This is a genomic window from Pseudomonas sp. WT-JTC, assembly GCF_056711565.1.
This window is the reverse complement of record NZ_CM160042.1, coordinates 2,177,769-2,233,489: the sequence shown is the minus strand read 5'-3', so window position 1 is coordinate 2,233,489 and position 55,721 is coordinate 2,177,769. Positions and strand designations below refer to the sequence as shown.

Genomic DNA, 55,721 nt, shown 5'->3' with positions numbered 1-55,721 from the left:
TAGCCAACTCGGCATGAGCAATGCGTCCGCCGATTTGAGGATAATGTTTTAAGGCCACGGCCAAGAGGTTTTCTCTAAGGCTTGCTGTCATGTCCTCGTACTCTGCACCTCGGTGCTTCCACTTCGTGCCAGTGAAACGCTCGAACACCGACCAATCAGTCAGGCCGCAGACGTCCATCGTGCTCTGCTTAGGGTGACGGTCGACCCAACTCGGATCCCGCAGTGATGGATGGGCAATGAAATGAAGGGGCATGGGCTGTCCCTCTGGATCAGCTTTATACCGAGAGAGATTCGCTGGTAGATCGTTGCTTGGGTGCACCCAAAGATTGGCTGGATGAATGTTCAGATCTGCGTTTGCGATGTCGATGCCAAGGTTAAGCACAGCAAAACATTGAGTTGTACCAATGCTCTTAGTCGCCTCGCCCAATGGCTGCGCCAGTTCTGGACTTGCATGAGCCAGCAGCGGTACGGTTTGAGAAATACCAATCGCACTGACGACTCTGTCCGCGAGAATTAGGCTTCCGTCAGCGGTTTTTACACCTACCACGCAACCATCACACATCTCGATGCTCACAACCTCAGCAGTAACAAGGCAAGCTCCTCCTGCAGCACGTACAGTGTCGGCCATTGCTGTGGCGATGCGTTGCGAACCGCCAACGGGGTAGCTCGCACCATCGATGTAATGGCTGAAAACCATGGCATGGATCGCAAAAGAGGCCTCAGCAGGGGAATTGCAGTAGTCGCCGTAGTTCCCACACCAGACTGCCTTAAGGTCAGCGTTGTCAGTCAATTCGTCCAAAACACCCTGCACTGTGCGCTGTGCAAGTGGCATGAATGCAGTCTGAGCCTTGGTGAACGCTGCCTCAGACGCTGAACGTGGCAACGCCCGCTCTCCGAAGAAGCATTTCGCAGCCCGGCTTGCTTCACCCACTAGCTCTACGTAACGATCGATCGCGCGCGCATCCTTCGGAAAGTAGTCCTTGAGTCGATCCTTGTAGGCTTCTGCGCCGGCCATATGATCGTAGCTATTGGCACCTACGATAATGCGATTGTAGTTTTCGGGCATGGGCGCCCATTCAAGTTGACTACCTGAGACTTTGTCGAAAAGGCGATAGAGGCCACTCGTTTTGCGGTGTACCTCGCCCATATAGTGCAGGCCTACGTCCCACTCGAAGCCCTGGCGTTTGAAGGATTGCAAACAACCACCCAACACCGCGTGGCGTTCGAGCACCAAAACGCGCTGTCCTTCGAGCGCCAACAATGCGGCTGTGCTTAGGCCGCCTGCGCCAGAACCTATGACAATCGTGTCGAACCTGCTGTCTAGCTCGCCACGAGCCAACGCGCGTTTAAAACTCAGATCGTAATCGCTCATCGTTCGTCCCTTCCCTGCCCTTTCCGGGATTTTTATTGATCACTGCTGCGCAATCGCTACGCAGCCTGGCTGAGTGTGGGTACGTGGGGAATCGGCGTGAATGGCACCACACGCCAAAGATTTGTTTCGACACGACAATTTAAAAGGTGGGAACACCAACCGCCCAAGGTATTGGCATCCCAAATCAATTCTCTGTCGCACGGTAGCAACGACAGCAGAGGACTGGCATCGGAGAATCCCTCCACGGTCTTCCTGTGATTTATTTATAAAAACGAGAGAAAGGGACTGCGATGATGGACAGCAACTTTAGGCATATTCAGGTGGAACCCGAGGCTCAGGGTTTTGGAGCTAGGATTACTGGTATCTCGATTGATAAGCCACTCACGGCAGCTGTACTAAGAGAGGTGAAGGAAGCGTGGGCTAGGCACTCGGTGATTTTCTTCCCGGATCAGCCTCTTTCCCACACACAACTGGAGGCGTTCACGCTTCAGTTTGGTGAGTTCGGCGTAGACCCATATATCGTCCCGATGGAGGCTCATCCGCACATTCTCGAACTCAGACGCGAGGCTGATGAAAAGGCAGTTAACTTTGGTGCACAGTGGCACTCAGACTGGAGCTTTCAGGAACAGCCGCCAGCGGGAACCATCCTACATTCCAAGATCACTCCGCCCGTGGGCGGCGATACGCTATTTGCCGACGGCTATCGTGCCTACGATGATCTTTCTGAGACCATGAAGGAACTCATCAATCATCTCGTCGCGATACATTCTGCGAGCATGCCCTATGGCAAAAATGGCCTGTTCGCAAAAGAGACAGAAGCACGCTCAATGAAGATAGTGGTCAGTGAAGACGCCGACAAAACCTGGCCACACCCGCTGGTTCGTGTACATCCCGTAACGGGTCGCAAATCCCTCTATGTGAGCCCTGTCTACACGCAGGGTATTCAGGGTTTGACTCATGGAGAATCAACGTCGCTGCTGAGTTATTTGTATCAGCACATGGTGCAGGACACATATATCTACCGTCACCGATGGGCGCCGAACATGCTTACTCTGTGGGACAACCGCTGCACGCTTCACAATGCAGAGGGTGGCTACGACGGCCACCTACGCCTCATGCATCGAACAACCATCTCAGGCGAACGCCCTGTTGGTGTTGCCGCCGTTTAATCAATAAACCAGGGAAATACACCCAATGATTGACGTAAGCATTCTGTACCCGAATGAAGCTGGCGCAACCTTCGACTTCGATTACTATCGTGAGCACCATATGACGATGATTCAGCAGAAGATGGCCGGGGCCTGCAGTCACTTCACTATTGAAAAAGGCCTTCAAGGCCCAGTGCCTGGAAGCGCTCCAACCTACATTGCGATAGGTCATCTCTTCTTCGAATCACTCGACGCGTTCACCTCCGCATTCGGGCCGCATGCCAAGGCTATCGGAGCGGACATCGCCAATTACACCAGTCTCAAGCCCATCATTCAGATCAGCGAAGTGATCGTCGGCTGATCCCCAAGAAATCGATTGGCGCGCACCGAAAGGCACCTGCTTTTAAGAACCAGGTGCCTAATCATTTAAAGATTGCATAAGAGCCATAAAATTATTAATAACTAACAATGAGCCACAACACTACTGCCGCATATATTTTTACAAAGACTGATCAGTGACACATCCGAACTCTTTCCATCGAGAAACAAATTCAAATATTTCTCATAAGGCCTTATGTCAATATTGGCTTCTTTAAGCCAATCAGCATCGTAATATGTAGAGGCATAACGATCTCCCGAATCGCAAATTACCGACACTATCGAACCTGTCTGTTTCTGTGAGCGCATTTGCTCCGCAATACAACAAACACCAAAGAAATTCGTTCCCGTAGAACCACCAACACGGCGCGATAACCGCTCTGAAAGAACGTGCATGGCAGCAAGTGAAGCGGCGTCTGGAATCTTGATCATGTGATCGATGACATCAGGGATGAACGAAGGCTCTACCCTAGGCCGACCAATACCTTCGATGCGAGACGGAGTCGCACAAGTGCTCGCCTTATCCCCAGTATCGTAGGATTCGTAGAAAGCGGAGTGTTCAACGTCAACTACACAAAGTCGAGTATTCAGATGCTTATACTTGATATACCTTCCGATTGTGGCTGATGTTCCTCCAGTGCCGGCACTCATAACCACCCAAGCTGGTTCAGGATCTTGCTCCATTGCCATTTGCGAAAATATACTTTCGGCAATGTTATTATTGCCGCGCCAGTCAGTAGCGCGCTCTGCATTTGTAAACTGATCTAAATAATGACCACCCGTTTCACGAGCAAGTTGCTCGGCGACCGTATAAATAGCCCCAGGATTGTCAACAAAATGACATGCCCCCCCTAATCGATTGATAGCATCGATTTTCTGGCAACTGGTGGAACGTTGCATTACTGCAGTAAAGGGCAGATTTAGGAGCTTAGCGAAATACGCCTCACTGACAGCTGTTGAACCAGAAGATGCCTCGACTAATAAAGTACCTTTCTTTATCCAGCCATTGCAGATGCCATACAGGAAAAGCGATCGTGCCAAGCGGTGCTTCAGACTGCCTGTAGGGTGAGTAGACTCATCTTTCAGATAAATCGATATCCCAGGTAGCCCATTAAAATCAAAAGGAATCAGATGTGTATCGGCAGAGCGATTAGCATCCCCCTGCAACACGCCGATCGCCCAGCGAGTCCACTCTTTATCCTGATTTCCGAGATTAAGATTCATAAATATCCTGTTTTGGCCACTAATTCAACATTCAGTCCAATGCGACAATTGCGTCTACTGCGACGAGGGCTCCTTTCGGAAGTGCGGAAACCTCGAACGTGGCTCGAGCGGGGAACGGTGAAGAGAAATAGGACGCATACACTTCATTCAACCTGGCGAAATCACCTAAGTTCGTAACCATTATTGTTGTTTTTATAGTCTTTGAAATATCAGTACCTGCTGCTCCAGCAATCGATGAAATATTACTGAGGCACTGTTTCATTTGAAGCATGGCATCTTCCGCCACTAGCTCTCCCTTGGAAGGGTCGATACCGAGTTGTCCAGAAACAAACAGATACTCGCCATGGCATACTGCTTGCGAATATGGGCCGACGGCAGCAGGTGCTAACAAAGTTGAAATATTTTTCATAAAAATACCCTACCCTTTTTAGAATATTAAAATCCACAGCTTCGATATTAATAAAGGTACCGATTGCCGATACCTTTCATGAGCCGAACAACGACACTTAACTCAATCAGCGAAAACTTTGCTTTTTTGAGTTGAATTATTGAAGGGAACGGCCCCTACTATTTCAAGCTCAGCATAATCGGTAAATTTATTATAAATTTCTTCAGCATCCTCAAGATATAGCGATTTGGTGATACCACGCACCGCACGAGGAACCGAATATCTAAAGCCGCTGATAGCGGAGCCGGAAAGCCCCATACTGACGAGCGCGCTGTAGGTAAAATTGAATATCTTCGAAATGTAGGGGGCTTCCCCAGACCTTTTCTCGACGAACTCAAAATTCTCACCCAAGTAGGGATGACTGGAAATTTGAGCATCTTCCTCCCCATGAACCGGGCTATATTTGTCCTGCCAAAGTGCTATGTCATTGGCAATGCTTGAAAGCTCCGGACGTAGAGAAAAATCATTCACAAAACCAACGGCGACTATCAAGTAGTCCACTTTGAGCCTGTCTCCAGACGCAAGGGTTACCTCAATTTGTTCTTTTCCGCCATCAACTACAAGTTTTACCCCTTCCCAAGCGGCATTGGTACGAACACTCGCACCTTCTAAACCTGACAAACGATTGTAGGCGTCCTGCGGAGCAGGAATGTTGTATCTGAACATATGCCGCATGTATTTCCACTTCAGGCAATCGTCCATATCAGCGTAATGATTAAGAAACCCTGCTTTTGCCATCCAAATCTGAGGATTAATACGCTGGATATCCTTGCGACGAATACAAACAGTCGCTTCTAACGCTCCCGCCTCAAGCGCGGTCGAAGCGTTATCAAATGCAGATGCGCCTGCACCGAGAACAGCTATCTTCTTCCCTACAAGCTTGGAAAAATCAATATGCTCTCCTGAAGAAGCATATCGATCTTTGGGCAATGCCGATGAGATGAACTTGGGTACATGCCACGCCCCGCTGCCATCAACGCCCGTCGCAACAACCACTCTGCGAGCATAAACAACGTCGCGAGACAATATTTCCTCTCGACCGTCAAATCTGTTCAGCTCTAGTCGAAACAGTTTGTCTTCTGGAATAACGTTGGAGACACCAGTAAGATTCTCGACTGGAATTTTCAGCGTATCACGACACCATGTAAGATACTCTTGCCAGTCCCCTTTCGGAATTTTGATCAGCTCTTCCCAAGCCTCTTCACCGTATTTGGCTGTGTACCAGGCTTGAGGTGCAAGACTGGTTAAGGACGCATCAATACCTGGCAAATGCTTTACGGTACGCAAAGTGCGCATCCGCGCCGTATTGTTCCACGGGCCTTCCAGTCCCTTAGGCTGCTGATCAAAAACAATGATGTTATCAACCCGTTCGCGCAAAAGACCCGCCGCAATTGCCAGCCCGCCCTGGCCTCCCCCGATGATCGCCACGTCATAGACATGCTTGCCGCTAGGGTGCGTCTTGGGCAGCACCCAAGGGTCATGGGGAAAACGTAGAACGTGGAGATCGGCCTGTACCCTGGACGCCAATTCATCAAGAGCACTACATTCTGTTGATTTCACACTCATTTTTCTTCACCTATCTACATAGATCCGAAATATAGGTCATCTCGTCGCAACCAGCCCTAGAGGCCACTCATATCGCTATTTCGCTAATCTGGCTCGATGAAGTCAGTGTATTCTTCCTTCACCAAAAGCAGTTTCCAATCTTCACCGATAAAGCTAAGCAAAACCGAATAGACTTCTAAAAAAAGCCAAACCCTTGGAAATATTTTTCAAGTATTAGCTAATGCGTGAACAAAGGTCTCCAACAACACTGCAGAACCCACGAGTTTTTTTCGTCTTGGTTACGTAAAAAGTAACGTATTGCGATAGAAACGAATTCCAGCGTCATACGCTTCTAATGCGATCTCACGCATTGGATATTTCGAAGACGTTCTTAGTGGCAACGGAGTGATTACATCATCGCCGAGTGCGATTTTAGCCAGCATTTTTCCGAAATAGGCATTTGGAGCAATGCCTCGCCCATTACATCCGATGGTTGCAAAGATGCCTGGGCGCGGTTCAACGAGATGCGGCAATCTATCGACCGTTTGGCCAAGTGTGCCCGACCACCGATAACCCCATTTGAATGTAGGCGCGAATGGGTAGACGAACTTCATAGCGCGATTTACCCAATTATCCCCCTCCGAATGAATGGGGAGAAATCCAATAGATCCAACATGTAGTCGACCAACTGGGTCATACCTGAACCACAGCGGTATTTTATGGGTGTCCCACATGGCGATGTAGTGAGGTAAAATTCGCTCTCTCCACTCTGGAGGTAGCGGATCAGCAGTAGCAATACCGAAGGCACCAAGAGGCATTATTTCTTCTTTGAAGCCTGGTACAAGATCATTGCTGTATGCGTTGGTTGAGAGAATGACCTTGTCGGCTTTTATTGTCGTATTGCGGGTGGTAGCGACCCATCCGGTACCTGAAGGTTCCAGGGATGTCACTTTAGACCCGGTAGAAATTCTAAGACCTCTGGCGACTGCGGCTCGCGCTAACCCGCGCACGTAGGCAAGCGGTTGAAGCGTAAAACCGCGATGGTCGATCAGGGCAGCCTTATACCGAGTCGATCCATTCATCTCTTCAAGTTCAGAACCATAAACCATCTGAACATTTGCGCCCAAGGCTTGCCAATCGGAGGCTTGGGCTTCGAGTTCTCTGGTTTTCTGAGGAGAGGTTGAACAGCGTATGATGGGCCTTTCGTCAGCGGCACAGTCAATACCGTAATCGCGTATCAATTGACGGACGACATCAGGGGCGCTGCCCAACTCCTTCAAAAAGAGCTGACCGTAATCTGGGCCTAGCGCACGAAGAATTTGTTCCGGTGAGAGAAACTGACCAGGATTTACCTGCCCTGCGTTCCGTCCGCTAGCACCTGAACCAATTTCTTGGGCTTCAACCAAAATTGTCCTGGCACCGCGTTCTGCACAGTGGAGCCCAGCAGTCACGCCATTGAATCCGCCGCCAATGATCAAGACATCGCAGGATTCTTGCCGCGCCAGAATCACGCTTTCTGGCTTTTCCCCACCGGTCGCAGACCACATTGAATGGTTGATTTCGGATTCTTGTCCGCTAATGAAAGGTCTATCACCATTAAACATAATCATCCTACTTCGCTACGAGCGCTTAAATTATTAACCGTTATCAATCGCTACAAAGAGTTGGCTTTTTGCTTAACTAAATAGCCATGGTATGCAAGATCTTCCGCTCCAGCGCCGTTACAGCGCGAGTAATAGGAAACGCAATTACAAAATAAATTACTGCAGCAGCGGTCAACAGCTCCACCGGATGCCCCGTTCGGTTAGATATGTTTTGACTAACGAACATCAAGTCGGCCATACCCACGGCGGAGACGAGTGCACTCTCCTTAAACAAGCTAGTGCAATTCGATAAAAGCGTGGGAGCCGCTCTGAGGAGCGCCTGCGGAAGAAGAACGTACAATGTATGGACACGGTAAGTCAGTCCGAGAGCAACCCCCGCATCATGTTGTTCTTTGCTAACAAAGCTGAACGATGCACGGAACGTCTCACTAGTTATCGCCGCCATATACAACGTAAGCGCGATGACTCCACAAGTGAGGTTCGAGAGTTCAACACCCAATACCAGAGGCAAGCAGAAAAACATCCAAAACAACTGAATGAGTACTGGAGTGCCGCGAAACAGCGCCACATATACGGTACTAACCCCATATATAATTTTGTTTTTTGAGCTGCGAGCTATGGCCACGATAAAGCCTAAAGCGCAACCCAAAATCACACAGATTGCTGTAAGCTTCAGAGTTAATAAAAGGCCAAAAAGCAACGCAGCCTTGTAATCGAAGATTACTGAAAAATCTAATTCCATGGCCGCGTCCTCATGAGTTTTCCGCTTTACGGCGGCGCTCTATGTATTCTACGAGCTGAGATATAGGGAACGATATCGCAAAGTATATGAGTGCAATAACCGTGAACACTTCGATAGGACGATAGGTATCGGTGGCCAAAATTTTCCCCATGTACATTAGATCTTGCAATGCGACGATCGCAACGAGTGCGGTTTGCTGAAAGGCGCCAATACCGTTTGCAACTAACACAGGTAGAGCCGAGCGAAATGCTTGAGGTAGCACTACATAGACAGTTCGTTGAAACGGAGAGAGACCCAACGCAATAGTCGCGTCGTACTGATTACTTTGGACTCCCTGGATGGCAGCCCTGTACGCTTCTGCGTTGAACGCTGCGAGATTAAGGCCAATCGCCAAGATCCCCATCGTCAGTGCGTCTATGTAAACATCGAAGATGATTGGTATGCAGTAGAAAAACCACACGATCTGGACAAGCGCAGGAGTACAGCGGAAAAACTCGATGAACAGAGTGAAAGGCCAACGGAGTATCGGATTCGAGCTCATAACCAAGAGCGCAATAACGAAACCCAGAGTCAACCCTATGATGTTCGCCGCCACGGTGAGTTGAAGGGTTACGACTAACCCCTTCAGCAGCGGCCAGAGACCGTTCGCGATAAAGAACAAATCAAATTGATAGTTCACGTCCGACTCCTACAGTCTCGCCAATATGAAAGACTCTCTGTATGAACTCTCTTGTTCGAGCTTCCTTGGGCCTACCCAGTACCTGTTCAGGGGGGCCATCTTCGACCACTACGCCGCCAGCGCAGAAGATCACCCGGGAGGCGATGTTTTTGGCAAAGTGCATATCGTGAGTCACTATCACCATCGGCATGGACTGTTCAGCCAAATGCATAATGACTTGCTCGACTTCAGCGACAAGCTCAGGATCAAGAGCCGACGTAACTTCGTCGAACAGCATCAATTTTGGGTCGAGCATTAAAGCCCTGGCGATGGCCACTCGCTGCTTTTGTCCGCCAGACAGGTGGGCTGGATAGGCTTTTTCCTTTCCTTCCAATCCAAATCTGATCAACAAACCACGTGCTCGCTGTTCTGCCGATTGCCTTGACTCCCCCCGAGCCTTGATCGGCGCAAGTGTCAGATTTTGTAAAATATTCAGGTGCGGGAACAAAGTGTAATGCTGAAAAACCATACCGATATTACGGCGAATATCCTTATCAATTACGGTTCTTCCGAACTTATCAGTCGTAATATAGTTTTTACCTTGAAACAGTAATTGACCCTTATCAATATCTTCTAGCCCCATCAACACCCGTAGCAACGTACTTTTTCCGCCACCACTCGGCCCAATCACGACGACACGGTCACCAGGGCACATGCTAATGTCCAAACCTTGCAGCACAGGTTTTACGCCGCCTGCGTAGCTCTTGTGCAGCCCCTTCATTTCTACGAGATAGTTTGCATTTGCCATTAGCTTCTACTCCAAATTCAGACAGCCACTACCACTCACTAGGAAATTACTTAGTCTCGTGCGCGATAGCTTTTTTGATTAGCTCATCCATATGACCGGTCACGACGGCATCATTGATATAAAGGTCTAATACTTGAAGATCAGCGTATGAGGTATCACGCCGTAGGCCGAACGAAACACCTTTTTTATCGATCGCTGGTACAGGTCTAAGAACTACCGCCCAGTCGGGGTGAGAAGCGGCGAAAAGGTCATTAGCTGCCGATGTATCGAAAATCACATCAGCTCGTTTGGACATAACAGCCAAACGGATTTCGTCGGGGCCAGGCAGCCGCATGATCGATGCGTTTTTGATGATGGCCGTTAAAGACTTATCCTGAGCCGTGCCAGATGACACCGCGATGGTGATTCCCGGTAGGTCGATATCAGCAACTCCTTTAGGCTGATTCGTCTTGGGATTTTTCTGGTTGTAAATAAAGGTCGATTCGGTAGCTGAAAGATTTTTAGAGAACACGATAGAGAGCGCACGTTGCGGGGTAGCCGTAAGTGCCGGTGCCAAATCCCATTTTCTGGATTGCAAGCCAGCGATCATGTTGTCCCAACTGGTGTCCACAAAGACCGGCTTGACCTTCAGTATTTCAGCGAACTCTCTGCATGCGTCGACAAAGAAACCTGAATACTCCCCGGTGGCAGGGTCTTTCATGATGTAGGGCGGAGCCTCCGCCGTGCCACATCGAATAGATCCAGATTTTTGGGCTGCGGCCCATATGCCATCCCCCTCACCCTCGGCGTAAACGCCTGACGATCCGGAAACCACTCCTACTAGAACCAATGCCGGTAACAGACGCATGCCCATACGTTTGAAAATCATATCGGTATCTCCCAGTGATGCGCCGGCCAAGCGCAGATTCGAGGGGATGGCCCTCTGAGCCTCTTGTTATTTTCAGCGCGCCCGTTTTGGGACTGAGACGCACCTCTTTTTTTCTCCCTGATGAAGCACTCCGCTCGATCCGTCTCGCTGTTGAAAAAAGACTACCATTTGACAATAGGTAAACTATTGCAAAATTTCCACACCTGAACCTCTTGACTTGGAAGCCACTTCCAATGTTTTCTCTATCTCTGCAATATTTTTTCGAGGCTGTGTAAATGACCAGTTCTTCAAAGCTGCCGGATCGTTCCTCCCGTCTAGACCGTATCGATCGTCGAATACTGGCGGGCCTTCAGCGCGACGCTACTCAGCCCGTAACCGAGCTCGCAGAGCAGGTCGGGCTCTCTATGACGCCCTGCTGGCGCAGAATTCAGCGCCTGGAACAGCAAGGTTTCATAAAGAAACGTGTCGCCATCCTCGATAGAACGACGCTGAATGCAAAAGTGACAGTGTTCATCATGATCAAAACTAGAGAGCACTCCATCGAATGGATAGATCGTTTCTATCAAGCGACTCGCGATATGACAGAAATTGTTGATATCTACCGGATGAGCGGCGAGGTTGATTATTTGATCCGCGCTTTCTTGCCGGATATTCAAGCCTATGACGTGCTTTATAAAAAAATCATCGGTCAGTTACCCGTAGCGAACATCACGTCCATGTTTGCAATGGAAGAAATAAAATCAACAAGCGAAGTACCGCTTGATTTTATTCCAGACTAATTCAGATTCTGAGGCAGCTCGCGGTATCCAGACGAGCTGCCTGGTCTAAACGCTAACCATCGAAATTGGCAATATTCTTCCTAATTCCGAACCGGGTTGGGCGTACTGCCACAGCAATGGATAGAACTCTAGGAAATCCGCACTTAGCGGCTCATACAGCGCTGTCAGCTCTTCGTATGCCCCATGCAAGCCTTCTGGTTGGGATAGGCGCAGGGAAATGACTTCCAGCCCATGTCCGATCATCGAAAAATCCCTATACGCGCCAAGCCAATCTTCCGAAATAATCAATGGCGCGATCTGGGCCAAGCGCACCGGCAACGCGGGCTCATCCTCTAAAAGTCGGTAGATTTTTTGAGAGAAAACGTCCAGGGGCTGATCGGCGTATCGCTCCCAATCCCGCGCCAAGCAATGATCAAAAAACATGTCGAGAGCGATACCCGCGTAGCGACGTCTTGTAACAGGAAATCGCTCCAGCGCCCTTCTAACCAGCGGATGGGAATCCGTAAAAGCATCAATTCGACGATGCAGTCTGATTGCCTCTGCAGTCTGCGTAGAGAAATTTCCTAAAAACGTTCCCTTTACAAAATCCCCATAAAGACTCCCCAGCAGCTGCTGTGGCTCCTGACCTCCTAAATGGAGATGTGCAAGGTAATTCATCAGCGACTCCTACTAACTATAGGGCTTTGGGGTGGGTTGATAGCGCTGGGCTCCGCCCGTCCGAGATTGGCCCTCTACATAAACGCTACCATTCACTAGGTAGGTCATCAATAGCAGATTTAAGGCCGACCAGCCATCCTAGCTGTGCAGCTACGTGTCGCCCGCAGCCACCTTCAAAATGACATGATGACGCCGATTGTCGTTTTTCTCGTTGCACGCCTACCAACTAGATGGTAGCGTATATTCAGATTCAAAATTATCCCCGTGAACCTGCAGGGCGTTAACGCCCACGTGAGAATCCTATGCAAGATTGGAAGCAAACTCGTCAAGACATCAATGCGCGCCTGGTACAGCTGAATAGCCTGTCCCCTGAGACCTTGAAAGGCATGGCTTCGCTAGGAGGTGCTGGCGCGAAAACAAACCAGCTGGACGCCAAAACACGCGAACTGATTTCGTTAGCCGTAGCGGTGACCACCCGCTGTGATGGCTGCATCGCGTTTCACGCTGCAGAGGCCAAAAAGCTCGGCGTAACTACTGAAGAGGTGGCAGAAGCTTTGGGCGTAGCGATCAACATGAACGCAGGGGCTGCGCTGGTCTACAGCACTCACGTGCTCGACGCCTTCGACAAGTCATAAATCTTTCTTCGCCCTTCAACTCTTTAACGACGTCGAGATTAATCATGAATAAGCTGTTCACCCCTTACGATTTGTCAGGCATTGCGCTGAAAAACCGTGTTGTCATGGCGCCGATGACCCGCACCCGTACCCTGAACAACATTCCAAATGAATCCAACGCACTGTATTACGCGCAACGTGCTTCTGCCGGTTTGCTGATCACCGAAGGCCTGCCTATCTCCGACGAGGCTCGCGGCTATCTGTATACCCCTGGCATTTACGAAGATGAGCACTTGCCAGGCTGGCGCAAAGTCACTGAAGCCGTGCATGCCAAGGGTGGAAAGATTTTTGCGCAGCTCTGGCACGTTGGCCGTATGTCTCATGTCTCGGTGCATGGCATGGTGCCGGTCTCCTCGGGTACGGTGCCTGCGGTTGATACCACGGTGTATGCGTGGATCGAGCCTGGCAAATCAGGCCCGGTTCAACCCAGCGCACCACGTGCTCTGGAAACTGAGGAAGTAAAACGCGTCATCGCAGACTTTGTGAAATCTGCGCGGATGGCAATGGACGCAGGTTTTGATGGTATCGAAATCATGGCGGCGAACGGCTTTCTGTTCGATCAGTTCCTGAGCAGCGCCCTGAACACTCGAACCGACCAGTACGGTGGCTCCATTGCCAACCGTCAGCGCTTCCTGCTGGAGACCATTGACGCAATTGCTGCTGAAATCGGCGGTTCCAAGATTGGTGTACGTTTCTCGCCGTTTGGTCGCCTGTATGACTTCGGCGTGTATGACGGTGAAGAAGAAACCTGGATGAGCATGGCGGCAGCCCTCAATGAACGGGAACTAGCGTTCGTTCACCTGAACTACCAACCAACCATTCTCGCCGCGCAAACACCTGCGGGTTTCGGCGCCGCTTTCCGCGAAGCCTACAAAGGCACCTTGATGGCAGCTGGCGGCTTCACCAAAGAGATCGCAGAGTCTGAACTGGCCAAAGGTGAACTCGACCTGATTGCTTTCGGCACCGCCTACATTGCCAACCCTGATCTGGTAGAGCGTATGCAGAACGGCTGGCCATTGGCGGAAGGCGATCGCGCAACCTACTACGGCGTCAGCGATTCGATTGACAAGGGTTACACCGACTATCCGACTTACGCTAACGCTGCTCAGCGGGTTCCGGCTGAAGCGTAATTGCTTGAAGGCACAGCCTACGTTGAGTTCTGCGTGGGCAGGCCTGTCGTAATGCGGAGCCTACCAGTCATGTCTGCTGTAAAGACCGGATAGAACCCGCGCCCCAAAGTCACGAAGATATGGGCGTCTTCGGTACTGACCTATAGCCCTTATTGAAATGGAGCACACTATGCCGTTAGTCATTATTAAAGGTATCGAAGGCGTCTTCACGGAAGAACAAAAAGCCGAGGCGATTCATAAAGTTACCGAGGCCATGGTCTCAGTCGAGGGTGAAAACATGCGCGCTCTCACTTGGGTTCTTTTCGAGGAAGTCAAAAGCGGCAGCTGGGGCATTGCAGGAGAGCCAATCACCGCAGAGAAGGTGCTTAAGCTACAAGCTGGCAAATAAATTGCTGCCCTGATAATCAAGCCTTCTCTGGATTTGCTGCATCTCGTTCCTTGGGACTTGGCATCTTCTCCAGGGAGGGCTTTTTCATTCAAAAGGACATTAATTGGCCTCAAAGTGCTTGAACGAAAACCATCCTTTACATGGGGTGGGTTCTATCGCTCATCGACCTAACGGACATCCTGGAGGTCATCTTGATTCTTATCATTTACGCTCATCCCTACCCCGAAAAATCACTTGTTAATCAAGCAATGCTCGAACGCGTATCCGGCAATCCGGACATAGTCATACGCTCCCTGTACGACCTTTATCCGGACTTCAATATTGACGTTGAGGCTGAACAGAGAGCGGTCGATCAAGCACAGCTGCTCGTATTGCAACATCCGATGTATTGGTACAGCTCCCCGCCCCTTTTGAAATTATGGATCGATAAAGTATTCACTCACGGTTGGGCATACGGCAAAGGCTCTGTCGCCCTCAAAGATAAGAGTCTGCTGTGGGCCGTCACGACGGGTGGTGAGCACGATCATTTCCAAATAGGCGACCACCCAGGTTTCTCGGTGTTGGCTCAACCCCTCCACGCAACGGCAATCTATTGCAACATGCGCTGGCTGAACCCTGTCGTGGTGCACGGCGCGTATGCAGCTGCACCCGACTCCCTACACTCACAAATCGAGCACTATTACGCGCGCTTGGCCTCCTGGAAGGAAGATTGATATGGAGACTCACAGTCTGATTGAAATGCTCATTTACTTGGGCTCAGCTGCCTTGATAGTCCCAATCGCCGTTCGATTAGGACTTGGCCCGGTTTTGGGCTATCTGTTGGCCGGCTGCCTGATCGGCCCGTGGGGCCTGAAGCTGGTAACGGATGTGGAGTCCATCCTGCACTTTGCTGAAATCGGCGTAGTTTTGATGTTGTTTATCATTGGTCTCGAACTTGATCCCAAACGTCTTTGGGCCATGCGCCGAATGGTTTTCGGTGGCGGCGCATTGCAGATGCTGGCCTGCGGTGTTGCAATTGCCGTGTTTTGCGCCGCACTTGGCTTGAACTGGACAGCAGCACTGTTGGTGGGATTGACGCTGAGTCTGTCGTCGACCGCCATCGCCATGCAGGCCATGAACGAGCGAAACATGACCCCAACTGCCGTGGGTCGCAGCAGCTTTGCCGTGCTGTTATTCCAGGACATCGCGGCGATTCCGTTGGTCGCAATGATTCCATTGTTAGCAGCACATGGTGGTACGCCCTCCGGCGCCGAACTCGCGCTGTCCATCGCAAAAATCGTCGGCGCGATCGTCGCGGTGGTTCTCTTAGGCCAGTACGTTTCCCGGCCCGTTCTGCGCTTTGTCGCGCGCTCGGGTTTGCGCGAAATCTTCAGCGCCGTCGCGCTGTTTCTGGTGTTTGGATTCGGGTTGTTGCTGGAAGAGGCAGGATTGTCGATGGCGATGGGAGCATTTCTCGCCGGCGTTCTGTTAGCCAGCTCGGAATACCGGCACGCGCTGGAAAGTGACATCGAGCCATTCAAGGGGCTGCTGCTCGGTTTGTTCTTTATCGGCGTCGGCATGTCGATCGACTTCGGTACGCTGATCGATGCGCCACTGAAAGTCTTTACGCTGACCTTGGGCTTTATCCTGATCAAGCTGCTGGTGATCAAACTCCTTGGCCGCTTCCTGAGTGTCCCTACTGAACAGCGCTCCTGGCAGGCGGTGTTTCTCGGTCAGGGCAGTGAGTTCGCCTTCGTCGTGTTTGGCGCAGCAACGGTTGCCGGCATCCTGGTCGACCCTTGGGGTAAAAGCCTGACCTTGGCGGTAGCACTGTCCATGTGCGTCACACCTCTGCTGATCCTTGTGCTCAATCGCCTGGAGTCCGCAAGTAAACAGGACAACCAAGAAGCTGACACCATAGACCAGCGCAATCCTCGGATAGTCATCGCCGGCTTTGGTCGATTCGGCCAAATCGCGGGCCGTCTATTAATGTCCTGTGGCTTTGAAGTAGTGGTGCTGGATCACGATCCAGATCATATCGAGACGTTGCGCAAGTTCGGGGTCAAGGTGTTCTACGGCGACGCGACCCGCCTTGATTTGCTGCATGCCGCCGGTGCTGCACAAGCAGTGGTGCTGATCAACGCCATCGACAATCAGGACGATAACCTGGCACTGACCCGGCTGGCCCAAGAGCATTTTCCCTCCCTGAAGCTGGTGGTGCGCGCTCGCGATATGGGGCACATCATTACCCTACGACAGATGGGCATAGAGGCAGTTGAGCGGGAGACTTTTGAAAGCGCTTTGTCCCTTGGACGCAGAGCGCTGGAACAACTGGGCGTCGGGCGCTACGAGGCCCGTGAACGCGCGGATCGATTCCGCCGCCTGAACCAGGAAATGCTTGAAGAAATGGCCGCGCAGCCCGAGGACGACACTGAGTTCAAGTACGACGCATACAAGCGGGCCAACGCCCTTCTGACGGAAATTTTCAACGAAGATAGAGCTCATCCGATCAATAACTGGCCGGATCAAAGTCGAGCCAAGGCGGAAGAGAAAGATAGCTAAACGAACGTCGAAAAATTTAAAGCCATTCTGAGGTCAGTCTAAAAGACGTCCTTTAAGTCAGCCAAGATTGCTTTCTTCAACGCGGCAACCGATCGAGAGCCGGCCAGAACCAAACGTAACCGCCCTTCGTGAAAAACCGCCAAGGATGGCACTGAGCGAATGCCGTACATCTGGGAAATCGTCGGCGAAACAGCCACATCAATTCTTCCGAATGCGGCGCGAGAATGCAGCTTGTCTGCCAGGTCGTGAAAGACCGGCTTCATTTCCTGGCATGGCTTGCACCAAGACGCCGAAAACAGCACGACGCTGCTGCCTTTTGCAACGAATCTGGCGAACTGTTCGGCTTTCAAGTCTACGATACGGTTCATTTGCACCTCACCCACAACGCCACTTCAAATCTAGAGATTGCAGCACCAACAGGTGCCGCAAAGTCTCTAGCATCAATTACATCCATCAATACCGCAGACTTGACCGCTGAACGACTCCTCCTCGCCCTTTGCTTCCAAATACATTTGATTCAATGCTTGGAGAAAGTCTTCTGGAAGCTGAGCACCCGCCATGGAAAATGCATTATTGAACACAAAAAACGGAACGCCTGAGCCGAATTGGGCCGCCGCGCGCTCGTCTTCCTGCATCTGAAGGCGCAGATCCGGGGATGACCACGCGAGTCGAATCGACTCATCAGATACCCCTACAGACTTTGCTATCGCCTCTAAACTTTTTCTGTCAAAGAGCGATTTACCCTGGGTGGTACTTTGCTCATAGAGCGCTTCCACCAGGTTTTTCTTCACTGTTTCATCTTCGACTGCTTTGACTAATATGTGCGCGTCTGCGGTGTCACCAAACAGCATGGTTTCGAAACGGTAATCAAGCCCCGAAGATTGGCCATATTGCTTAACCGTACTCATCATGGTTACAGCAGCGGTTGGACTACCCAATTTACGTTTGAGGGCTCCTACCATAGGCTCAGCAACATGGTTCGGGGCAAGACGGTAAGCTCTAACGTTGACTTGAACGCTGTCCTTGTGAGGAAAGTTTTCAAGCGCTTTTTCAAAACGACGCTTAGCGACCCAGCACCAAGGACAGACGTAATCAGACCAAATATCTATTACGAATTTCTTCGAATCACTGCTCATAAATCACTCTGTATTGAAGGGAATAAAGAGGCCGTCGCTATTGAGGAAAGACTTAAAGCGACTGTTAACAATTCGTTTGATGGCCACTGGTATGTTTGATCTCACGAGCAGACATCGCGGCTGATCGCTCCAGCGATTCGAGTAAGCAGTCGAACCCAGCCAAGGGATCTGCCGATCGGCCTAATGTCCAATCAATAAGACTCGCCCCCTCTAATGCACTCAACAGCATAAATGCATAGGATTGAGCGGGCTTGGCCAGTAACCATCCTTTCTGAATTGCTGCCTCACTGATGGTTCTCTGTAGCCAGTCAAGTTGTGTCTCGAAAAAAACTCGAGTAAGCACTTGAAGCGATAAAGGCAGTGCTGCCATTTCTGCCGCCAGTGCGCCACACAAAGGTAGAAGCCCTTCATTCGCACTGACGACGAAAAGACGGGAAAACGCTCGAAGCCGCAACAAGGGATCTTCATCGGCGTCTTCGATTGACCGAATGGTCGCATCGAAGCGATTGAAAGAGTCCTTGATCAACTCTTGACCGAGACACTCTTTGGTCGGGAAGTGATGATGAATGCTGGCTTTTCTAATGCCAATCGTCGCGGCTAGATCAGCATAACTAAACGCTGAGTAGCCCTTAGACCTCATCTGGGTTTCCGCGACTTTTAACAGCGCTGCTCTTGTCGAAACTGACATTGAAAACTCCTGCGGCTAGCCTTCAGCCGCCCTACACCAAAAGCTGGCAGGCTGCTGCCAGCTGGGCCAGTCAAATGGCCTTGGATGAACGTTCGAGCCATTGCACCTCCCAGCACTCTTGGTGATGGAATGGAAGTCGACTTAGGCGACTTCCATCAGACAGCGTTAGCTGAAATCAGGCACGAACGGCCATGATTCCCGCATCCACGTCCCAGATAGCACCGGTCACCCAGGATGTCTTGTCCGACAGCAGGAACACGATGGTGTTGGCCACATCCTCAGGAACACCAACTCGACCCAGTGGGTGGAAATCGTTCAGCGACTTCATCGCTTCTGGGATCGCCTCTTTGTCCATGAAACCTTCATAAATCGAGGTGTGAACGATCCCTGGCGAGACTGCGTTGACGCGGATACCCGAGTGAGCCAATTCAATTGCCAGGTTACGGGTCAGGGCGTGCAGACCTGCCTTCGCCATGGAGTAGGCAGAGGCCGGCGAACCTGCCAATGCAGCCTGAGCACCGATGGAGCCGACGTTGACGATTGATCCTTCGCGCTTGGCGGCGAGCATGTTCTTGACCACTGTTTGGGTGATAAAGAACGTTGCACGATTGAGAGACAGGTACATGTCGTACTCAGCTTCGTCGTGTTCGGTGAAGGCTTTGGGAATGAAAATGCCAGCGGAATTCACCATCAGGCTGATATCGCTGTGGTTGGCGTTGATTTCATTGCGAACGAAATTCATGCCTTCTTCAGTCATGAGGTTTGCGACTATCACAGAAACCGGGCCAAACGCGCTCAACTCGTTACGGACGGCGTCTGCCTTGTCTTGCTTGCTGCCTGTCAACACCACGCTGCCACCGGCTTTCAGCACCATGCGAGCAGTTTCCAGACCCATGCCACTGGTACCGCCTACCACAAGCAGTTTCTTACCTTTGAAAAAATCGTTCATTTCATACTCCAGTTAACTAAATTTCCGAAAATTGCAGCGCCAGAGATCATTCGTCTGCTGGCGCTCTTAGGGTTCAGAGAGTCAAACCCGATGAAAATCAGTCCTCACGAACCTCGAGGGTCGGCACCATACGGATGGCTTTCGAGAAGTTGGCGTAGTTGACCGACGTCTTGAGTACATTCTTGTGCAACTCTTCCACGCGTTCACGCGGCGCATCGGTGTGCAGACGAACGACGAAGCTCACTTCGTCGTAGCCTGGGTTGACGCTCTCGTCGAGGCCCAAGAAACCACGCAGGTCGAGGGTACCGTCCGTCTCAATTTCCAGACTGTGGATCTTGATACCCATCATGGCGGCGTTGGCTGCATAGCCGACCGACATGCAAGCGTTGAGAGCGGCCATTAGCAGCTCTTGAGGGTTAGGCGCACTGTTCTGGCCCAGCAACTCATTTGGCTCATCGGCGACGATTTCGAAATCACGCGAATAGGTCTCACCGGCGAGGCTGTAGCGACTGACTTTCGCCACAGAGCGCGTCTGGCCTTTCCACTGAGTCTTAACGTTAAAGCTGGCGTGGCGCTTGCCCGCATCCTCAGCAACACCTTGGGCAAACTGCTGCAGGGCGGCTACGTCAATACCGTTCAGGTTATTTGTCATTTGGTAAGTCCTCTGTGCAACGCATTTTTGCGCGGGGGTTGATGTTCGACGGAAGAACTCTACCAACTGGTAGGGAGGGATGCAATAAATTTTTTTGAAATTGCTTGATGCGCGAAAGCCAGCAAGGAGTAATCTACTCACAAGCCCGGTAAACATAGCCCAAAGCTAAGCACCGTCTATCCGAACGGACAGACGGCAAAACGCCTACGAGTAGGATGGCTTAAACCAAAGAGGCTATTACCCTCTAAATCTTTACCGGGCTTAAAAAATTAATTGAAAAGGTATCAGGGAGAGTAGTCATGAACCGTAAAATTGCTTCAGGTCTTTTTTTATCAGCAATTGGAATATACATAGCTGTGCCTCAAACGTCGTTACGTACAGAGGCGCAAGAACTGCCTACCGCAAGTTCTGTATCGGTTATTGATAACCAAGCCAAATCTACCGCTACTGCGTCTGATGGTGCTGATCATGTCGGTGCCGACGCATTAGCACGAAGTGGCGCTGAGCATGGCACGGGCCAGGTGGCCGCTGATGGGGCCGATCATGTCGGAGCAAAAGGTTTGGCTGCTGACGGCGCCGATCACGTCGGGGCAAAAGGGGTCGCCGCTGATGGTGCCGATCATGTCGGAGCAAAAGGTTTGGCTGCTGACGGTGCCGATCACGTCGGGGCAAAAGGGGTCGCCGCTGATGGTGCCGATCATGTCGGAGCAAAAGGTTTGGCTGCTGACGGCGCCGATCACGTCGGGGCAAAAGGGGTCGCCGCTGATGGTGCCGATCATGTCGGAGCAAAAGGTTTGGCTGCTGACGGTGCCGATCACGTCGGGGCAAAAGGGGTCGCCGCTGATGGTGCCGATCATGTCGGAGCAAAAGGTTTGGCTGCTGACGGTGCCGATCACGTCGGGGCAAAAGGGGTCGCCGCTGATGGTGCCGATCATGTCGGAGCAAAAGGTTTGGCTGCTGACGGCGCCGATCACGTCGGGGCAAAAGGGGTCGCCGCTGATGGTGCCGATCATGTCGGAGCAAAAGGCCTAGCCGCTGATGGCTCGGATCGCGTGGGTAAATATCAAGTGGCTTCCAAAGAAACTAAGATTCGGGTCGGTGGTATTGGCTCCGATGCGGTGGCTTCACTTAGGTAGCTGGTCAATCTATAGGAGTAGTAGTGAATCCTATGGATCTATATCTCTAAAGGTCGCGCTGGAAATGGCAGTTAGCTGCCATCTCCTCCGCAGATCCGTGCGGAACTATCGCATACGGCTCCTCGCCTTAGTGACGCGAAGCGTTCCCCTGAGTAAGGATGTGCACTTCTGGTTTTGGGGGCTTTCTTGCCTTCATAGGCGGCATGCCGGAGACCGAAACCGCCAAGACGCATGAGGTTTTCCGTCGCCGCGTGATAATTGGAATACTCCCCCTCCCACCTGCGATGCTGTACAGCCCAACGGAAAACCTCGATCAGCTGGGCCGTCGAAGCGTTAACGGGATAATCCGTCTTGGCTAGGTGTGGTACTCATTGCGTCAGGAAATGCAGGGGCTGCCATTGCGTCAACTCAACTACACTGCCGTCCGTGCAAAGTGCGTCCCACGGAGGAGTGGAACTATAGATAAAATCCTGAGCGCGAGTTAGGAAACGATAATATTTTGCAAAATCAAATTAAACCCAGACTGATCAACCACCTTGTCGCTAAGTGCCCAGGAAACAAAACTGCTGCCTTCAAGCAAGCTCAAGATCGCTCTTGAAACCTCTTTCGGGTTGAGATCTGCCTTAATAACTTTTTGGGATTGACCTATGACTAGATTACTTTCTAACCAAGAAATATGAATCTCAAAAAACTTCTTAGTCAACTCCTTAAGGCTTTCTGGCAGCGCAGACAGCTCAGCTGCAAGCGCACCGCAAAGTGGCAACATGCCGTTATCCGAGCTATCGACAAAAAGCTCGGCAAATGCTTTTAGCCGACCTACTACATCATGACTCTCTTCGTTTATTGACTCTAAATTCTTGGAAAATCTGAATAGGTAACTCTCAATAACAGCGATTCCGAGCCCTTCCTTTGTAGGGAAGTGATGATGAATGCTCGCCTTTTTTATGCCAATTTCATCAGCCAGATCGGCATAGCTAAATGCAGCGTAGCCTTTGGTGCGCAGCAATAACTCGGCGGTGGTTAAAAGGTCGGAACGCGTACTCATAAAGCTTACCTAGAGTTTTTAATGAATGCATATTAGCTGTCTTAAGGCAACAGTTCAACTCTAGAGATGAGAGGACGCTGTAAAACGACCTCTCATCTCTATTAAGCTAGGCCCCTACGTGGCTAGGATCGCTTTTAATTTCTTCCGAACCTTTAGCTTTGGAACGGACGGCCTTCGACCAACCCAGCATCAGTGCACCGGCGACTAACGGTATAGAAAGAACGGTGTAAGTTCCGTTGGGATAATCGAACGCCAAGAGAACCAATACCACAAGCAAGAAAACAAGAGTTAGCCAAGAGGTGAACGGCGCTCCAGGCATTCTAAATGAGACCATTTCGACCTCACCTCTTTTTACAGCACGACGGTAATTTATTTGCGATAAAACAATGAATGCCCAAGTCGAAAGAATCCCCAGCGATACTAAGTTCAGTAAGAGCTCAAATAATTGCGCGGGGATCAAGAAATTCAGTACAACACCAAATACGTTAATCCCCATGGTGACCAAGATCCCCATATAGGGTACCCCTTGACTACTCATGCGTTTAAACATTTTTGGCGCTGACCCACCCATCGCAAGTGACCTCAACACACGCCCAGTGGCGTATAAACCTGAATTGAGACTTGAGAGCGCCGCTGTCATTACAACAATGTTCATTACGGAGCCAATGCCAGGTACACCAAGTGCTTCAAAAAAAGTTACAAAAGGACTGACGTTAGCGCTATAGGCTGTCCAAGGGAGCACAGTAACAAGCAGAAATACGGAGCCCACGTAAAACAAACTTATTCTCCAGATCACCCCATTAATGGCTTTGGGAATAACTTTTCTTGCATCCGCCGTCTCGCCAGCAGCAGTCCCCACCAACTCTATGCTCGCATAAGCAAAGATGACGCCTTGCACGATGATGATTGCTGGCAAAAGCCCATGAGGAAATATCCCCCCGTTATCCGTGATCAAATGCAAGCCAGGAATATGTCCTGCCACCTCATGCCCAGTAGCAAAAAAGAACGACCCGATCACCAAAAAAATACTGATAGCGGCGACCTTTATCACCGCGAACCAGAACTCCATTTCACCAAACCATTTGACACCGACCATGTTCATCAATGTCACTACACCCAAAGCACTTAGCGCGAATACCCACTGAGGGACATCCGAAAATATACTCCAATACTTCATATAAATAGCAATGGCGGTTATATCAACAACACCTGTTAACGCCCAAACTACAAAATACATCCATCCTGCAACGAAAGAGGCACGCTCACCCATAAACTCCCTGGTGTAAGATACAAAACTTCCACTGCTTGGACGGTGCATCACTAGCTCACCCAGTGCCCTCAAAATGAAAAAGGCAAATATCCCACAAACCAAATAAATCACCGCAAGTGCAGGCCCCGCGATTTGCAGTCTGGCCCCAGCCCCCAGGAACAGACCTGTACCGATGGCTCCACCTAGCGCCATCATTTGTACATGACGTTTCTTTAAATGCTTTGAATATCCGCTTTCATGAGAATCAAGCCAGTTCGATCTATCTTTTAGTTCGCTGCCACACTGAACTGTTGAGAGAGATTGTATTTTTTGTTTTTTCATGTTTCACCCAAGCGATTAATTTGCAGTTTTTATTCTTATCCCTTGCAAACTTAACTTTCTTCTTCCCATTCCAAACGGGAAGTGCGAGAGAAGCCTTGAGCTCCCATGTCGTCAAAGACTCTAAACCTCTCCCACCCAATGCCACAACACGCTCAGATCATCGCTTTTCGGTCGACCAGGTAGCGAAATCCCAAGACACAAAAAACCTACCATTCACATGGTAGCCATGCAAACTCTATTTTTTAAATATTTTTAATGTCTTGTTTTTTAAAGAGTTTTACCTACATGCCAACCTTGTGGTAGACATTTAATGAAAATGGCATTTTAATCTTGAACCTGCGGTAGCTAGTGCGTAGCCAAATCTCACCAAACGCTAGAATTGGAAGCCGGTATGAAAAAATATAAAAACGTGCAAACCCTACTCGCCCACGCCTCTATCGAGCCTGATCAACATCATGGCTTCGTTAATACACCGGTTTACCGGGGTTCCACTGTGGCGTTCCCTACGTGTGAGTCGATGCGTGAGGGCCGCCAAAAATATACGTATGGCCGGTGGAACAACCCCTCGACGGAAGCATTGACTCAGGCCCTCCAGCAGCTGGAGGGAGCGGAAGGCACGGTTCTTTGCCCCTCGGGGCTCTCGGCATGTACGACTGCCATACTGTCGGTGGTGGGAGCTGGGGATCACCTGCTCATTGCCGACAACGTGTATTCGCCGATAAGGGCTTTTTGTGAGCAGGTGGGTCAACGCCTTGGAATCGAGGTCACGTTTTACGACCCGACAATAGGTGCCGGCATCGTAGATTTCCTCAAACCAAACACTAAAGCCATCTATACCGAATCTCCTGGCTCCTTGACTCTGGAATTACAAGACATCCCTGCGATAGCCAAGGTTGCCCATGAACATGACATCCTGGTTATTACAGACAACACTTGGGGTACCCCGCTTTACTTTCCATCACTGGAACTTGGTGTCGATCTGTCCATCATGGCTGCCACGAAATATATCGTCGGTCACTCAGATGCCGTTCTTGGTACCGTATCAGCCTCCAAGCGTGCGTGGGATAGCCTCAAGCGATTCCATTTCAACATGGGATTGTTTGCGAGTCCGGATGACGTGACGCTGGCGCTCCGAGGGATGAGGACGCTAGATGTGCGACTCGAACGTCATTACAAAAACGCGACGACTGTCGCCAAGTGGCTGGAGACACGCGAGGAAGTGGAAGCAGTTTATTATCCTGCATTAGAGTCTCACCCTCAGCACCAATTATGGAAAAGGGATTTTAAAGGAGCATCAGGTTTACTGTCCTTCGTGACAAAACCTTCCACGCAAGCAGCGGCAGATGCACTCTTGGATAGCCTATCGTTGTTTTCAATTGGCTACTCTTGGGGCGGTTTTGAAAGCTTGGCGATGATCGCAGATCCTAAACCCGTTAGAAGTGCGACGTCCTGGGAAATTGATGGGCACCTTGTGCGGCTGCATATTGGTCTTGAAGACCCATCTGATCTGATCGAAGACCTCGAACAAGGCTTTGCGAAATTCAACATGTTACGCGGCTAATCTTCAAGCTAATTATATGCACAGCCCTTAATTGGGCTGTGCTTTCTAGTCCGCCCGAATGCTTTATCTCAAGATCAACACCTTCAACACTGCTCGCCGATAAGACTCATCTATTTCCCTTCTAAAACCTGAATCCGACGATAAAGCGTTCGTTCACTAATCCCCAGTTCTTTGGCTAAATCTGCTCGCGACCCCTCGAACCCATTAAGTACCTGGGCAAGGTTTTTTAGGGACTTGCTATTTCTATTTGTAGTTTTGTACTGGGAGACGTAGCCAGTTACATTCGTAGGCAAATCTCTTTCCCGTACAATCCCATCGTCACTGAACAGACGCGCCCGTTCAAGAATATTTTTTAGCTCCCTGACATTCCCCGGAAATGAATACAGCATAAGGCGCTTCAATGCTTCCTCGTCAATTTCAGCCCGACTGCCAGGTGCAATTCGTTTTAGATGACTTTCTATAAGCAGCGGCAAATCGTCTAAACGCTCTCTCAATGGCGGAAGCGTTATAGGAAAAGCACTGATTCTGTAGTAGAGGTCTTCGCGAAAAGTGCCAAGTTCAACCATATCCTTTAAAGGTTTATGAGTTGCAACAACGAGACGGAAATCGGAATGGATCGTCCGTAAACTACCAACAGGTCTAAAACTGCCAGACTCAATTAGACGCAACAATTTGACTTGCATGGAGAGAGGTACATCGCCTATTTCGTCCAGAAAAAGCGTACCGCCATGCGCAGCCTCTGCAAGCCCAATTTTCTTACTGAGCGCGCCTGTGAATGCTCCTTTTTCATGGCCAAATAATTCACTCTCGAACAGCGACTCTGAAAGGCCGGTGCAGTCGACTACAACCAGAGGTGCCTTTGAGCGCGGACTACCCATATGGAGCGCCCTAGCGAACAGCTCTTTACCGGTTCCCGACTCACCCTGCAAAAGAACGGGAATCGGGGAAGGCGCCGCTCGCTGCAGCGCGCTCAACGCTTGTTTAAAAGACGGCGACACGCCCACTAGCCCCTGCTTTTGCGGCTGCGCAGACGCTATGTCTACGGTGATCAATCTTTCAACGTAAGCAACTACCTGGCCCTGGCGATCCAAAATGGGACGAAGCTCAACATCAACGTGTTCTGGCCCCCGGGGAGTGTGGTGAATATGCAGCACCCTTTCCGCAGCATGGCTATTAAACGCCTTGCGCATTGGACAAAGCTCACCCGCCTGATCGCAGGGAACGGCATAGCCATGCGAAACCTTGAAGCATTTGGAGCCAACGTGCGGTTTTCCCTCAACACCAAAATGCCTTTGATAGGCCTTGTTGGAGGCGATGACGTTGTACTCGACATCCAGGACGATGGTGGGTCTATCGTCATGCTCAAGGTAAGAAATCAACGCTTGAACATCTACATTGCTCGTAGCGATTAGCCCACTACTCATAATCTTCTCCCGAACACGTATGTTTCCTACTGCCAAATACTGCCACAGACTGCCAGTTAACTGCCAAAAATAATGGCAGACACGGATACCCCGCCCTGGAAACTCAGGAAACACGCTGTTTAGAGCGTTCAATGGAAAGATCAACACTGGCATGGATCTTGAGACTGCTGACATAGCAGCTATTCAGGAGCTATCTAATGTATTTCGGCGAAAAAATATTGGTCGAAGAATTCTTTGACGAAGCGACATCGACGTTCAGCTATCTGTTGCTTGACCGCTCTACCATGCAGTGTGCGCTTATCGATAGCGTGCTTGACTACGATCCGAAATCGGGCCGCACAAAAACTGAATCAGCCGACAGAATCGTTGCACGCGTGACGGAACTGGGCGCATCCGTCGAATGGATCCTTGAGACACATTTACATGCCGATCATCTGACCGCTGCTCAATATTTGAAACAACGGCTAGGCGGCAAGATTGGCATCGGAAACAGAATAAAAGACGTTCAAAAAGTCTTTAGCCACTTGTTCCATACAGAGGATGAACTTAAAAGCGGTTCCGATCAGTTTGATATTTTGTTTGATGACAACGATACGTTTCATATTGGCAGCTTAACCGCCCAAGCGTTGCATACGCCTGGTCATACACCTGCCTGTATGACCTATCTTATCCAGGATGAACAAGCAGGTCTCGCGTTCGTGGGCGATACATTGTTCATGCCCGATTACGGCACAGCAAGGTGCGACTTCCCTGGAGGGGACGCCAGAACACTCTTTCGGTCAATACATAAGATTTTGGCGCTTCCTGAATCAACCCACATTTTCATGTGCCACGATTATCGTCCGAATGGCCGACCGCTCGCGTTTATCACCAGTGTAAAAGCACAAAAGCATGAAAACATCCATGTCCGCGAAGGTACAAGCGAAGATACGTTTGTGAACATGCGAGAAACACGTGATGCAACTCTCGACATGCCAATGCTGATACTGCCATCCGTCCAAATCAATATGCGTGGCGGCAACATGCCAGAGCCAGAAACGAATGGTATCCGCTATCTGAAAATACCGCTCAACACGCTTTAACGCTTTAACCTTGCGTAGTTATCAACGGAAAATAATATGAATACTTATAAATTAAGTTCGGATTTTTCTATTGCGTCGCAACTGACCGTCGTCGATGTGAAGCAACTGGCTGAGCTCGGGATTCGTACTCTCATCTGCAACAGGCCGGATGGCGAGGCAACCGACCAGCCAACACATGTAACGATCCGCCAAGCAGCTGAAGCAGAAGGCATAACGTTTCACTACCTGCCCACCCAAGCATCGGCCATCGCTGATGAAACGGTAGATTCCTTCGTTGCAATTTTAAAGGAGGCGTCGAGACCTGTGGTTGCCTACTGTAGAACTGGCACCCGGTCAGCGATGCTGTGGGCGCTCTCTGAGGCAGGCAAGCAGAGTCTGTCCGCCATTCTCGAAAAAACCAAAAGCGCACAGGTGGATGTTTCTTCACTTGCACGCAGAATCAGCAATGGCGGACGCACCGTTAACGCCATGGCTACGACTCATCACCAGATCGTCATTGTTGGTGCCGGCTCTGCAGGCATTGCCACCGCAGCCAGCCTGAAGTCACGAGAACCGAATCTGGATATCGCACTAATCGACCCTGCTGACGCGCACTACTATCAACCTGGGTGGACTATGGTCGGCGGAGGCGTCTTCGAGGCTGAATCTACTGTAAGGACTATGGCATCTGTCATGCCTCGAGGTGTGACGTGGATCAAAGCAGCGGTAACTGCTTTCGACCCACAGACCAATGCAGTCGTCCTCGATGGAGGGAGAGTTATTCAGTACGACCAGCTTGTCGTCTGCCCTGGCTTGAAGCTCGATTGGTCGGCTATCAAAGGACTGACTGAGACATTAGGCTCCAATGGCGTAACCTCTAATTATCGCTACGATCTTGCGCCTTACACCTGGAAGCTTGTCCAGGAACTCAAATCAGGCAAGGCCCTCTTTACGCAGCCGCCAATGCCAATCAAGTGTGCGGGTGCGCCTCAGAAAGCGCTCTATCTCTCATGCGATCACTGGTTGAAAAACGATCGCCAGGCGCAGATAAAAACGCAATTTTTTAATTCCGGCGGTGTGCTATTCGGCGTCGCCGACTACGTCCCTGCCCTCATGTCGTACATGGAAAAATATGCGGTCGACTTGAAATTCAGCCACAAGCTGGTTGCCGTGGATGGCCCCAACAAACAGGCGACTTTCGAACGTACCGATAAAGATGGAAACACCCAGACCGTGATTGAGTCGTTTGACCTCCTCCACGTCGTGCCTCCGCAGGTTGCTCCTGACTTTATTCGCTCAAGCCCGCTAGTGGATGAGGCGGGATGGGTCGACGTTGATCCGAAGACCTTGGCTCACCGCAAATTTTCCAATGTTTGGGCGCTAGGAGATGTGGTGAATACCACAAATGCGAAAACCATGGCGGCTGCACGTAAACAAGCGCCGGTCGTAGCGAACAATGTCCTGGTTAACCTAGGGATGAAACAGCATCAAGCTGCGTATAACGGCTATGGCTCCTGCCCTCTTACGGTTGAGCGTGGGAAAGTTGTCTTGGCCGAGTTTCTCTATGGCGGAAAGTTAGCGCCGACGTTTGCTACCTGGTTTGTGGATGGGCGCAAACCCTCTCGTTTGAGCTGGTTTCTTAAAGAGAGAATTCTCCCGTCTTTCTACTGGCACTGCATGCTGAAAGGGCGCGAATGGTTCGCTGACACGGAAGTAAGTCAGGCGGAGCATTAAAATATGGATGAGCACAGTATGCTGGCCGTCGTTCTTGGCGCGGTCATTGGAGGTGTTCTAGCCATGACTGGTGCAGGCGGGGGAATCCTCGCCATTCCTGTATTGGTTTTCGGTCTAGGTTTATCAATGACCCAAGCAGCCCCTGTCGGGCTGCTAGCAGTGGCTTTAGCTTCCGGCGTCGGAGCTGTGCTCGGATTGAAGCAAGGCGTCGTTCGATATAAAGCAGCTGCCTTCATATCATCGATTGGAATCGTGGCTGCGCCGCTAGGCTTACACCTGGCTCAGCGCATTCCCAACAAGCCTCTCGCACTCGTGTTTTCGTTGGTGCTGATCTACGCAAGCGTGCGCATGTTGCGCAATGCAAGTCGGGAAATCCGTAATGGCGGTGCCGCTACACGACGCGAGGTGTTGCCCTGCGTACTTAATCCGGTAAAGGGGCGGTTACGCTGGACGCTGCCCTGTGCTCGAGTATTGGCGTTTACCGGTTTCACGTCGGGCTTACTGTCAGGCTTGCTGGGTGTCGGAGGCGGTTTCGTCATCATTCCGGCCCTGACGCGATACACCAATCTGGAAATGAAAAGTATTGTCGCAACTTCTCTTGCGGTGATCGCATCGGTTTCAATCGGCGGAGTGATTGCAGCCGCTATCAGCGGCGTTATGTATTGGCAAGCAGCGGTACCGTTTGCCGCCGGTGCGGTTTTAGGGTTGATCGCGGGAAGGCAGCTAGCGCACAAGCTGGCCGTTCCTCGTTTACAACAGGCGTTCTCGATCGTCGGTATTGTCGCTGCCATCATGCTGGCAGCTAGCGTACTCGGTTTCACTTCATAGCATTCTTCGGCACATTCAGCGTCTCCACTTGGAGACGCTCATATGCCGAGGTACGGATGACCTGGCTGGAATAACCTTCTGCCGCTGCTCTCCCAGGCCGTCAATCCATACATGGATCTGATCGCCAGGGTGTAGCCACTGCGGCTCCGGATTCGACTGACATCACACAATCACAGATAATTATGTTGCAAGCCTACCAACTGAACGGTAGCCTTAATCATAGCAACCAACAATATATTTTATGAATTTCGCTTGGCTTGAACAACTGCTACTGACCGCAGAAGCTGGAAGCCCCAAGCGCGAGGTAACTTTATAAGTCTGTAGTAACCTATACGTACTGTGGGGAACAGCTAGTGTCACAGCACATACTTAATATACCGCTATTCAAAGTCGCCAAAAAAGTAGTCCTGTTGACTACTTTAGCAATGCTAGCTTTTGCAGCCAACTCGGTGCTTTGCCGACTTGCTCTTCGTCATACAGAAATTGATCCTACCTCCTTCACACTAATACGCCTGGTGAGCGGAGCTATCATGCTTTGGGTGCTTCTAGCGATTAAAAATGCTACGTCCCGCCCCTCAGGAACCTGGTTTGGTGCTTTCACCCTGTTCACCTATGCATTCGCTTTTTCATACGCATATTTGAACTTGGAAACTGGAACTGGCGCGCTACTTTTATTCGGCGCAGTACAACTCACCATGCTTGGTTACGGGTACTGCAAAGGCGAGAGGATGCAAGGAGTCGCAATTGCAGGGCTACTCCTTGCTATCGGAGGTCTTGTGGCCTTGTTATTACCCGGGACAAGTGCGCCTGCGCTTGGTAGCGCTGGAATTATGCTGTTGTCAGGCATTGCATGGGCCGGATACTCCTTAATCGGCAAGCAATCGAACGACCCACTCGCATCGACTGCAGGAAATTTCTTGCGAGCCATCCCTATGATGCTTTTGGCATCGATCCCCTTCGTACAAGACTTTTCAATAGATTTATTGGGCGTTCTTTGCGCCATTGCTTCTGGGACGATTGCCTCAGGCGTTGGTTATGCAATCTGGTACGCGGCGATACGTTCGCTGTCATCATTTCGAGCAGCAACCATCCAACTGAGTGTTCCTGTCTTAGCGTCTCTCGCTGGGGTACTCCTCTTGGGTGAACAGCTTACCGTTCGCTTAGCACTGACATCGTTAGCGGTACTAGGAGGAATTGGCTTGGTGCTCAGCGACAAGCGCTTAGCAAATGGTGCTAGCTAATCTCAAGATTCCTACAGCCACAGGTGGGCAATCACCAACGATTACACGATCGCTTCATCAATCTTAAGGAACCTTATGCAACTCGCAAAAAGCATCAATCTGAAAGTATTGCCCGACGCCTACAGCATTTCCCGACTGCAAGGGGACGAAAAGCTTCCGTCTTGGGCTGATGGCGCAGGATTCGTCAGCATCTCACGTTCGCCTGAGGAGCTATCGATCGTATGCTTGCAATCACGGGTACCTGAAGGAATAAAGGTTGATCGAGACTGGCGATGCTTTCAGTTCGTGGGCCCGTTCGCCTTCGATGAGACAGGCATCATCCTCTCGGTAATCCGCCCACTTACCGAAGCCGGTTTCGGCGTGTTTGTGGTGTCAACCTTCGACGGCGATTACATGCTGCTCAAAGAGACCGACTTCGAGAAAGGACTGTTGGTGTTAACTGAGGCTGGGCACAAAATCTACCGTTAACTCAGCACGCTGCGATACCTCGGAATCCTGATCATTAGCCACGGTTACAGGCAAGCACTCAAATCTCTGAGAGGCCCTTAAGGTATCGGATCTCCATAAATGCAATCTCCAAAAAAGGGCCTCAACTGGGCCCTTTTTTGTACTCAAACCTATATCACTTGGTCAGCCAGGACTCAACGGTCGCGGCGCCGTGCTGTGCTTTCCACTCCTTCAGCGTCTTGTGATTGCCGCCTTTGGTTTCGACGACTTCGCCGGTATGAGGGTTTTTATAGACCTTCACTTGGCGTGGTTTACGGCTGCCGGCTTTGGACTCAACAACTGGAGCGCGACGGCCCGCCTGCGGGTCAAGTAGGTTGATCACATCCTTCAAGCTGTAGCCGTATTCAGCCAGTAACGCGCGCAGTTTGGACTCAAATTCAATTTCTTTTTTAAGGCCAGCATCGCCTTTCAAAGCTTCGAGCGCTTGGAGCTGCTCGGCCAGGTGTTTTTCGAGTTGGCGGAATTCTGCGAGTTTAGACATTGGAAAATCTCAAGGTGATTAGTTGCCTAACAGTACACCAATATAAACAGTTGAATCAGCTGTTTCTGACAGACTTCCGCGACTGCCTGCCGATGGGAAAGGACGCTTGGTCAACGATCTCTTGGCCACGCGTCGTGCCGTAAACGCTGTTAAAGCCCCAACGATCCCGAGCAATAGTCGGCATCAAGAGGCTAAGGCCGCGCTTGCGGAGCGAGGCCTGGTGCGTTGGGATGGAGGTAGGTACGGCCTCAACAAGTATCAGGTCGCGTTTACTCCATCTGCGCACTCCTGATTAATCTGCGCCTTAGGCTTTGTTGCTAAAAACACCGCAGTCCAAAGCTGTTCCGCTAGCCACTGTGCTTCACTTCGGCTGAGACTCCACCCAACCCATCCAAAACACATTAAGACGTATTGGCCATCTAGTCTGATCTGAAAATCATAGATAGCCTCTTCACCATCCTTAAATTCCCGCATCGGCTCGGGATCAAGCAGGGCTCCTGTAATTAAGAAATTTCTACCAGTCATCACAACTTGGAGCAAATCAGATGTCTCCTGTGATCCAAACGGCTCATGGCGCTCAATGAGAGCAGCCCAATGATCATGAGCACTCTGGATATTAGACTTATCCAGCTTTGAGTGATTGTGATCAACCGAGTTGAGTACTGCTTTGATTAGACCGGACGCGATCTCATAAGCTTGCTGTGGGGTGAAGCATACTTTGAAGTCGTGTAGGGTTAAACGTATGAGTCGAGATGGAGCGAGTTTGACAGTCGCACAATAATGTTCGTCTGCTCCCGGAAAACTGAAAATTTCAGAGGACTTGAAAGTGAGACGGGATTTCAAACGTTTGTTGTCACTCATAGCGCTCTCGAAAAATTGGCTTACTAAAACCAATCGGCTCAATTTCAGCAAACCTTTAACGGGCTCAAAAAATATTATTGAGCACGTCAGCTTTGCTGTATTTGAATTCTGGTCGGAAGACTCGATCCACCGCGTCCACGGCAGACTTTGTCATCAATCGAACATCGTCAGCAGGATAACCGGCTAGGTGTCTTTCAAGAGGCCATTGCCCCATTCGTAGGCGACGTCAGCCATCCAGACGGTTTCCCTTTCAGCATGCCAGCCTCGCTCGGCTAGCAGCTGAGTAGCATCCAAGATCCCGGCGTCACCAAAATACGATGTGGTTTCCGGAAATGGATGCCAGCGAGAGACACTTTGCACACCCCCGAATCACGATTCCAGTACGACAGGAAATGCCAACCACCCGTGGTCACGTCCGGATACGGGAAATTGATCGCGGCTTTACCGGTGATGTAGTGTTCACGCGTAACCCGAGACAGGACGAGGTCGAACAGGGCTGATTAATCCCGGCAACGTATCGCCAGCCCTCAGGCCAGGCAACGCGGTTTGACTCCAAACAGGGCCGCAGACAAGATGGCCTTTTGGCATGGACGACCAGCATGAAGCCAACATATTTCATTGACTTAGAAGCATCCGGGATCGCTCCGGAAAGCTATCCAATCGAAGTAGATGTTGTCTTTCCGGGTGGTGAGTATCAAGCCCTGATCCAGCCAGCCTCGTACTGGGATCATTGGAGCTACGACGCGCAGGACATGCATGGCCTCAGCCGGGAACAGCTCATAAGCGAAGGCCAGTCTCCCCTCGAAGTCGCCAAGGCCACGAGCCGACTGTTTGACGGCAAAATGCTGTGCTCCGACAACCCAGCCGACTGCTATTGGCTGGACGTGCTGTACGAAGCTGCGGGTATTGAGCCAACTTTCGGTGTGCGCCCCCTTGAGACATTCATTGGGCGGGAGCCGGCCACCAAGGCCCTTGCTCTGCGTCCAGCCTTTCGCGACCACCGTGCCTTGGGCGATGTTAGAGCCTTAGAAGCTTGTGTAAGCCATTATCTCCAAGAAGGAAGTCGCTCGATTGAAGAGTGAAGAGATCAAGAAAAACAATCACTACGTTTGGGCACACTACCTCCGGGGTTGGGCAGAAAACGGTAGAGATGTATACCGGAAGACAAAAAAGGGCGTGGAGCTTTACAGCGTCCGTGGTGTGGCCTGCGAGCCTCACTTCTACAGGATAACTCCCCTGGATGACCAAGACGTAGAGTTTATCCAGGTTTGGCTTGACAAAGCAGATGAGCACCTTCGAGCGTTCCACTACAAGATGCTCGAAAAGATGATCTATTTGTCATGCGCCATCGAAGTGCTAGACAGAGAAGATCAAGCTCACAAACGTGAATTGCTGTTAGCGAATACCTTAGAGAACATCCACACTACGGTCGAAAATGACTTTAGGCCTATTCTCGACTCACTCCAAAACGGCGATCTGTCAGTTCTTAACTCAGCTCAGAACAGAAATAACCTACACAGTTATATCGGTCATCAGTTTGCCCGAACAAAGTTTCTCAGGGATACATTTATCGACTCGTGGAGTCACGCAGGCGACGAGTATGTGAGGATCGCCAAGAAGACCTGGTGGTTCATGAGCCTAGTTTATGGTGTCAACGTCGGCTTTAATCTTGACCGGTTCTACTATCGAAAAAATGTGGTATGGCTCGTCAATAAAACGAAAACCCCTTTTTTAACCAGTGACCACCCTGTTATCAGTGTTCATCCCTCAGTCGTTGATACTTCCTCAGGGCCACCACCAGATCACTCTGACTTCTATTTTCCCATCTCACCAACTATGGCATATATGGTCAATGACTCTGAAATGTATGGCAGAGGGGTCATGGAGGCGACGGAGGAATGCGTGGATCTCCTAAATCGAAACATGCTACTCCGGTGCGGTCAAACGGTCTTCGGCTCAACCGCAGCTGTAGTGCAGAACACCAAGAGACCCAAACAGAAAACAGCATAGGCCCTCCAGGGCCTTTTTCTTTGCCCAAGGTTTGCCAGCGAAGTGAGTGCTTCTCACGTGGTGATATGAGTATCGACCCAGAGGAACTTCGCGATCAGATCATCGCAGACCGCGAACTCTGTAAAGGCTTAGCGCGGCGGAATGGCCATTGAGTGGTTTGACAACAAATCCTTCAACTCCACCCCTGCCCAAGCCATTAGCCATTAGCCATTAGCCATCAGCCATCAGCCATCAGCCATCAGCCATCAGCCATCAGCCATCAGCCATCAGCCATCAGCCATCAGCCATCAGCCACGGATGGTAATGTCAATCTGCTCGACACTTACACCGAATTTCAACGCCAAGCCGCGCTTTGCCTCGTCAATTGACAGCGCCGCAGACTCTGCCACGGTAGGAGAGGATAGAGCATCAATGGTTGCAGCCACGTAGTCATCACCCGGCATTTCCTCCGGTAACTTTGCCCAGATTGAAGGTGGATCCGAGTCGCGTCCAGCCAAGCTCCTCAAGGTCGTTTAAGGTATGAATACCGTAGTCCGATAGCTTGGTATATACGACTTCGATCAACCAGCTAATGAGGTTTCACGCTTCCTGAAAAATGGCGGGAGCTCAGCCAAGACTGCTAGGAAGTTTTCCCGTCGCAGATGGTGTGCACCGATTGTGCAGAGCTGTTCATTCATTGAAACCTGAATGGCTAACCCACAGTCTTCTCTCTCATCCTCTTTCAGTGTTGTACTCAAGGCCATAAAAGATGAAAGGTTTCCGGATTCGAACTCTTCATAACGCCATGCCCAGAATATGCCAGACATCAAGCTTGCCCTGATACTCAAGTACAGCAAGGGGATTACTGCGTCTTCTTTTTTCTCTATCGCCTTTTGTCTTAATAAGTAATGTGTAATCAGGTGGGTAATAAACGTGCCTGAAAACTCACTGCGTATTACGGGGTGCGGATGAGAGTTGACACCCAGCTCAAAGTCCTCGCCGTACTGCTCATAGAAGCGGTTAAACATACATCCTGTTGAGCACATCAACAGGTACATGGATGCGGAAGAATACAGTCCATTTCTAATCATGTATTTAACAGTTAAATCAATACCCTCCAAGTCAGCCAGTACCTCTCTAGCCTGCTCCTTGATGTTTTCAGCGGGATCAATTGAGTTTGATCTCATCTCGTAGTGTTCGACAAGGGAGGACACAGCAGTCGGGGCTTGAGGTTTCAACAAATAATGACACTGAATCAAATGACTAAGCTCGTGAAAAAACACCCAAGCCAAGGTGATTTCGAAGTACATAAATCTTGCTGCAACAACATTATCAGTCCAGCGAGGGTGCTTACCGACAACCGCATCCTTGACTATTTGAAATAGCTCGGTGCGTTTTGATGCTGGGAATTCAGGCAGCCCGGAGGAAAATGTATAGCTCTGGTTCCCGAACTGAGCGTTAAGATCCGAGATATTGGAGCTATCCAAAACAAACTGTTCACTGAAGGGAGGAAAGACAAAAGAGTCCCTATAAATCTCCTTGATCATGCCCATATTTATTTTTATTGTACCGTGTAGTGGTCGCCGCCGGTCTACTGATGCACATGCATTTGCCGACTGACTAAATGGGCGCTCTAAAATTAATGATCCCCCAAGAGGCTTGTAGATATTTTCATTTACCCAAAGTGTTAGAGGCTCCAATATCGCCTCAGAAAACTTATCAATAACCTGAAAATCAATAAACTGACTTTCGTAGTCAATTCTTCTCATTTTATCTGGAGAGGATCTGGTAGACATTCAATATCCCTATAACCCGAAAAGGGCCCGTGGGGCCCTCCGTTTGTTCTCAAAAAGTCTTACTGAGCCAACCAGGACTCGACTTCAGCAGAGCCGTATTCAGCTTTCCACTCCTTCAAAATCTTGTGGTTTCCGCCCTTGGTCTCAACGACTTCGCCGGAGTGTGGGTTTTTGTAGATTTTGACTTGGCGTGGCTTGCGAGTGCCTGCCTTCGATTCTGCAGTGGCTGGAGCACGGCGAGTCGAGGCCTGAGGATCAAGTATTGCAATGACGTTGCGCAGGCTGTAACCGTACTCGCCCAACAGGTTACGAAGCTTCTGCTCGAATTCGATTTCGCGCTTCAGGCCGTCATCATTTTTCAGGGTTTCGAGCTCAGCCAGTTGAGCGGCGAGCTGCTGCTCAAGGGCACGGAATTCTGCGAGGCGAGACATTTGACGCTCCTGTATGGTATTGGGCCATTATCCGGTGATGGTCAAGGCCAAGTCTAGCAATCACCAAGCTGTAAAGGAGCTTGAATGCATCTAGTAATGCTCGACACCTGCGTCTGGCTTGATATGTCATCACAAAAGGCCGAGCTTCCTATGCTTACCGCCCTGGAGCACTTAGTCCAGGATGACGCAATCAAGATCTTGCTGCCCGACCTGGTACGCATGGAGTATGAGCGAAACAAGGACAGGGTTATCGAAGCCACACGTAAGCGCCTCGCTAACGAGTTCCGGGTGGTGAAAGGTGTGATTGAGTCATTCGGTGGTGATGGGAAAGAAGCTGCGCTCGACACCCTGGATGACGTGAATCAAAGGTTGCCAATCCTCTCTGAAGCGACTCAAGTAACGGTGAACCGTGTTCTGAAGCTGTTCGAGAACACCATTGAATTTCAGATTTCAGATGCCTCCAAGATCAGAGCTGCAGAGCGAGCTATCGCCAAACGGGCTCCGTTCCACAAACAGAAGAATAGCGTTGCTGATGCAGTGCTGGTTGAGGCCTTCCAGGAGTTCCGGACACAACACGCGGATGAATACGAGAGCTTCCGTTTTGTCACCCACAATGTCACCGACTTTTCTGCAAAAGATCACCGAAAACCACACGATGATTTTGCAGAAATCTTCGATGACAAAACCTCGCTGTTCTTCAACTCGACCAGCCCCGCCATCGAGGACTTACTAGACCTCGAAGAATTCCATTATGAGTACAGCTTTGCCTGGGAGGACGAGACTCGTGGTCTCCAGGAAATAATGTCAGCCATGGACGAGCTGTTCGACAAGGTCTGGTACAACCGACACATGAACATGATGTACCACATCGAGGAAGGGGAAACAGAAATCGTCCCGGCAGGCACACCACGCTACGGCAATGATGTGATCCACGAAGATGTCTTGATCAGGGCTAAGGCTGCAGCTCAACGCGTTAGAGAAAAATACGAAGATACCGGGCCTTGGAGCGATTTCGAATGGGGCATGCTTAACGGAAAGCTCTCCGCGTTGCGGTGGGTACTGGGTGAGGAATGGGACATGCTCGACACCTAATAGGGTAATCTCTCGGCTCCGTGGCCGTTGAGGCCCGCAACAACGGGCCTCAAAAGAATATCGAGGGTTTTATCTCTTGGCTCAGTGACCGTTGAGGCCCACAACAATGGGCCTCAAACGAATATCGGGGTTTTCATCTCCCGCCCCCACTGGGCCTTTAACGAATATCGCGGGATTGATCTCCCACCCCCTGGCAAGGGCCAAATCGGCTGGCTGAAGCGAATATCGGCGGATTTATCTCCCGGCTCCGCTGGCCGTCCGCCCAGCAAACACGGAACTTTGATGAATATCGGATGTTTCATCCCCCACCCCACGGCAAGGGCCGGATCGGTTCGCAGCAGCGAATTTCGTGGGTTTCATCTCCCGGCCCTACTGGACGTTCCACCAAGAAAACACGGGCCTCAGACGAATATAATGGGTTTCATCTCCCACCCCTGGCAAGGGCTGGCTCGGCTGGCTGAAGCGAATATATGCGGTTTCATCTCCCGGCCCTACTGGCCGTTTGGGCCAGCAAACACAGGCCTTTAACGAATATCGGGGGTTTCATCTCCCGCTCCCTGGCAAGGGCAAGATCAGCACACGGCAGCGTATATAGGCGGTTTCATCTCCCGACCTCGCTAGCCGGAACGGTCAGTAAACATGGGGCTTTGATGAATATCGTGAGTTTCATCTCCCGGCCCTGTGGGCCGTTCCTGCCAGCAAACACGAGCCCTTGATGAATATCGAGGGCTTCATCTCCCACCCCCTGATAAGGGCCGAATCCGCCGGGCGAACCGAATATTGAGGGTTTCACCTCTCGGCCCGGTGGCCATTTGGGCAAGCAAACATAGGCCTCAGAGGGATGTCGGGGGGTGTCTCTCACCGGCTGGCGAGAGCCGAATCAGCTGGCTGATACGAATATCGAGGGTTTTATCTCTCGGATGCGAGGCTGTTGTTAGCAACACAAAGCCAGTTACAAGCGCTTTAGTGGGCGAGTGATAGCCTCCTCCTTGATGTCAACGTTGAGAATTCATCTTGAGCACTTTGACTGAATGCTCAGATGCGTTCGCCGGTGCGCAGAAACTTCAGAAAACTCCCACGTCCAACGCCTCGCAAAAAGCTACCTATGACGTAATTTCCGTCTTGTGCTTCAAGCAGCCAGAAACGCCCTTCTTTCCGTACGGTGTGAATTTTTCCTGTTCGAAGGATGGCGCCATCTGCTTTACGGTATCCCTCGTGTTTCTCTGCGTGGTCAAAAGAAACACCTGCACACGTATCCTCAGCGATGAAAGCATCACTGATGAAAGCAGTAATTGGCACGCTATATTTTCGATGGCTCGCTCGCACCAAGCGACTCAGCTGAAAGTCACTTACATCCTTACCGTGGATCTCCACTGCAATTTCTTCAGGCATCCGGCCAAAGCTCCAAAACTATTCAAGATGTGTTTTACCGCGTCAACGCTCACCCGGCGGACATCGAAAACGCGGCAGCTAAGCTTGCTTCTTTTCTTTGGCCTGCTGCAAGGAGCAGGTACACCGTATTTTTGGTTTCAAACATACAGCTTTCGGTGAATGATTTTCCAAAGTTACTACGTACCCACATGCCTGGTTGGAAACGACCTTTACTGTCCAGGACTATCTCGTGAGCGAAAAGCGTCATGGGAAGCAGACCGAGGTTCGTAAGCTTTTCCTTTTCATCTGGCGTCACGGAGAGGTCGATCAAGATCCACTGCCGAACGACGCAGAATGCTTTGCCAGGGAACGCTTTTGCTGTCAACGCGATCAGGTCTTCTTGTGAGCCTTCCCAGCCAGGTACCTCTTCCCCTGTGCCGTAAAACAACTGCGAGATTTCTTCCAACGTCACCATCAAAAACACTCCATCTCGTCGACCGCGACCATCCACGTGAGCTTGCCCATTGACCAGTCACTGGCATCAAAGCTCAATCAATAAATCAGGATTAAAACCGGTGATCTGCCCTGGGTAACCCCTAGGATTTGAAACCACATGGCATCCACATTTGGTGAAGTTTGCTGCTACGTGAGTGTGCCCATAGACCCAAAGATCAGTCTTACCCAGAAGCTCCGGCCAATCGTTGGCGTAGGCTGCGATCAGGTGTACGGGAAGATCATCCTCCACGTGATCCAACACCGGTGCGTGATGCGTAACTACAACGGTCTTGCCATCGAATGGCTTGTCCAGTTCCTGTGTGAGCCAGGCATAAGCTGCATTTGATTTAGCAATCAAGTCATCGGGACGAAGGCGGCGGTAACTCTCATCTGTTCTGATGACGGTGAAGTCGTTCATCCATTCCCAAGCGACGCGTTTCGCGGCAACGACATCTCCGGTCGACGAGTAATCCGTCCACGCCGTTGTGACCAAAAACCGGGTTTGATCAAGGATCAGAGCTTCATTTTCCAGAACGTAGACATGAGGCATCGCCGCGTCCTTCATTTTGCGCAGCGTGTTATCGATGTGGCCCCGGTAGTACTCGTGATTGCCGCACACGTAGACCACAGGGCACTGGAACACCTCATTCGCCCACTTCACGCCACGTGATTTGATATCAATGTCGCCGGCGAGAATGACTACGTCCGCGTCGATTGAGGCGGGCTCGAACGGAGCGAACTCGGCGTGCAGATCTGAATAGATTTGAAGCTTCATAGGGGTCGCCGTGTTGGTCAGTTTCCAGCAAATTCCGGGACTGCTGAAGGTGCAGTTTTCGTATCTTCGTAGATCGTCCGAATGCCGGTGAGAGAGCCAGCATCGAGGCAATCCGAAGCACTGCTATAAACGGCTCCGCTCGCTACCTGATGGAGCAAGACGCACTCCCCGGCTTGGTCGTATCCCATGACCAGGCTGACAAGCTTTTCCATACGGTCAGATGCGCTCCCATTCATATGAGGCGCGGTCACCACCTGTATCTCTTCAATCGTGTGATCTGGACTCTGCTGTGATAGCAGGTGGGCCAAAATGGAGGGGTCTGTTGGCATCAGCTTTTTAGAGCGGGCTCTGTCTCCTTCACGAATGCGAAAGCGAACGTGATACCAAAGATCTTCCGAGTCACGCTCGACCATGCGCCAAGCTGTTCGGCCAGGCCCAGGGAATCCCGGGAAGCCAACCAAACAAGACTCATCTGAAATAAACATGAAGCGGGTTTCCTCGTTCGACAGTGCAACCGCTCTAAGTACGGCGACTGGTTAAAAACATGCTCCCATGAAGGTGGGTTCGCGCTGTCTTGCTCGCCGCTTCTTGAGCTCGGCGGCAGGAATTTTGCGCACGGCCACTCCCCCAACGATCTGGCAATTTATGGCTATTGTTTAAGGACGGGGAAAAGCCGAGTGGAAGCTGTGCAAATTTTCGATATTCGAAGGTTTAAGCCCATCGATTTCATCTGCCTAATATATACGGTCGATGAAATCGAAGCAACATGGCTTTATCCCTGCCTTTTGGGGATGCAAAATGCCAATGAAGCGCGCATTCGCGGTCACACTGCGAGCTCTGCGTAAAGCAAAGGGCATGAGCCAGGATGAATTCTCAGAAGCGATGGGGCGTCATTACACAAGCTGGCTGGAGAACGGAAACTCGAGCGTTACGCTTGATAAGCTCGTTGGCATTGCTGCCGTTCTAAAAATCGAACCACTTATGATGATCGCTCTTTGCGAATCCGTTCGGAAGGGGCAGTCCGTACAGGAGACGATGAAGCATTTTCTTGCCGATACTGCTCTGTTCAGTCAGAACGGATTGTTCGATGCATTCCAGAAGGAAGTTGACCGAGCTCAGAGTGCAGAAGGCCTCTCCAATGAATCGCGTCAAAAAATGACTGAAGAAAAGATCGAAGCCCTTCTACAGGCAGGCTTGGATCAGAAGGATATTGCTAAGAATCTTGAGCTCAGTCCGGCTACCGTTTCCAGATACTGCAAAAAAATCAGGGAGAAAAATAGCATCTAGCCCCATCGTACCTTCTAGTCTGACTCAGCTCTGAACTCTCTCCGAATAAATCTCCTTTCACCATGCCAATGGTGTTAAAGCCTCCAACATGCTCAGCACTCCATCCTGTGCAGAGGATGGAGGATTCTCACCTTCCGCTTGTCGGAAAAAAGAACGGCAGGCTTCGGGAATACCTGACGAGGAATGGTGCTAGGGCGTTAGGCCTCGAGGATATGACAGGAGAACATGTGGTGAGGGGGCAATTGGAAAAATCCACCTTGCATTGGCATTGAGACCACCCGAAGTGCAGGATCGAGATCCAGCAAAAATTCAAGATCAAGACCGTTTGTCGGGGTCTTCGTATTGCTTCTTTGTCAACGTTGACAAATGTTTTTTGAGGTTAATGATGAATTAATCTCTCCTAATCAATTGATTTAGAAGAAATTTCTAGACAGGCTTATCCTTGTCAACAAAATGCCAGCGCAGATAATGAATTCAATGGCGATCGCAGCAACTTCAGTTACGGCTGGCTGCCCGAGCAGTCGGGGCAGTATGGCTCCTGCCTGACCCAGATCGACTTCAAGGCCAGGAAGGTCATGCCCCGCCCTTCGATTCGCGGCATGATCGCCCGCACCTACTTCTATATGAGCAAGCAATATGGCTTGCGCCTGTCGAAACAGGATCGGCAACTGTACGAAGCCTGGGATAAAACCTATCCGGTACAGGCCTGGGAGCGCCAACGCAACCAGAGCGTGGCGTGCGTCATGGGGCGCGGCAACGAGTTCGTCGGCCCGGTAGACATGAAGGCCTGCGGCTGAATCCAGGCTACGCCTGAAACCAAAAAGGCCTCGGAACTGAACACCCGAGGCCTTTTAGTTTGTTCAACGTCCGCGCTACAGGATGTTATTGAGCGGCCGGACGCTCAAGCACCAGCAATTCGATGTTCTGCTTCTTGGCGCGAGTGAGCGCCGCACGGACTTCATCCTGCTTGGCTTCGGCCTCGGCTTTCGAATTGAACGGCCCCATCAGGATTCGCGTATTGCCATTGTCCTTGACGACGCTGGACATGAAACTGTGCTCGATCAGCCAGCCACTCAAATCGCTGACTGCCTGAGGGGTTTCGCCCCGCACTTCAAGATCCCATTGTGGGCCGGACACTGCCGCGGGTACGGCAGCCATGGCCGGTTTAGGCTTCGGCGCATCCACACTACTGCCCTCGCCGCACCCCGCCAGTGCCAATATCGCGATTACCAGAACCATTTTGCGCACGGCGTTTCCCTCTGAATGCATAAAGCGGCGATTTTAACATCCATGAATACTTAACGAGTGCCGTAAAATGGGCTCAAAACTACGAGAATGATGGTTGCGGCCTCTGTATAGTTACGCCTTGGGAATTAATGCTGCATCTGCGCGTCAGAAAGAGGCACCCAAACCGTGAGACTTCGCACTAATCTATACATACCACCGACCTCTGCACTGTCCGAATCAGGTGCCCCACATAGCAATCAAGGAGAAGACCATGCTGATACTCACCCGCAAAGTCGGTGAAAGCATAAACATAGGTGATGACATTACGATCACCATTCTGGGCGTAAGCGGCCAGCAAGTCAGGATCGGCATCAACGCTCCGAAGGACGTTGCAGTGCACCGTGAAGAAATTTATCAGCGCATTCAGGCCGGCCTGACCGCCCCGGAAAAGCCGCAATCCTGAATTCTGTTGCAGTCAGTAGCCAGCCCGTTCGGTCCGGAATCACGGCTGGCTAAAGATTCAGCATCGCATCGCTTCGCTTCCGCTTGCTTTCCCACACAAGCTTCCAGGGGTCGATACTAGCGACAAGCTCAACACCCTGGCTGTCAGACCTTTCTGGTTTGCACCAAGGAAGGACGCGTTCGCTCCGTGGTTAACCGAACATCACGCCACGCGCCATGCCAGTCGCCGCCACCACCATCAACAACACCAGCAGCGCCTCGACATGACTGATCCGTGCAAACAGCTTCGCACGGCCAGTATCGAAAGCCACTTTACGCCCCAGCGCTATCCGCCATTTGATCAACGTCACCATTGGCGCAATTTCCAACAGCAAGATCAGGACGAACAGCGTCATCTTCAGATGAAACAGCGGCTGATGCAGGTAATAGTCCGTGCCTTTCTCGTACCCGCCAAAGGCTCGCATCCCCCCGCTGATCAGCAAGACGACAGCTGAAATACCCCAGATATTGTCCGCTACCAGAACACTGCGCACTTGCGCGGCCCCATCGGCCAAGCGCCGAAAAGCGCTGCCGCGAACCAGCACCGCCCAAAATCCCAAGGCAACTGCCAGAAGATGAACCGCCGCGAGTAACCAGTGAGTCAGCATCGAGAAACTCCTGCCAGATCGAAGTTGTATGAGCCTGTCAGTAGTAGCCCATGAAATGGCTGCTTGCACGGCATCCGTGGACAATGCCCGGAACACAATATGACAGACCAACTAAACTCCACTTCGCTGGTATTGAGCATCCGCGGCAGTACCAGCCCCCAACAGCAACTCACTCCCACCTCATTGAACTGAGTAAACAAAATCATGTGTAAATCATGTGATTCAAGCTCTGCTTCAAACACAACAGGCCGCCGTCGTTTTCTTCAAATTGCCGGATTGAGCGCAGGCGCCCTGCTGCTGACCGGTACTCTGCCCGGCCAGTTCATCCAGGCAGCCGAAAAAGCGACAGCCCCACCAAAACCTCAAAACGTAATCAGTCCCGATATGGCATTGAAAAGACTGATGGAGGGCAATGAACGCTATGTAAGCGGCACTTCCACGACACACGATTTCAAGGCTGAGCGAGAGGCCCTGGTATCCGGTCAAAATCCGTTCGTGGCAGTACTGAGCTGCTCTGACTCGCGGATCGCCCCGGAATACGCGTTCGACACCGCGCGCGGCGATCTTTTCTCCATCCGTGTCGCGGGCAACTTCGTGACCCCGGAAGGCCTGGGCAGTCTTGAATACGGGGTTGCGGTACTTGGCGCCCCGTTGATTCTCGTACTGGGGCATGAGAGCTGCGGCGCCATCGAGGCAGGTATCAAGGCAGTGAAGGATCATACGGTATTCCCGGGCCATATCCCGAAACTGACTGATGCACTCAAGTCGGCTATCGAGACAGTGCTGAAGCAGCCCGGGAGCCTGATGGAAAACGCCACCGCGCAGAACGTCAAAAACACTGTCAACAGCCTGAAACATGCTTCGCCCTTGCTGACCGACGCACAGAGCAAGGGCATGCTGAAGATCGTGGGAGGTATCTATCGCCTGGCGAGCGGCAAGGTAGAACTGATCGCCTGAACTGCAATACGCACGTCGCCCGCATCGGAGTACAACCCCGCATGCAAAGAGCCCAGCGCGGTGGCTGGGCTCTGTTTATCTTCGGTTTTCCATCATTTTGTCAGCAAGGGTTTTGGCCCTCTCGATCAACAGGTTTTGCCTGTCTTCGTGAGTAGCCCCGCCAACAACCGGGGCAGTCAAATTGCTTTCGGCAATCAATGCAGCGCAGAAGTATTGATCCCAAACAGTCTTGTCCACAGATGCCTGCTTGATGATTTGATCGGCGTTCATGGGCGGCTCCTTTCAATGAGGCAGCACTACTAGTTTACGCCGGAATGACAAAGAAACCGGGCTATCACCCACAGTGGCCCGCCATTCGTCGCCTGCGAAAATCCAGCGCAGAAATCACTCGCATCCGTGGCTTGAGGATTGCAAAGTACGCGCGTAGCAGCGCGGGAACGACATGATTCTGACGCCGCAGCCATTCAATCAATGCTTAAGGACTCCAGCGATACGCTTGGTCAGTCACCGGGAGATGTAACGTGTCAACGCTCAACGAAATCGCAATGAACCACGCGAGAATGGCTAAGGAAAAGGCAGCAGAGACGACCGAACTGAGCGAGCGACACCTCCAGATCGTAGGGAGCTTCGAGGTACCGTCCATTGAAGTACAGCAGAACATTCCAATGCACCTGATCGCCGGAGCGCAGGAGGTCCATCTTGCTCATGCGACGGGTTTCTCACTCTGACCTTTCGTGAGGCAGGCGAGACCCCGGTCGATGTACCCGACAACAGGTAAGCGAGGGCAGCGCTGTCAATGGAACATGCCATCTGCATGCAACCTGCCTGACCAAATGTTCATAGCGTCCGCACCGATCAAACAATCGGTGCGGCGCTGACCGCCAACGGCGGGATGAATTCAGGACGCGGATGATCGCCGCGAGTCAGTACTTGAAGAACGATTAGCCAAAACGTGGGCACCAATCACAATGAGGCTAGCGGCAATGGCTCGTGCACGACCTACTCCCCATTCAAGCGCGGTGGGCATCGTATCGTTTGGCAAATTATCGTGTGTCTCTTCAAAAACGGGCCACCCGCTTTTGTCGTAAATGCCAATGAACAGTTGCGTTTGTCCCTTGCTGGAAACCCTGGTCTGAACATCAATGACATTGCCGTCCCAAAACACCTCGTCGTGCGACCGACAGTGCAATTCGCAATCCGCCCAGTGCCAAAACCTGGAACTTCTACGCATCATCATTGCGGCCTCCTTTCTGTTCAAGTTTCGACGAGAACAATGGAGGGGAAAAAAATTGGTACGCCATCTCCGGGGTCTCAATTCCCGAAAAGATGCCACTTGTCAGACACTTTTTCGTACGAAATCACCCTGAAAGCCACGCTCTGTCGCCACGCAACACAGAGCATCATCATGGCAAAAGTACTGACCCAAATTACGCTCAAGTTGCCGCGCCTCATGCAGGCAAGCGAATACGGGAAACTGCAGCATGTCGGCAGAAAGGAGCAGGAGATTGCCCCGGGCATCAGTGGTGAACGGAAGATGATGTCAGGCACCCGGCACAGCGACAAGCTGCGCGATCCCGAAGACCTACCGAGCGATACTCGGTGATTGTTTTGTCCAGAGGAGGTTTATGGCATCAGTTTCAAGCATCAGGTTGTTACCGACCCTGAGCCAGAACAGTATGTCGTTAGGCGTTGATACACTGAAAAAGATCCAGTGCCCTGACCCATCGACCTTTTCCTCTACCTCTGCAACGTACAACGCGACCTCGCTTTCGCTAAGTTCCAGGGCATCGGAGATTTCTCGCTGTGTCGGTTTTCTTACGCTGCTCATGGTGAAATCCATTTCTTGAACATAGTGCTCAAAGCATAGCCGCACACCAAAACCTGGTATCTCCACCTGTCGCTTCAGAAAAGTTCGCCATGACAGGTATCGAAACCTGAACCTTCAGCTACTGCGGGGGCATGGTGTCCAATGCCTGCGTGTAAGCATCAATCATCACTTGAAGGGCATTTGACACATGCGGATGTCCAACCCAGCGGTATGAGGCATTTCCAAGCAAGCCGGCAGCCGCGTTGTCCATCAGGCTTTTTACATCAAGCCCGCTGGCGACGGCCGCTCCAAAAATTGCTACAAGCGCTTGCTCAAGTGCAATTTCACGATCGGTGACCATTTCATCTCCTTGACCCGGCTCCATGCCGGCCATAGAAATAAATAGCTCACAAGCAATCAAAGTGCCACTACACCTCGTCGAATCCGGTTACGGAGGTCGGTGCCTGAGCCACCGTCACCTATTGGACTGAACCAAACATAAGGCACCCGTAAAGCAGGTGCCTCTGACCGGATCAATATGGAAAAGAACACGCTGACGGTATCGCCCGGGAAGACCCAGGGCTACGACAACCTTGTCCACCTGAAGATCACCTTGGCGCGGCTCTGCGTGAGCCAGGCCGCCCGGCAGAGCGGATCTTGTTTGTCAGACACGACTCATTGTTTGACCGCTGAAAGTTACTTCACCACGTACTTCGCGCCGTGTGGATCGTTGAGTTTTGCCTGCAACATCCCCCACTCGCGCTGAATGATCGAGTAAGGAATAAAGATGCTGAGCCTCTCAGCCCCCTTTACGCCGGGGTGATCGCTCACATCGTTCAGTGTGGTTGAGTAGAAGCCGACATTGATGCCGACAATACAGCCGTCGCTGGCAAGAACCGGCCCACCCGACATGCCCTTGACCAGCGGGGCATCATGAATGGCATAGAGATCACCGCTGTGTTCATCGGCATTGATGAACGGCGTTTGATACACCTTGCCTTTCCCGGCAGCGGTCATGAGGTAAGGACTCGCCCCAGCGGCAGTTATGCTCTCGCCCACACGCGGTGCGCGCCATGATGGGTAATGGCCGTTGGCCTTGTGCTGGATGAAGACGAGATCGCAGCCTGTGCTGCAACTGTACTTCACGTTGGGGATGAACGGAGTGTGGCGCGTGGTTACGGCGTAGTCCTCGTTCCATTGCACGGCCGAGGCCATGTATAGATACGGCACAGGGAAGCCCGAATAGACTGAAAAATATGAATCATTAGTAGGCCCCGAAAAGTCGGGTTTAACGATGCCGTTGCATCCTGCAGTTACAGCTCCAATTAAAAAGTAGGCCATGATCTTGATCATGATATATCACCGACTTAATAGGGAGAATGTGACTGTTTTTTGTTGTCAGTATTTTGACTTTTATCGGGTTGCAGTACTCCTCGCCACTTGTTCTAGTTCGACGTTTTCATACTTATGGCTGAGATCGCAATGACGCGTATGAATAAATCGCACTAAGGTCAATCGCTTTTCGAACAACTGTAAAAGTTCAAATATTTGGCGCCTGAAAAACATTAAACACGAGGAAATAAAACAAGAGTGGCTATCGTTAATGGCGTCCACCTGAGAGTGGGTCAGAAGGTTTAAACCTTATTCAGGACGAGACAAGGCAAAGAAAAAAGGGGAACCCTTTCGGATTCCCCTTCACACCGTCCAGCAGTGCGGATTTTGTTTGGCAGGCGCGATTGGGCTCGAACTAACGCCCCCTACCCTGTCAAGGCGACCCGAAACGAAGAACCCATCAAGATGATGGAGTGACTTTTCCATGTCACAGCCCTGGTTACCGAACCCCCCATCCAGACGCACTGCGCAGCCAATCTCCCTAACCAAAACAAACGTACGTTCGCGGCTTTTTAAAGATTTTACTAAAGATGAAACGTATCATCAGCGAAATTATCGAGTCAGCCACAAAGTACCCGCGCTTTGATCTGCGCCACCACCCGCCTCAACACCTTCCGAATATCGCTCCTGCCCGGAGCGATGTGTGCGAGCAGGTCCATGAGCCAACGGATGCAAAGAGACAACGCCATCACAATGATCGTAGATAAAAAAACACCAACACCCGCCTTCGACTTGCCAAGCCCTGTTGAAAAAAACAACTCCCTCGAATCACTCATGGCGAACCTGCAACCCTGGTCGTTCAACAAACCAGAATGCTTGCTGATTGGCGATGAAACGACTATCAACCTGACTCCCACGGAATGCATAGTACTGGACTTATTAGCAAGTGGAACTGAACGCGTTGTAAGTAACGAAGAAATCCTTGTAAGGTTAAACAAGGACCCTGGCAACTATAAAGGATTGCGCATGTGCCTAAGCAGGCTACAAGCAAAGTTCAAGAAAGTTACCAAGGGCGATAACCTCTTTCGGCCAGTAAGAAATCGTGGTTACTGCCTCACCCAGGTAATACATCCTGATTGAGCCCGATATCTCAGGGGCATATGGCGCAATGATCGCCCCGGCCTGGCTCACCTACGTGTACTGCTACAAGGGGCCATGGCGGCAAGGGTTCGCCCCGCCAGCCACTTCAGGAGGGGAGCTGCGTTTGACGCAGCTGGCGAGGCAAACGATTAAACGCTAGCTGAATTGCTTAGCCAGGCGCCTTCATCCTGTCTGAATTGGTGCCCACCCTGACCAGTTGCTGGCCATTCAGTAATCCATCTGAAACACACCAGGCCGGGCGAGCGGTCATGACTTTACCCAGCGCAGCGCCAAGTGTCCCGAACACAATCCTGAACAAAATTAACATTGAGTCTGCCGGTGAACGGCGGGCAAGGTCCCGGGAAGACACAGAACCATGGGAAGCCAGTGCACCTGGAGCTTGTCATGGACCAGGCGCTGCGGAAGGTGGCGCTGGAGTGCGTGAAGTCGCCGAAGGTCTACCCACTACTCGCCGAAGGCGTGCAAACGCACCCGGATGGACGCCAAGCTACACTGGAACGCAGTGACACCGGACCACCCGACCAAGTCGCTTGTCCAGGCGCAGGACGACTCGAAGGCCTACGATGAGTTGCCGGCCGGTGAGCGCCCGACTTTCCATGAAATCCGCGCGCTCGGTGCCCAGCTGTATGAGCAGCAAGGTTTTGAGCAGGAATACATTCAGGGTCTGATGGGGCACCGAGCATTATCAGCCTGGACACAGTGATGATGAGGTGGCTTACAGGAAGGTGAAGACTGATTTGAAACCTTGAAAAGTGGTTCGTCTTTCCAAATCGATTCCAACGCTTTTCCAAATGACAACAAAAAAGGGCCCACCTTTCGGTGAGCCCTTCCAGACCGCCCAGCAGAGCGGATTTTGTTTGGTAGGCGCGATTGGACTCGAACCAACGACCCCCACCATGTCAAGGTGGTGCTCTAACCAACTGAGCTACGTGCCTGCTGTGAGGCGGCATTCTACGGAATTCCGGAGGGGTGTCAACACCTTTTTTCGAGCTAACCCTATGAATATGCAAAATATTTAATTTCACGGGTACAAAGAAGATTTTCCGGGTGGCTGGCGGCCGATTTTCAACTCGGGTAGGATCAACGCACTCGTAAAATATATTAAACAGAGGCTGCAGGATGGCGAACACCCCCTACCCAGAGTCCTACTACGCCGCATCGGCCAATGCGGTTCCGCCGCGCCCGGCGTTGCAGGATGACGTCGAGACCGATGTCTGTGTAATTGGCGCCGGTTATACGGGGCTGTCCTCTGCCCTGTTCCTGCTGGAGAGCGGCTTCAAGGTCACGGTGCTCGAGGCCGCCAAGGTGGGTTTCGGGGCGTCCGGGCGTAATGGCGGCCAGATCGTCAACAGCTACAGCCGCGATATCGATGTCATCGAGCGCACGGTCGGCCCCAAGCAAGCTCAGTTGCTGGGGCAGATGGCCTTTGAAGGTGGCCGGATCATTCGTGAGCGCGTCGCCAGATACAACATTCAGTGCGACTTGAAGGACGGTGGCGTGTTCGCCGCCATGACTGCCAGGCAGATGGGTCATCTCGAATCCCAGAAGCGCCTGTGGGAACGATTCGGGCATACCCAGCTCGAGCTGATGGATCAACGCCGTATTCGCGAAGTAGTGGCTTGCGATCAATACGTCGGCGGCATGCTCGACATGAGTGGCGGCCATATCCATCCGCTTAACCTGGCGCTGGGAGAGGCCGCAGCGGTGGAATCTCTGGGCGGGACGATTTATGAGCAGTCGCCGGCCATACGCATCGAGCGCGGCGCCACCCCGGTCGTGCACACGCCGCAAGGCAAGGTCAGGGCCAGGTTCATCATCGTCGCCGGCAACGCTTATCTGGGCAATCTGGTGCCGGAACTGGCCGCCAAGTCGATGCCTTGTGGCACTCAAGTGATTACCACCGAGCCACTGGGCGAAGAGCTGGCGAAGGCCTTGCTGCCTCAGGACTACTGTGTCGAGGACTGCAACTACTTGCTCGACTACTACCGTTTCAGCGGCGACAAGCGCCTGATTTTCGGTGGCGGCGTGGTATACGGCGCGCGGGATCCGGCGAACATCGAAGCGATCATTCGACCGAAGATGCTCAAGGCGTTCCCGCAACTCAAGGACGTGAAGATCGATTACGCGTGGACGGGCAACTTCCTGCTGACCCTGTCGCGCCTGCCTCAGGTCGGACGCCTGGGCGACAACATTTACTATTCCCAGGGCTGCAGCGGCCATGGCGTGACCTACACGCACCTGGCGGGTAAGGTCCTGGCCGAAGCCCTGCGCGGCCAGGCCGAGCGTTTTGACGCGTTTGCCGACCTGCCCCACTACCCGTTCCCTGGCGGACAAATGCTGCGCACCCCGTTCGCGGCGCTGGGTGCCTGGTACTATGGATTGCGGGACAAGCTCGGCGTGTGACCGATAGATGCAAAAAGGGCCGCAATGCGCGTGACCCACACTGTAGGAGCGAGCTTGCTCGCGATGGACTCAAGAGCGCTGCGTTTAGCCAGTAAACACGCGTTATCGTTAATGACCATCGCGAGCAAGCTCGCTCCTACAGTGTGGGTCACGCACATGGTGGCCCTTTTTTGTTCAGCGATGTTTTACAACCGGTCCCGCGCGATACCGCTGCGAATCCGCAGGATGTCCGCCAGCACCGCCAGGGCAATCTCCGCTGGCGTCTTGCTGCCCAGGTTCAGCCCAATTGGCGCATGAATCCGCCCCAACTCGACGTCTCCGAGCCCACCAATGCGCCGCAACCGCTCGAAGCGCTTCTGCGAGGTCTGCATGGAGCCCATCACGCCGATATAGAACGCCTCGGTGCGCACCGCCTCCATCATCGCCAGGTCATCGATGCGCGGATCGTGGGTCAAGGCCACCACCGCCGTATCGCTGTGGCAGCCACCATCGGCAATGAACACCGACGGCAGTTGGCGGCGAATCTCCACGTTTTCCAGTACGACGCCCTCCAGCACTTCGTCTCGCGGGTCACACAGAATCACCTCGAACCCCAGGCCCACGGCAAACTCGGCACAGGCCTGAGCGACACTGGAATACCCGGCCAGCAGCAAGCGCTGGGCGGCGCCGACACGCACACGCACCCGATCGATTTCACGCTCGATACGCACACCCTGCTCACGATCATCGAACAGACTGCGCGCACCGCTGAGCAAATCAACTTCGCGGATCAACCGGCGTCGGCCCAACAGTGCCGACTCCAGCTCGCGCAGGTGCGCCTGCACCTCGCAATCGGCGTCAAGCTTCTCGACCAGCACGTCCAGCACCCCGCCGCACGGCAGGCTGACACGGGAACGTGGATCGTCGCCTTCACCGTAACGAACAACGCTGACCGATTCCAGGAACGCGCCCTCGGCGACTCGCTCGAGAAAGTCTTCCTCGACACAGCCACCCGACAGCGAGCCAATCCAGTGCCCATCAGTGTTCACCGCCAGCAGCGAGCCCGGTGCGCGCGGTGCCGAGCCATAGGTGGCCAGCACCGTACACAGCCAGATGCGCTGACCGGCCGCCGACCACTCCAGCGCCCGGCGCACGACTTGCAGATCGAGATGCTGCATATCAATGCGCCTTGTGCTCGAGCGGCGGCGCATCGGCCCGCAACTTCTGCACGTCATTCACCGCCAGATCATTCGGCTGACCGCCCCAGCCCTGGCGCAGGTAGTTCAACAGATCCGTGAGTTGCTCGGCGCTCAATTTCTCGGCGAACCCTGGCATCGGCTGCATGTGTTCGAAACCGGAGAATTTCTGCTCACCGATACCGTCATCGATCACCCGCACCAGGTTACGCGGATCCTCCAGGCGCAACGTGGTGTTGCCGCGCATGGCCACGGCGATGTGTGGTTTACCCTCGCCACCCGGCGCATGGCATCCGGCGCAGACGTTCAAATATTCCTGACGGCCGCGCTGGGCACTTGGGCTCAGCTTGTCCAATGGCACTTCGGTGAGCACTTTTGCCGCTGGTGGCTGATCGCCGAGCAGGAAAGTCGCCATCGCCGCCAGATCCGGATCGTTGAGGCCCTGGGTGCTGTTGTGGAACACCGGGAACATCTCGTTGAACATCGTGCCCTGGGCGCTCATGCCGTGCTTGAGGAACGAGCTCAGGTCCTGATGATTCCAGCCACGAGCCGCCAGGTCAGTGGCCAGCAGGCTTGGCGCCAGATAACCATTGAGAAGGCCACCGGTCATGCGTTTGTCCTGCTGCATGGCACCCGGCAAGCCGCGCGGCGTATGGCATTCGCCACAGTGACCCAGCACGTCGACCATGTACTGGCCGCGCTTCCAGGCTTCGCTCTTGCCCTCGGCAGGCTCCAGCTTCACATCCTTGCCGTACATCATGTTCCAGCCCATCAGGCCCAGGCGCACGTTGAACGGGAAGCTCAGGCTGGTGACCGGCGCTGCACGCTCGATCGGCTCGACGGTTTTCAGGTAGGCATGGATCGCGTCGGAGTCGGCACGGGGCATCAGGTGATAGGAGGTGTACGGCATCGCCGGATACAGGTTTGCGCCATCGCGGCGCTTGCCTTCGGTCAGCGCGGCAAAGAACTCGTCATCGCTGTACAGGCCGATGCCGTGCTCTTTGCTCGGGGTGATGTTGGTGCCGTAGATCGTGCCGAACGGCGAAACGATCGGCAGGCCGCCGGCAAAGGGCGCGCCGCCCGGTGCGGTGTGGCACGCCATGCAATCGGCGGCGCGGGCGAGGTATTGGCCTTGCTTGACCTGCGCATCATCGGCGTGGGCCAGCAATGCAGGCGCAGCCAGGCCGACCGCCAACGCCAGGCGGCTAAGTAGAAGTTTCATCCTTAACCCTCCTTGACCAGGCCGAGATCGGTCAGCACGTTGCGTGTGGCGCTGTAGTAGCGCACATATCCGGTGCAACGGCAGATGTGATGACCGAGGCTGTCCTCGATGACTTTTTCCAGCTGGCTTTTGACGATGGGCTGACGCTGCAGCTTTTCCACCAGCACGGTCGCGGCATTCACGAAGCCCGGCGCGCAGTAGCTGCACTGGAAAGCGAATTCATCGACGAAGCG

60 protein-coding genes, 1 tRNA gene and 2 pseudogenes (2 of these 63 cut by a window edge) are annotated in these 55,721 nt (G+C 51.9%); 26 read left to right on the top strand and 37 right to left on the bottom strand.

The genetic code is table 11. From position 1 onward, the window contains the following. A protein-coding gene (locus AC06G5_RS10200; protein ID WP_480459372.1) for a phytoene desaturase family protein crosses the window boundary here: on the bottom strand, positions 1-1,372 show its 5' portion. 227 nt of this gene lie to the left of the window's left edge; 1,372 of the gene's 1,599 nt are visible here — the first part of the coding sequence; its start codon is at positions 1,370-1,372; its stop codon lies beyond the left edge, outside the window. 290 nt (positions 1,373-1,662) lie between these two features. Here AC06G5_RS10200 and AC06G5_RS10195 point away from each other — a divergent pair, with 290 nt between their 5' ends. Together AC06G5_RS10195 and AC06G5_RS10190 are read left to right on the top strand one after the other, a co-directional pair. Continuing rightward, positions 1,663-2,541, top strand: a complete 879-nt coding sequence (locus AC06G5_RS10195) for a TauD/TfdA dioxygenase family protein (protein WP_008015718.1) — start codon at positions 1,663-1,665, stop codon at positions 2,539-2,541. Between the two features lie 25 nt (positions 2,542-2,566). Next, a complete protein-coding gene (locus AC06G5_RS10190) occupies positions 2,567-2,881 on the top strand; it encodes an EthD family reductase (RefSeq protein WP_008015719.1) in 315 nt (104 codons plus the stop codon). A gap of 101 nt (positions 2,882-2,982) precedes the next feature. Here AC06G5_RS10190 and AC06G5_RS10185 read toward each other — a convergent pair whose 3' ends face one another. The 8 genes from AC06G5_RS10185 to AC06G5_RS10150 all read right to left on the bottom strand — a co-directional run bounded on the left by AC06G5_RS10185 (position 2,983) and on the right by AC06G5_RS10150 (position 10,795). Beyond that, positions 2,983-4,122 (bottom strand): PLP-dependent cysteine synthase family protein, encoded by a 1,140-nt coding sequence (locus AC06G5_RS10185; RefSeq protein WP_008015720.1) that lies wholly within the window; start codon positions 4,120-4,122, stop codon positions 2,983-2,985. A 31-nt stretch (positions 4,123-4,153) separates the two neighbouring features. Further along, positions 4,154-4,531, bottom strand: a complete 378-nt coding sequence (locus tag AC06G5_RS10180; RefSeq protein ID WP_480459371.1) for a Rid family detoxifying hydrolase — start codon at positions 4,529-4,531, stop codon at positions 4,154-4,156. 102 nt (positions 4,532-4,633) lie between these two features. Then, positions 4,634-6,136, bottom strand: a complete 1,503-nt coding sequence (locus AC06G5_RS10175; RefSeq protein WP_008015721.1) for an FAD-dependent oxidoreductase — start codon at positions 6,134-6,136, stop codon at positions 4,634-4,636. A gap of 278 nt (positions 6,137-6,414) precedes the next feature. Then, positions 6,415-7,725: an NAD(P)/FAD-dependent oxidoreductase gene (locus AC06G5_RS10170; RefSeq protein ID WP_238539261.1), complete on the bottom strand. Its 1,311-nt coding sequence runs from the start codon at positions 7,723-7,725 to the stop codon at positions 6,415-6,417. A gap of 70 nt (positions 7,726-7,795) precedes the next feature. After that, entirely contained in the window at positions 7,796-8,461 is a 666-nt protein-coding gene (locus AC06G5_RS10165) for an amino acid ABC transporter permease (RefSeq protein WP_008015723.1), read from the bottom strand. 10 nt (positions 8,462-8,471) lie between these two features. Further along, positions 8,472-9,140, bottom strand: a complete 669-nt coding sequence (locus AC06G5_RS10160) for an amino acid ABC transporter permease (protein ID WP_008015724.1) — start codon at positions 9,138-9,140, stop codon at positions 8,472-8,474. Beyond that, positions 9,124-9,927, bottom strand: coding sequence for an amino acid ABC transporter ATP-binding protein (locus tag AC06G5_RS10155; protein WP_008015725.1), 804 nt, complete (start codon positions 9,925-9,927; stop codon positions 9,124-9,126). The genes AC06G5_RS10160 and AC06G5_RS10155 overlap by 17 nt, the downstream gene beginning before the upstream one ends. Positions 9,928-9,973: 46 nt before the next feature. Beyond that, positions 9,974-10,795: a substrate-binding periplasmic protein gene (locus AC06G5_RS10150; protein ID WP_008015726.1), complete on the bottom strand. Its 822-nt coding sequence runs from the start codon at positions 10,793-10,795 to the stop codon at positions 9,974-9,976. Positions 10,796-11,070: 275 nt separating this feature from the next. Here AC06G5_RS10150 and AC06G5_RS10145 point away from each other — a divergent pair, with 275 nt between their 5' ends. Further along, positions 11,071-11,574, top strand: a complete 504-nt coding sequence (locus AC06G5_RS10145; RefSeq protein ID WP_008015727.1) for an Lrp/AsnC family transcriptional regulator — start codon at positions 11,071-11,073, stop codon at positions 11,572-11,574. 45 nt (positions 11,575-11,619) lie between these two features. Here AC06G5_RS10145 and AC06G5_RS10140 read toward each other — a convergent pair whose 3' ends face one another. Then, positions 11,620-12,231, bottom strand: coding sequence for an acyl carrier protein phosphodiesterase (locus tag AC06G5_RS10140; RefSeq protein WP_008015728.1), 612 nt, complete (start codon positions 12,229-12,231; stop codon positions 11,620-11,622). Positions 12,232-12,533: 302 nt separating this feature from the next. Here AC06G5_RS10140 and AC06G5_RS10135 point away from each other — a divergent pair, with 302 nt between their 5' ends. From AC06G5_RS10135 to kefC, 5 genes are all read left to right on the top strand, one after another. After that, positions 12,534-12,866: a carboxymuconolactone decarboxylase family protein gene (locus AC06G5_RS10135; RefSeq protein ID WP_008015729.1), complete on the top strand. Its 333-nt coding sequence runs from the start codon at positions 12,534-12,536 to the stop codon at positions 12,864-12,866. Between the two features lie 44 nt (positions 12,867-12,910). Further along, positions 12,911-14,035, top strand: coding sequence for an alkene reductase (locus AC06G5_RS10130; protein ID WP_008015730.1), 1,125 nt, complete (start codon positions 12,911-12,913; stop codon positions 14,033-14,035). Between the two features lie 169 nt (positions 14,036-14,204). After that, positions 14,205-14,423: a tautomerase family protein gene (locus tag AC06G5_RS10125; RefSeq protein ID WP_008015731.1), complete on the top strand. Its 219-nt coding sequence runs from the start codon at positions 14,205-14,207 to the stop codon at positions 14,421-14,423. Between the two features lie 191 nt (positions 14,424-14,614). Beyond that, a complete protein-coding gene (kefF, locus tag AC06G5_RS10120) occupies positions 14,615-15,136 on the top strand; it encodes a glutathione-regulated potassium-efflux system oxidoreductase KefF (protein WP_043302110.1) in 522 nt (173 codons plus the stop codon). A gap of 1 nt (position 15,137) precedes the next feature. Next, a complete protein-coding gene (gene kefC / locus AC06G5_RS10115) occupies positions 15,138-16,964 on the top strand; it encodes a glutathione-regulated potassium-efflux system protein KefC (protein WP_008015733.1) in 1,827 nt (608 codons plus the stop codon). Positions 16,965-17,002: 38 nt separating this feature from the next. Here kefC and AC06G5_RS10110 read toward each other — a convergent pair whose 3' ends face one another. The 8 genes from AC06G5_RS10110 to AC06G5_RS10075 form a co-directional block, all read right to left on the bottom strand. Beyond that, positions 17,003-17,332, bottom strand: coding sequence for a thioredoxin family protein (locus AC06G5_RS10110; RefSeq protein ID WP_008015734.1), 330 nt, complete (start codon positions 17,330-17,332; stop codon positions 17,003-17,005). A 72-nt stretch (positions 17,333-17,404) separates the two neighbouring features. Further along, positions 17,405-18,100 (bottom strand): DsbA family oxidoreductase, encoded by a 696-nt coding sequence (locus AC06G5_RS10105; RefSeq protein ID WP_008015735.1) that lies wholly within the window; start codon positions 18,098-18,100, stop codon positions 17,405-17,407. A 64-nt stretch (positions 18,101-18,164) separates the two neighbouring features. Continuing rightward, positions 18,165-18,788 (bottom strand): TetR/AcrR family transcriptional regulator, encoded by a 624-nt coding sequence (locus AC06G5_RS10100; RefSeq protein WP_008015736.1) that lies wholly within the window; start codon positions 18,786-18,788, stop codon positions 18,165-18,167. Between the two features lie 175 nt (positions 18,789-18,963). Next, a complete protein-coding gene (locus tag AC06G5_RS10095; protein ID WP_008015737.1) occupies positions 18,964-19,737 on the bottom strand; it encodes an SDR family NAD(P)-dependent oxidoreductase in 774 nt (257 codons plus the stop codon). Positions 19,738-19,834: 97 nt separating this feature from the next. Further along, positions 19,835-20,389, bottom strand: coding sequence for an OsmC family protein (locus AC06G5_RS10090; RefSeq protein ID WP_008015738.1), 555 nt, complete (start codon positions 20,387-20,389; stop codon positions 19,835-19,837). Positions 20,390-20,874: 485 nt separating this feature from the next. Next, positions 20,875-21,402 (bottom strand): hypothetical protein, encoded by a 528-nt coding sequence (locus tag AC06G5_RS10085; RefSeq protein ID WP_480459366.1) that lies wholly within the window; start codon positions 21,400-21,402, stop codon positions 20,875-20,877. Positions 21,403-22,006: 604 nt separating this feature from the next. Then, the gene (locus AC06G5_RS10080) at positions 22,007-22,570 is read right to left on the bottom strand and encodes a TetR/AcrR family transcriptional regulator (RefSeq protein ID WP_008022721.1); all 564 of its coding nucleotides are present in this window, start codon (positions 22,568-22,570) and stop codon (positions 22,007-22,009) included. Positions 22,571-22,676: 106 nt separating this feature from the next. Continuing rightward, the gene (locus AC06G5_RS10075; protein ID WP_008022723.1) at positions 22,677-24,161 is read right to left on the bottom strand and encodes an amino acid permease; all 1,485 of its coding nucleotides are present in this window, start codon (positions 24,159-24,161) and stop codon (positions 22,677-22,679) included. A gap of 391 nt (positions 24,162-24,552) precedes the next feature. Between AC06G5_RS10075 and metC the strand changes: the two genes are divergently transcribed. Beyond that, a complete protein-coding gene (gene metC, locus AC06G5_RS10070) occupies positions 24,553-25,722 on the top strand; it encodes a cystathionine beta-lyase (RefSeq protein WP_008022724.1) in 1,170 nt (389 codons plus the stop codon). A 110-nt stretch (positions 25,723-25,832) separates the two neighbouring features. On the opposite strand, the gene AC06G5_RS10065 is transcribed toward metC, so the two are convergent. Then, positions 25,833-27,146, bottom strand: coding sequence for a sigma-54 interaction domain-containing protein (locus tag AC06G5_RS10065; protein WP_008022726.1), 1,314 nt, complete (start codon positions 27,144-27,146; stop codon positions 25,833-25,835). A gap of 197 nt (positions 27,147-27,343) precedes the next feature. Between AC06G5_RS10065 and AC06G5_RS10060 the strand changes: the two genes are divergently transcribed. From AC06G5_RS10060 to AC06G5_RS10040, 5 genes are all read left to right on the top strand, one after another. Next, complete coding sequence (locus tag AC06G5_RS10060; RefSeq protein ID WP_008022727.1) at positions 27,344-28,228, top strand: MBL fold metallo-hydrolase; 885 nt, start codon at positions 27,344-27,346, stop codon at positions 28,226-28,228. 36 nt (positions 28,229-28,264) lie between these two features. Then, on the top strand, positions 28,265-29,941 hold the full coding sequence (locus AC06G5_RS10055) for a bifunctional protein tyrosine phosphatase family protein/NAD(P)/FAD-dependent oxidoreductase (protein WP_008022730.1): 1,677 nt from the start codon (positions 28,265-28,267) through the stop codon (positions 29,939-29,941). Between the two features lie 3 nt (positions 29,942-29,944). Continuing rightward, complete coding sequence (locus AC06G5_RS10050; protein ID WP_008022733.1) at positions 29,945-30,769, top strand: sulfite exporter TauE/SafE family protein; 825 nt, start codon at positions 29,945-29,947, stop codon at positions 30,767-30,769. 410 nt (positions 30,770-31,179) lie between these two features. After that, positions 31,180-32,010: a DMT family transporter gene (locus tag AC06G5_RS10045; RefSeq protein ID WP_480459365.1), complete on the top strand. Its 831-nt coding sequence runs from the start codon at positions 31,180-31,182 to the stop codon at positions 32,008-32,010. A 75-nt stretch (positions 32,011-32,085) separates the two neighbouring features. Then, positions 32,086-32,478, top strand: a complete 393-nt coding sequence (locus tag AC06G5_RS10040) for an ACT domain-containing protein (protein ID WP_008022736.1) — start codon at positions 32,086-32,088, stop codon at positions 32,476-32,478. Between the two features lie 154 nt (positions 32,479-32,632). On the opposite strand, the gene AC06G5_RS10035 is transcribed toward AC06G5_RS10040, so the two are convergent. The 3 genes and pseudogenes from AC06G5_RS10035 to AC06G5_RS10025 form a co-directional block, all read right to left on the bottom strand. Continuing rightward, positions 32,633-32,998: a histone-like nucleoid-structuring protein, MvaT/MvaU family gene (locus AC06G5_RS10035; RefSeq protein ID WP_008022738.1), complete on the bottom strand. Its 366-nt coding sequence runs from the start codon at positions 32,996-32,998 to the stop codon at positions 32,633-32,635. Positions 32,999-33,256: 258 nt separating this feature from the next. Beyond that, the gene (locus AC06G5_RS10030) at positions 33,257-33,859 is read right to left on the bottom strand and encodes a hypothetical protein (RefSeq protein WP_480459363.1); all 603 of its coding nucleotides are present in this window, start codon (positions 33,857-33,859) and stop codon (positions 33,257-33,259) included. Between the two features lie 225 nt (positions 33,860-34,084). Then, a pseudogene (locus AC06G5_RS10025) lies at positions 34,085-34,353 on the bottom strand (hypothetical protein); the annotation flags it as partial. Between the two features lie 105 nt (positions 34,354-34,458). On the opposite strand from AC06G5_RS10025, the gene AC06G5_RS10020 reads away from it, so the two are divergent. Together AC06G5_RS10020 and AC06G5_RS10015 are read left to right on the top strand one after the other, a co-directional pair. Then, positions 34,459-34,941 (top strand): hypothetical protein, encoded by a 483-nt coding sequence (locus tag AC06G5_RS10020; protein WP_480459361.1) that lies wholly within the window; start codon positions 34,459-34,461, stop codon positions 34,939-34,941. Next, positions 34,931-35,869: a DUF4238 domain-containing protein gene (locus AC06G5_RS10015; RefSeq protein WP_480459360.1), complete on the top strand. Its 939-nt coding sequence runs from the start codon at positions 34,931-34,933 to the stop codon at positions 35,867-35,869. The genes AC06G5_RS10020 and AC06G5_RS10015 overlap by 11 nt, the downstream gene beginning before the upstream one ends. A gap of 560 nt (positions 35,870-36,429) precedes the next feature. Here AC06G5_RS10015 and AC06G5_RS10010 read toward each other — a convergent pair. Next, complete coding sequence (locus AC06G5_RS10010) at positions 36,430-37,644, bottom strand: hypothetical protein (RefSeq protein ID WP_480459359.1); 1,215 nt, start codon at positions 37,642-37,644, stop codon at positions 36,430-36,432. Positions 37,645-37,703: 59 nt separating this feature from the next. Next, complete coding sequence (locus AC06G5_RS10005; protein WP_480459358.1) at positions 37,704-38,075, bottom strand: histone-like nucleoid-structuring protein, MvaT/MvaU family; 372 nt, start codon at positions 38,073-38,075, stop codon at positions 37,704-37,706. 84 nt (positions 38,076-38,159) lie between these two features. Between AC06G5_RS10005 and AC06G5_RS10000 the strand changes: the two genes are divergently transcribed. After that, positions 38,160-39,167, top strand: coding sequence for a PIN domain-containing protein (locus AC06G5_RS10000; RefSeq protein ID WP_480459357.1), 1,008 nt, complete (start codon positions 38,160-38,162; stop codon positions 39,165-39,167). A gap of 1,035 nt (positions 39,168-40,202) precedes the next feature. Here AC06G5_RS10000 and AC06G5_RS09995 read toward each other — a convergent pair. The 4 genes from AC06G5_RS09995 to AC06G5_RS09980 all read right to left on the bottom strand — a co-directional run bounded on the left by AC06G5_RS09995 (position 40,203) and on the right by AC06G5_RS09980 (position 42,293). Beyond that, entirely contained in the window at positions 40,203-40,559 is a 357-nt protein-coding gene (locus AC06G5_RS09995) for a hypothetical protein (RefSeq protein WP_480459356.1), read from the bottom strand. 49 nt (positions 40,560-40,608) lie between these two features. Then, on the bottom strand, positions 40,609-41,013 hold the full coding sequence (locus AC06G5_RS09990; RefSeq protein WP_480459355.1) for a DUF6957 family protein: 405 nt from the start codon (positions 41,011-41,013) through the stop codon (positions 40,609-40,611). 66 nt (positions 41,014-41,079) lie between these two features. Further along, the gene (locus tag AC06G5_RS09985; protein WP_480459354.1) at positions 41,080-41,808 is read right to left on the bottom strand and encodes a metallophosphoesterase family protein; all 729 of its coding nucleotides are present in this window, start codon (positions 41,806-41,808) and stop codon (positions 41,080-41,082) included. A 17-nt stretch (positions 41,809-41,825) separates the two neighbouring features. Beyond that, the gene (locus AC06G5_RS09980; RefSeq protein ID WP_480459353.1) at positions 41,826-42,293 is read right to left on the bottom strand and encodes a hypothetical protein; all 468 of its coding nucleotides are present in this window, start codon (positions 42,291-42,293) and stop codon (positions 41,826-41,828) included. Positions 42,294-42,606: 313 nt separating this feature from the next. Here AC06G5_RS09980 and AC06G5_RS09975 point away from each other — a divergent pair, with 313 nt between their 5' ends. Continuing rightward, a complete protein-coding gene (locus AC06G5_RS09975) occupies positions 42,607-43,095 on the top strand; it encodes a helix-turn-helix domain-containing protein (RefSeq protein WP_480459352.1) in 489 nt (162 codons plus the stop codon). A 440-nt stretch (positions 43,096-43,535) separates the two neighbouring features. Then, a pseudogene (locus AC06G5_RS09970) lies at positions 43,536-43,892 on the top strand (endonuclease); the annotation flags it as partial. 85 nt (positions 43,893-43,977) lie between these two features. On the opposite strand, the gene AC06G5_RS09965 reads toward AC06G5_RS09970, so the two are convergent. Next, on the bottom strand, positions 43,978-44,343 hold the full coding sequence (locus AC06G5_RS09965) for an SPOR domain-containing protein (protein WP_413705295.1): 366 nt from the start codon (positions 44,341-44,343) through the stop codon (positions 43,978-43,980). A gap of 250 nt (positions 44,344-44,593) precedes the next feature. Here AC06G5_RS09965 and csrA point away from each other — a divergent pair, with 250 nt between their 5' ends. Continuing rightward, a complete protein-coding gene (gene csrA / locus AC06G5_RS09960; protein WP_007975691.1) occupies positions 44,594-44,785 on the top strand; it encodes a carbon storage regulator CsrA in 192 nt (63 codons plus the stop codon). A gap of 190 nt (positions 44,786-44,975) precedes the next feature. Here the strand turns inward: csrA and AC06G5_RS09955 are convergent, their stop codons facing one another. Next, a complete protein-coding gene (locus tag AC06G5_RS09955; RefSeq protein ID WP_413422233.1) occupies positions 44,976-45,431 on the bottom strand; it encodes a DUF2214 family protein in 456 nt (151 codons plus the stop codon). A 204-nt stretch (positions 45,432-45,635) separates the two neighbouring features. Here AC06G5_RS09955 and AC06G5_RS09950 point away from each other — a divergent pair, with 204 nt between their 5' ends. Next, on the top strand, positions 45,636-46,388 hold the full coding sequence (locus AC06G5_RS09950) for a carbonic anhydrase (protein ID WP_413422235.1): 753 nt from the start codon (positions 45,636-45,638) through the stop codon (positions 46,386-46,388). Between the two features lie 75 nt (positions 46,389-46,463). Here AC06G5_RS09950 and AC06G5_RS09945 read toward each other — a convergent pair whose 3' ends face one another. Then, positions 46,464-46,658 (bottom strand): hypothetical protein, encoded by a 195-nt coding sequence (locus AC06G5_RS09945; RefSeq protein ID WP_007993363.1) that lies wholly within the window; start codon positions 46,656-46,658, stop codon positions 46,464-46,466. Between the two features lie 251 nt (positions 46,659-46,909). Between AC06G5_RS09945 and AC06G5_RS09940 the strand changes: the two genes are divergently transcribed. Next, positions 46,910-47,116: a hypothetical protein gene (locus tag AC06G5_RS09940; protein ID WP_413422237.1), complete on the top strand. Its 207-nt coding sequence runs from the start codon at positions 46,910-46,912 to the stop codon at positions 47,114-47,116. Positions 47,117-47,793: 677 nt separating this feature from the next. Beyond that, positions 47,794-47,991 carry a hypothetical protein gene (locus AC06G5_RS09935; protein WP_480459351.1) on the top strand — a complete coding sequence of 66 codons (198 nt, stop codon included), beginning with the start codon at positions 47,794-47,796 and terminating at the stop codon, positions 47,989-47,991. Positions 47,992-48,334: 343 nt separating this feature from the next. Here AC06G5_RS09935 and AC06G5_RS09930 read toward each other — a convergent pair whose 3' ends face one another. Continuing rightward, the gene (locus tag AC06G5_RS09930) at positions 48,335-48,556 is read right to left on the bottom strand and encodes a hypothetical protein (RefSeq protein WP_413422241.1); all 222 of its coding nucleotides are present in this window, start codon (positions 48,554-48,556) and stop codon (positions 48,335-48,337) included. Between the two features lie 335 nt (positions 48,557-48,891). Then, complete coding sequence (locus AC06G5_RS09925; RefSeq protein WP_413422243.1) at positions 48,892-49,548, bottom strand: serine protease family protein; 657 nt, start codon at positions 49,546-49,548, stop codon at positions 48,892-48,894. Between the two features lie 696 nt (positions 49,549-50,244). Here AC06G5_RS09925 and AC06G5_RS09920 point away from each other — a divergent pair. Both AC06G5_RS09920 and AC06G5_RS09915 read left to right on the top strand, forming a co-directional pair. Beyond that, entirely contained in the window at positions 50,245-50,667 is a 423-nt protein-coding gene (locus AC06G5_RS09920; RefSeq protein ID WP_413422245.1) for a winged helix-turn-helix domain-containing protein, read from the top strand. Between the two features lie 496 nt (positions 50,668-51,163). Then, the gene (locus AC06G5_RS09915) at positions 51,164-51,391 is read left to right on the top strand and encodes a hypothetical protein (protein ID WP_413705299.1); all 228 of its coding nucleotides are present in this window, start codon (positions 51,164-51,166) and stop codon (positions 51,389-51,391) included. Between the two features lie 155 nt (positions 51,392-51,546). Here the strand turns inward: AC06G5_RS09915 and AC06G5_RS09910 are convergent. Further along, positions 51,547-51,623, bottom strand: a tRNA-Val gene (locus AC06G5_RS09910). Positions 51,624-51,807: 184 nt separating this feature from the next. Here AC06G5_RS09910 and AC06G5_RS09905 point away from each other — a divergent pair. Further along, positions 51,808-53,091 (top strand): NAD(P)/FAD-dependent oxidoreductase, encoded by a 1,284-nt coding sequence (locus tag AC06G5_RS09905; RefSeq protein WP_480459350.1) that lies wholly within the window; start codon positions 51,808-51,810, stop codon positions 53,089-53,091. 185 nt (positions 53,092-53,276) lie between these two features. Here the strand turns inward: AC06G5_RS09905 and AC06G5_RS09900 are convergent, their stop codons facing one another. The 3 genes in view from AC06G5_RS09900 to AC06G5_RS09890 are tightly spaced (at most 2 nt apart) and all read right to left on the bottom strand, a layout consistent with a single transcriptional unit that may run on beyond the window. Next, the gene (locus tag AC06G5_RS09900) at positions 53,277-54,248 is read right to left on the bottom strand and encodes an XdhC family protein (protein WP_480459349.1); all 972 of its coding nucleotides are present in this window, start codon (positions 54,246-54,248) and stop codon (positions 53,277-53,279) included. 1 nt (position 54,249) lies between these two features. After that, positions 54,250-55,488, bottom strand: a complete 1,239-nt coding sequence (locus tag AC06G5_RS09895) for a c-type cytochrome (RefSeq protein WP_480459348.1) — start codon at positions 55,486-55,488, stop codon at positions 54,250-54,252. Between the two features lie 2 nt (positions 55,489-55,490). Next, a protein-coding gene (locus AC06G5_RS09890; protein WP_413705317.1) for a (2Fe-2S)-binding protein crosses the window boundary here: on the bottom strand, positions 55,491-55,721 show its final stretch. The gene runs 309 nt beyond the window's last position; 231 of the gene's 540 nt are visible here — the last part of the coding sequence; its start codon lies off the right edge, out of view; its stop codon occupies positions 55,491-55,493.

Bases quoted from the DNA above. Each gene is read 5' to 3' on its own strand.
- AC06G5_RS10125 (WP_008015731.1), top strand. From the start codon at position 14,205: ATGCCGTTAGTCATTATTAAAGGTATCGAAGGCGTCTTCACGGAAGAA.
- AC06G5_RS10035 (WP_008022738.1), bottom strand. From the start codon at position 32,998: ATGTCTAAACTCGCAGAATTCCGCCAACTCGAAAAACACCTGGCCGAG.
- AC06G5_RS09925 (WP_413422243.1), bottom strand. From the start codon at position 49,548: ATGATCAAGATCATGGCCTACTTTTTAATTGGAGCTGTAACTGCAGGA.
- AC06G5_RS09895 (WP_480459348.1), bottom strand. From the start codon at position 55,488: ATGAAACTTCTACTTAGCCGCCTGGCGTTGGCGGTCGGCCTGGCTGCG.
- AC06G5_RS10090 (WP_008015738.1), bottom strand. From the start codon at position 20,389: ATGACAAATAACCTGAACGGTATTGACGTAGCCGCCCTGCAGCAGTTT.
- AC06G5_RS10165 (WP_008015723.1), bottom strand. From the start codon at position 8,461: ATGGAATTAGATTTTTCAGTAATCTTCGATTACAAGGCTGCGTTGCTT.
- AC06G5_RS10185 (WP_008015720.1), bottom strand. From the start codon at position 4,122: ATGAATCTTAATCTCGGAAATCAGGATAAAGAGTGGACTCGCTGGGCG.
- AC06G5_RS10135 (WP_008015729.1), top strand. From the start codon at position 12,534: ATGCAAGATTGGAAGCAAACTCGTCAAGACATCAATGCGCGCCTGGTA.
- AC06G5_RS10020 (WP_480459361.1), top strand. From the start codon at position 34,459: ATGAAGCCAACATATTTCATTGACTTAGAAGCATCCGGGATCGCTCCG.
- AC06G5_RS09915 (WP_413705299.1), top strand. From the start codon at position 51,164: ATGGACGCCAAGCTACACTGGAACGCAGTGACACCGGACCACCCGACC.
- AC06G5_RS10145 (WP_008015727.1), top strand. From the start codon at position 11,071: ATGACCAGTTCTTCAAAGCTGCCGGATCGTTCCTCCCGTCTAGACCGT.
- AC06G5_RS10130 (WP_008015730.1), top strand. From the start codon at position 12,911: ATGAATAAGCTGTTCACCCCTTACGATTTGTCAGGCATTGCGCTGAAA.
- AC06G5_RS09995 (WP_480459356.1), bottom strand. From the start codon at position 40,559: ATGCCTGAAGAAATTGCAGTGGAGATCCACGGTAAGGATGTAAGTGAC.
- AC06G5_RS10000 (WP_480459357.1), top strand. From the start codon at position 38,160: ATGCATCTAGTAATGCTCGACACCTGCGTCTGGCTTGATATGTCATCA.
- AC06G5_RS10150 (WP_008015726.1), bottom strand. From the start codon at position 10,795: ATGATTTTCAAACGTATGGGCATGCGTCTGTTACCGGCATTGGTTCTA.
- AC06G5_RS09955 (WP_413422233.1), bottom strand. From the start codon at position 45,431: ATGCTGACTCACTGGTTACTCGCGGCGGTTCATCTTCTGGCAGTTGCC.
- AC06G5_RS09900 (WP_480459349.1), bottom strand. From the start codon at position 54,248: ATGCAGCATCTCGATCTGCAAGTCGTGCGCCGGGCGCTGGAGTGGTCG.
- AC06G5_RS09930 (WP_413422241.1), bottom strand. From the start codon at position 48,556: ATGGTCACCGATCGTGAAATTGCACTTGAGCAAGCGCTTGTAGCAATT.
- AC06G5_RS09985 (WP_480459354.1), bottom strand. From the start codon at position 41,808: ATGAAGCTTCAAATCTATTCAGATCTGCACGCCGAGTTCGCTCCGTTC.
- AC06G5_RS10060 (WP_008022727.1), top strand. From the start codon at position 27,344: ATGTATTTCGGCGAAAAAATATTGGTCGAAGAATTCTTTGACGAAGCG.
- AC06G5_RS09980 (WP_480459353.1), bottom strand. From the start codon at position 42,293: ATGTTTATTTCAGATGAGTCTTGTTTGGTTGGCTTCCCGGGATTCCCT.
- AC06G5_RS09905 (WP_480459350.1), top strand. From the start codon at position 51,808: ATGGCGAACACCCCCTACCCAGAGTCCTACTACGCCGCATCGGCCAAT.
- AC06G5_RS10085 (WP_480459366.1), bottom strand. From the start codon at position 21,402: ATGATCGGCACCATCAGCGGCGACCCCTTTTGCCCCGACGTGATCGGC.
- AC06G5_RS09990 (WP_480459355.1), bottom strand. From the start codon at position 41,013: ATGGTGACGTTGGAAGAAATCTCGCAGTTGTTTTACGGCACAGGGGAA.
- AC06G5_RS10110 (WP_008015734.1), bottom strand. From the start codon at position 17,332: ATGAACCGTATCGTAGACTTGAAAGCCGAACAGTTCGCCAGATTCGTT.
- AC06G5_RS10105 (WP_008015735.1), bottom strand. From the start codon at position 18,100: ATGAGCAGTGATTCGAAGAAATTCGTAATAGATATTTGGTCTGATTAC.
- AC06G5_RS10055 (WP_008022730.1), top strand. From the start codon at position 28,265: ATGAATACTTATAAATTAAGTTCGGATTTTTCTATTGCGTCGCAACTG.
- AC06G5_RS10005 (WP_480459358.1), bottom strand. From the start codon at position 38,075: ATGTCTCGCCTCGCAGAATTCCGTGCCCTTGAGCAGCAGCTCGCCGCT.
- AC06G5_RS09935 (WP_480459351.1), top strand. From the start codon at position 47,794: ATGGCAAAAGTACTGACCCAAATTACGCTCAAGTTGCCGCGCCTCATG.
- AC06G5_RS10170 (WP_238539261.1), bottom strand. From the start codon at position 7,725: ATGATTATGTTTAATGGTGATAGACCTTTCATTAGCGGACAAGAATCC.
- AC06G5_RS09945 (WP_007993363.1), bottom strand. From the start codon at position 46,658: ATGAACGCCGATCAAATCATCAAGCAGGCATCTGTGGACAAGACTGTT.
- AC06G5_RS10050 (WP_008022733.1), top strand. From the start codon at position 29,945: ATGGATGAGCACAGTATGCTGGCCGTCGTTCTTGGCGCGGTCATTGGA.
- AC06G5_RS09950 (WP_413422235.1), top strand. From the start codon at position 45,636: ATGTGTAAATCATGTGATTCAAGCTCTGCTTCAAACACAACAGGCCGC.
- AC06G5_RS10175 (WP_008015721.1), bottom strand. From the start codon at position 6,136: ATGAGTGTGAAATCAACAGAATGTAGTGCTCTTGATGAATTGGCGTCC.
- AC06G5_RS09975 (WP_480459352.1), top strand. From the start codon at position 42,607: ATGCCAATGAAGCGCGCATTCGCGGTCACACTGCGAGCTCTGCGTAAA.
- AC06G5_RS10065 (WP_008022726.1), bottom strand. From the start codon at position 27,146: ATGAGTAGTGGGCTAATCGCTACGAGCAATGTAGATGTTCAAGCGTTG.
- AC06G5_RS10100 (WP_008015736.1), bottom strand. From the start codon at position 18,788: ATGTCAGTTTCGACAAGAGCAGCGCTGTTAAAAGTCGCGGAAACCCAG.
- AC06G5_RS10010 (WP_480459359.1), bottom strand. From the start codon at position 37,644: ATGTCTACCAGATCCTCTCCAGATAAAATGAGAAGAATTGACTACGAA.
- AC06G5_RS10080 (WP_008022721.1), bottom strand. From the start codon at position 22,570: ATGAGTACGCGTTCCGACCTTTTAACCACCGCCGAGTTATTGCTGCGC.
- AC06G5_RS10075 (WP_008022723.1), bottom strand. From the start codon at position 24,161: ATGAAAAAACAAAAAATACAATCTCTCTCAACAGTTCAGTGTGGCAGC.
- AC06G5_RS10095 (WP_008015737.1), bottom strand. From the start codon at position 19,737: ATGAACGATTTTTTCAAAGGTAAGAAACTGCTTGTGGTAGGCGGTACC.
- AC06G5_RS10140 (WP_008015728.1), bottom strand. From the start codon at position 12,231: ATGAATTACCTTGCACATCTCCATTTAGGAGGTCAGGAGCCACAGCAG.
- AC06G5_RS09920 (WP_413422245.1), top strand. From the start codon at position 50,245: ATGAGCCAACGGATGCAAAGAGACAACGCCATCACAATGATCGTAGAT.
- csrA (WP_007975691.1), top strand. From the start codon at position 44,594: ATGCTGATACTCACCCGCAAAGTCGGTGAAAGCATAAACATAGGTGAT.
- AC06G5_RS10030 (WP_480459363.1), bottom strand. From the start codon at position 33,859: ATGAGTGACAACAAACGTTTGAAATCCCGTCTCACTTTCAAGTCCTCT.
- AC06G5_RS10155 (WP_008015725.1), bottom strand. From the start codon at position 9,927: ATGGCAAATGCAAACTATCTCGTAGAAATGAAGGGGCTGCACAAGAGC.
- AC06G5_RS10190 (WP_008015719.1), top strand. From the start codon at position 2,567: ATGATTGACGTAAGCATTCTGTACCCGAATGAAGCTGGCGCAACCTTC.
- kefC (WP_008015733.1), top strand. From the start codon at position 15,138: ATGGAGACTCACAGTCTGATTGAAATGCTCATTTACTTGGGCTCAGCT.
- AC06G5_RS10180 (WP_480459371.1), bottom strand. From the start codon at position 4,531: ATGAAAAATATTTCAACTTTGTTAGCACCTGCTGCCGTCGGCCCATAT.
- metC (WP_008022724.1), top strand. From the start codon at position 24,553: ATGAAAAAATATAAAAACGTGCAAACCCTACTCGCCCACGCCTCTATC.
- AC06G5_RS10195 (WP_008015718.1), top strand. From the start codon at position 1,663: ATGATGGACAGCAACTTTAGGCATATTCAGGTGGAACCCGAGGCTCAG.
- AC06G5_RS10040 (WP_008022736.1), top strand. From the start codon at position 32,086: ATGCAACTCGCAAAAAGCATCAATCTGAAAGTATTGCCCGACGCCTAC.